Annotated in this window: 53 protein-coding genes and 3 tRNA genes (1 of these 56 running past the window's edge); 14 read left to right on the forward strand and 42 right to left on the reverse strand. The window is 60.8% G+C overall.

What is annotated here, in order from left to right:
- On the forward strand, positions 1-597 hold a 597-nt coding region (locus tag NX84_RS11365; RefSeq protein WP_039676677.1), incomplete at its 5' end, for an HNH endonuclease signature motif containing protein.
- A gap of 89 nt (positions 598-686) precedes the next feature.
- The gene (locus tag NX84_RS11370; RefSeq protein ID WP_039676679.1) at positions 687-1,232 is read left to right on the forward strand and encodes a DNA-3-methyladenine glycosylase; all 546 of its coding nucleotides are present in this window, start codon (positions 687-689) and stop codon (positions 1,230-1,232) included.
- Between the two features lie 26 nt (positions 1,233-1,258).
- On the opposite strand, the gene NX84_RS11375 is transcribed toward NX84_RS11370, so the two are convergent.
- Both NX84_RS11375 and NX84_RS11380 read right to left on the reverse strand, forming a co-directional pair.
- Positions 1,259-1,921, reverse strand: coding sequence for a hypothetical protein (locus NX84_RS11375; protein WP_126297617.1), 663 nt, complete (start codon positions 1,919-1,921; stop codon positions 1,259-1,261).
- Positions 1,922-1,983: 62 nt separating this feature from the next.
- Positions 1,984-3,213 carry a L,D-transpeptidase gene (locus NX84_RS11380; protein ID WP_039676683.1) on the reverse strand — a complete coding sequence of 410 codons (1,230 nt, stop codon included), beginning with the start codon at positions 3,211-3,213 and terminating at the stop codon, positions 1,984-1,986.
- Between the two features lie 282 nt (positions 3,214-3,495).
- On the opposite strand from NX84_RS11380, the gene NX84_RS11385 reads away from it, so the two are divergent.
- Positions 3,496-3,568: transfer RNA gene (locus tag NX84_RS11385), tRNA-Lys, on the forward strand.
- 59 nt (positions 3,569-3,627) lie between these two features.
- Here NX84_RS11385 and NX84_RS11390 read toward each other — a convergent pair.
- From NX84_RS11390 to NX84_RS11410, 5 genes are all read right to left on the reverse strand, one after another.
- A complete protein-coding gene (locus NX84_RS11390; RefSeq protein ID WP_039676685.1) occupies positions 3,628-4,128 on the reverse strand; it encodes a 2'-5' RNA ligase in 501 nt (166 codons plus the stop codon).
- Between the two features lie 11 nt (positions 4,129-4,139).
- Positions 4,140-4,901 carry an ABC transporter ATP-binding protein gene (locus NX84_RS11395; protein ID WP_039676687.1) on the reverse strand — a complete coding sequence of 254 codons (762 nt, stop codon included), beginning with the start codon at positions 4,899-4,901 and terminating at the stop codon, positions 4,140-4,142.
- Positions 4,892-6,064, reverse strand: a complete 1,173-nt coding sequence (locus NX84_RS11400) for a FecCD family ABC transporter permease (RefSeq protein WP_231913759.1) — start codon at positions 6,062-6,064, stop codon at positions 4,892-4,894. Before NX84_RS11400 ends, NX84_RS11395 begins: the two co-directional genes overlap by 10 nt.
- A 2-nt stretch (positions 6,065-6,066) precedes the next feature.
- A complete protein-coding gene (locus tag NX84_RS11405; RefSeq protein WP_231913758.1) occupies positions 6,067-7,212 on the reverse strand; it encodes an ABC transporter substrate-binding protein in 1,146 nt (381 codons plus the stop codon).
- 292 nt (positions 7,213-7,504) lie between these two features.
- Positions 7,505-7,783: a DUF3618 domain-containing protein gene (locus NX84_RS11410; protein WP_039676689.1), complete on the reverse strand. Its 279-nt coding sequence runs from the start codon at positions 7,781-7,783 to the stop codon at positions 7,505-7,507.
- A gap of 124 nt (positions 7,784-7,907) precedes the next feature.
- Here NX84_RS11410 and bcp point away from each other — a divergent pair, with 124 nt between their 5' ends.
- The gene (gene bcp / locus NX84_RS11415) at positions 7,908-8,378 is read left to right on the forward strand and encodes a thioredoxin-dependent thiol peroxidase (protein ID WP_039676691.1); all 471 of its coding nucleotides are present in this window, start codon (positions 7,908-7,910) and stop codon (positions 8,376-8,378) included.
- A gap of 3 nt (positions 8,379-8,381) precedes the next feature.
- On the forward strand, positions 8,382-9,020 hold the full coding sequence (locus NX84_RS11420; RefSeq protein ID WP_039676693.1) for a TetR/AcrR family transcriptional regulator: 639 nt from the start codon (positions 8,382-8,384) through the stop codon (positions 9,018-9,020).
- Here the strand turns inward: NX84_RS11420 and acpS are convergent.
- The 6 genes from acpS to NX84_RS13025 all read right to left on the reverse strand — a co-directional run bounded on the left by acpS (position 9,001) and on the right by NX84_RS13025 (position 21,456).
- Entirely contained in the window at positions 9,001-9,432 is a 432-nt protein-coding gene (gene acpS / locus NX84_RS11425) for a holo-ACP synthase AcpS (RefSeq protein ID WP_039676695.1), read from the reverse strand. The two genes, NX84_RS11420 and acpS, sit on opposite strands and share 20 nt — an antisense overlap.
- A 10-nt stretch (positions 9,433-9,442) precedes the next feature.
- Complete coding sequence (locus NX84_RS11430) at positions 9,443-10,195, reverse strand: ATP-binding cassette domain-containing protein (RefSeq protein WP_039676697.1); 753 nt, start codon at positions 10,193-10,195, stop codon at positions 9,443-9,445.
- 3 nt (positions 10,196-10,198) lie between these two features.
- The gene (locus NX84_RS11435; RefSeq protein ID WP_039676698.1) at positions 10,199-11,263 is read right to left on the reverse strand and encodes an ABC transporter permease; all 1,065 of its coding nucleotides are present in this window, start codon (positions 11,261-11,263) and stop codon (positions 10,199-10,201) included.
- Positions 11,260-12,249, reverse strand: coding sequence for a substrate-binding domain-containing protein (locus tag NX84_RS11440; RefSeq protein WP_370664345.1), 990 nt, complete (start codon positions 12,247-12,249; stop codon positions 11,260-11,262). Before NX84_RS11440 ends, NX84_RS11435 begins: the two co-directional genes overlap by 4 nt.
- Positions 12,250-12,352: 103 nt before the next feature.
- Positions 12,353-21,280 (reverse strand): type I polyketide synthase, encoded by an 8,928-nt coding sequence (locus tag NX84_RS11445; protein ID WP_231913756.1) that lies wholly within the window; start codon positions 21,278-21,280, stop codon positions 12,353-12,355.
- A 5-nt stretch (positions 21,281-21,285) separates the two neighbouring features.
- Positions 21,286-21,456 (reverse strand): hypothetical protein, encoded by a 171-nt coding sequence (locus NX84_RS13025; RefSeq protein WP_169744716.1) that lies wholly within the window; start codon positions 21,454-21,456, stop codon positions 21,286-21,288.
- 37 nt (positions 21,457-21,493) lie between these two features.
- Here NX84_RS13025 and NX84_RS11450 point away from each other — a divergent pair, with 37 nt between their 5' ends.
- Positions 21,494-22,261, forward strand: coding sequence for an HNH endonuclease family protein (locus NX84_RS11450; protein WP_039676701.1), 768 nt, complete (start codon positions 21,494-21,496; stop codon positions 22,259-22,261).
- A gap of 63 nt (positions 22,262-22,324) precedes the next feature.
- Here the strand turns inward: NX84_RS11450 and NX84_RS11455 are convergent, their stop codons facing one another.
- The 5 genes from NX84_RS11455 to pflB form a co-directional block, all read right to left on the reverse strand.
- Positions 22,325-23,527 carry an SPFH domain-containing protein gene (locus NX84_RS11455; RefSeq protein WP_039676703.1) on the reverse strand — a complete coding sequence of 401 codons (1,203 nt, stop codon included), beginning with the start codon at positions 23,525-23,527 and terminating at the stop codon, positions 22,325-22,327.
- Positions 23,528-23,684: 157 nt separating this feature from the next.
- Positions 23,685-24,935, reverse strand: coding sequence for an alpha/beta fold hydrolase (locus tag NX84_RS11460; protein WP_039676705.1), 1,251 nt, complete (start codon positions 24,933-24,935; stop codon positions 23,685-23,687).
- A gap of 4 nt (positions 24,936-24,939) precedes the next feature.
- On the reverse strand, positions 24,940-25,809 hold the full coding sequence (gene pflA, locus NX84_RS11465) for a pyruvate formate-lyase-activating protein (protein ID WP_039676707.1): 870 nt from the start codon (positions 25,807-25,809) through the stop codon (positions 24,940-24,942).
- Complete coding sequence (gene grcA2, locus NX84_RS11470) at positions 25,810-26,061, reverse strand: autonomous glycyl radical cofactor GrcA2 (RefSeq protein ID WP_039676708.1); 252 nt, start codon at positions 26,059-26,061, stop codon at positions 25,810-25,812.
- A 37-nt stretch (positions 26,062-26,098) separates the two neighbouring features.
- Positions 26,099-28,192: a formate C-acetyltransferase gene (gene pflB, locus NX84_RS11475; protein WP_039676710.1), complete on the reverse strand. Its 2,094-nt coding sequence runs from the start codon at positions 28,190-28,192 to the stop codon at positions 26,099-26,101.
- A 390-nt stretch (positions 28,193-28,582) separates the two neighbouring features.
- Here pflB and NX84_RS11480 point away from each other — a divergent pair, with 390 nt between their 5' ends.
- The gene (locus NX84_RS11480) at positions 28,583-30,505 is read left to right on the forward strand and encodes a solute carrier family 23 protein (RefSeq protein WP_039676712.1); all 1,923 of its coding nucleotides are present in this window, start codon (positions 28,583-28,585) and stop codon (positions 30,503-30,505) included.
- Between the two features lie 47 nt (positions 30,506-30,552).
- Here NX84_RS11480 and NX84_RS11485 read toward each other — a convergent pair whose 3' ends face one another.
- From NX84_RS11485 to NX84_RS11495, 3 genes are read right to left on the reverse strand one after another with little or no spacing between them, the layout of a single operon-like run.
- Entirely contained in the window at positions 30,553-31,158 is a 606-nt protein-coding gene (locus tag NX84_RS11485; RefSeq protein ID WP_039676714.1) for a hypothetical protein, read from the reverse strand.
- Positions 31,159-31,162: 4 nt separating this feature from the next.
- The gene (locus NX84_RS11490; RefSeq protein WP_039676715.1) at positions 31,163-31,519 is read right to left on the reverse strand and encodes a DUF3817 domain-containing protein; all 357 of its coding nucleotides are present in this window, start codon (positions 31,517-31,519) and stop codon (positions 31,163-31,165) included.
- Positions 31,516-31,914, reverse strand: coding sequence for a hypothetical protein (locus tag NX84_RS11495; RefSeq protein ID WP_039676717.1), 399 nt, complete (start codon positions 31,912-31,914; stop codon positions 31,516-31,518). Before NX84_RS11495 ends, NX84_RS11490 begins: the two co-directional genes overlap by 4 nt.
- Before the next feature lie 144 nt (positions 31,915-32,058).
- Here NX84_RS11495 and NX84_RS11500 point away from each other — a divergent pair.
- Positions 32,059-32,140 (forward strand) — tRNA-Leu (locus NX84_RS11500).
- Between the two features lie 334 nt (positions 32,141-32,474).
- Here NX84_RS11500 and rdgB read toward each other — a convergent pair.
- The 8 genes from rdgB to clpS all read right to left on the reverse strand — a co-directional run bounded on the left by rdgB (position 32,475) and on the right by clpS (position 38,039).
- A complete protein-coding gene (gene rdgB / locus NX84_RS11505; RefSeq protein WP_039676719.1) occupies positions 32,475-33,086 on the reverse strand; it encodes an RdgB/HAM1 family non-canonical purine NTP pyrophosphatase in 612 nt (203 codons plus the stop codon).
- Complete coding sequence (gene rph / locus NX84_RS11510) at positions 33,080-33,808, reverse strand: ribonuclease PH (protein ID WP_039676720.1); 729 nt, start codon at positions 33,806-33,808, stop codon at positions 33,080-33,082. Before rph ends, rdgB begins: the two co-directional genes overlap by 7 nt.
- A gap of 23 nt (positions 33,809-33,831) precedes the next feature.
- Positions 33,832-34,599, reverse strand: coding sequence for an MBL fold metallo-hydrolase (locus NX84_RS11515; protein ID WP_039676722.1), 768 nt, complete (start codon positions 34,597-34,599; stop codon positions 33,832-33,834).
- A 68-nt stretch (positions 34,600-34,667) separates the two neighbouring features.
- Positions 34,668-35,444 (reverse strand): glutamate racemase, encoded by a 777-nt coding sequence (gene murI / locus NX84_RS11520; protein ID WP_039676724.1) that lies wholly within the window; start codon positions 35,442-35,444, stop codon positions 34,668-34,670.
- Positions 35,444-36,166, reverse strand: a complete 723-nt coding sequence (locus tag NX84_RS11525; protein ID WP_039676726.1) for a rhomboid family intramembrane serine protease — start codon at positions 36,164-36,166, stop codon at positions 35,444-35,446. The genes murI and NX84_RS11525 overlap by 1 nt, the downstream gene beginning before the upstream one ends.
- 12 nt (positions 36,167-36,178) lie before the next feature.
- Positions 36,179-37,150 (reverse strand): P1 family peptidase, encoded by a 972-nt coding sequence (locus tag NX84_RS11530; RefSeq protein ID WP_039676728.1) that lies wholly within the window; start codon positions 37,148-37,150, stop codon positions 36,179-36,181.
- A 4-nt stretch (positions 37,151-37,154) separates the two neighbouring features.
- Positions 37,155-37,691, reverse strand: a complete 537-nt coding sequence (locus NX84_RS11535) for a DUF2017 domain-containing protein (protein WP_039676730.1) — start codon at positions 37,689-37,691, stop codon at positions 37,155-37,157.
- A 12-nt stretch (positions 37,692-37,703) separates the two neighbouring features.
- Positions 37,704-38,039, reverse strand: a complete 336-nt coding sequence (gene clpS / locus NX84_RS11540) for an ATP-dependent Clp protease adapter ClpS (RefSeq protein ID WP_039676731.1) — start codon at positions 38,037-38,039, stop codon at positions 37,704-37,706.
- A gap of 92 nt (positions 38,040-38,131) precedes the next feature.
- Here clpS and NX84_RS11545 point away from each other — a divergent pair, with 92 nt between their 5' ends.
- Genes NX84_RS11545 through NX84_RS11555 form a run of 3 tightly spaced genes read left to right on the forward strand, consistent with a single transcriptional unit; the run spans position 38,132 to position 42,129 of the window.
- On the forward strand, positions 38,132-38,716 hold the full coding sequence (locus tag NX84_RS11545) for a spore germination YkwD domain-containing protein (protein WP_039676733.1): 585 nt from the start codon (positions 38,132-38,134) through the stop codon (positions 38,714-38,716).
- 41 nt (positions 38,717-38,757) lie between these two features.
- Positions 38,758-40,110 carry a nicotinate phosphoribosyltransferase gene (locus NX84_RS11550; RefSeq protein WP_255209182.1) on the forward strand — a complete coding sequence of 451 codons (1,353 nt, stop codon included), beginning with the start codon at positions 38,758-38,760 and terminating at the stop codon, positions 40,108-40,110.
- A gap of 48 nt (positions 40,111-40,158) precedes the next feature.
- A complete protein-coding gene (locus NX84_RS11555; RefSeq protein WP_039676735.1) occupies positions 40,159-42,129 on the forward strand; it encodes an ATP-dependent DNA helicase in 1,971 nt (656 codons plus the stop codon).
- Here the strand turns inward: NX84_RS11555 and NX84_RS11560 are convergent.
- From NX84_RS11560 to nrdF, 4 genes are all read right to left on the reverse strand, one after another.
- Positions 42,126-42,851 (reverse strand): aminoacyl-tRNA hydrolase, encoded by a 726-nt coding sequence (locus NX84_RS11560; RefSeq protein ID WP_039676737.1) that lies wholly within the window; start codon positions 42,849-42,851, stop codon positions 42,126-42,128. The genes NX84_RS11555 and NX84_RS11560 overlap by 4 nt on opposite strands.
- On the reverse strand, positions 42,844-44,094 hold the full coding sequence (gene serB, locus NX84_RS11565) for a phosphoserine phosphatase SerB (protein ID WP_111689412.1): 1,251 nt from the start codon (positions 44,092-44,094) through the stop codon (positions 42,844-42,846). The genes NX84_RS11560 and serB overlap by 8 nt, the downstream gene beginning before the upstream one ends.
- A gap of 132 nt (positions 44,095-44,226) precedes the next feature.
- Complete coding sequence (gene ctaD / locus NX84_RS11570) at positions 44,227-45,918, reverse strand: aa3-type cytochrome oxidase subunit I (RefSeq protein ID WP_039676739.1); 1,692 nt, start codon at positions 45,916-45,918, stop codon at positions 44,227-44,229.
- Positions 45,919-46,351: 433 nt separating this feature from the next.
- The gene (nrdF, locus tag NX84_RS11575) at positions 46,352-47,341 is read right to left on the reverse strand and encodes a class 1b ribonucleoside-diphosphate reductase subunit beta (RefSeq protein WP_039676782.1); all 990 of its coding nucleotides are present in this window, start codon (positions 47,339-47,341) and stop codon (positions 46,352-46,354) included.
- A gap of 230 nt (positions 47,342-47,571) precedes the next feature.
- Between nrdF and NX84_RS11580 the strand changes: the two genes are divergently transcribed.
- The gene (locus tag NX84_RS11580; protein WP_082013971.1) at positions 47,572-48,225 is read left to right on the forward strand and encodes a FadR/GntR family transcriptional regulator; all 654 of its coding nucleotides are present in this window, start codon (positions 47,572-47,574) and stop codon (positions 48,223-48,225) included.
- A 9-nt stretch (positions 48,226-48,234) separates the two neighbouring features.
- Here the strand turns inward: NX84_RS11580 and nrdE are convergent, their stop codons facing one another.
- The 6 genes from nrdE to NX84_RS11610 form a co-directional block, all read right to left on the reverse strand.
- Positions 48,235-50,397 (reverse strand): class 1b ribonucleoside-diphosphate reductase subunit alpha, encoded by a 2,163-nt coding sequence (gene nrdE, locus NX84_RS11585; protein WP_039676784.1) that lies wholly within the window; start codon positions 50,395-50,397, stop codon positions 48,235-48,237.
- Positions 50,398-50,471: 74 nt separating this feature from the next.
- Complete coding sequence (nrdI, locus tag NX84_RS11590; RefSeq protein ID WP_039676741.1) at positions 50,472-50,897, reverse strand: class Ib ribonucleoside-diphosphate reductase assembly flavoprotein NrdI; 426 nt, start codon at positions 50,895-50,897, stop codon at positions 50,472-50,474.
- A 9-nt stretch (positions 50,898-50,906) separates the two neighbouring features.
- Complete coding sequence (gene nrdH, locus NX84_RS11595) at positions 50,907-51,146, reverse strand: glutaredoxin-like protein NrdH (protein ID WP_039676743.1); 240 nt, start codon at positions 51,144-51,146, stop codon at positions 50,907-50,909.
- 360 nt (positions 51,147-51,506) lie between these two features.
- Entirely contained in the window at positions 51,507-52,391 is an 885-nt protein-coding gene (locus NX84_RS11600; RefSeq protein ID WP_039676744.1) for an esterase/lipase family protein, read from the reverse strand.
- 154 nt (positions 52,392-52,545) lie between these two features.
- Positions 52,546-52,668 (reverse strand): type B 50S ribosomal protein L36, encoded by a 123-nt coding sequence (gene ykgO, locus NX84_RS11605; protein WP_003847162.1) that lies wholly within the window; start codon positions 52,666-52,668, stop codon positions 52,546-52,548.
- Between the two features lie 123 nt (positions 52,669-52,791).
- The gene (locus tag NX84_RS11610; protein WP_039676749.1) at positions 52,792-54,111 is read right to left on the reverse strand and encodes a sugar porter family MFS transporter; all 1,320 of its coding nucleotides are present in this window, start codon (positions 54,109-54,111) and stop codon (positions 52,792-52,794) included.
- A 27-nt stretch (positions 54,112-54,138) separates the two neighbouring features.
- Here NX84_RS11610 and nadE point away from each other — a divergent pair, with 27 nt between their 5' ends.
- Positions 54,139-54,957 (forward strand): ammonia-dependent NAD(+) synthetase, encoded by an 819-nt coding sequence (gene nadE, locus NX84_RS11615; RefSeq protein WP_039676750.1) that lies wholly within the window; start codon positions 54,139-54,141, stop codon positions 54,955-54,957.
- 48 nt (positions 54,958-55,005) lie between these two features.
- Positions 55,006-56,145, forward strand: coding sequence for an HNH endonuclease signature motif containing protein (locus NX84_RS11620; protein ID WP_039676751.1), 1,140 nt, complete (start codon positions 55,006-55,008; stop codon positions 56,143-56,145).
- Positions 56,146-56,220: 75 nt separating this feature from the next.
- Here the strand turns inward: NX84_RS11620 and NX84_RS11625 are convergent, their stop codons facing one another.
- The 3 genes from NX84_RS11625 to NX84_RS11635 form a co-directional block, all read right to left on the reverse strand.
- The gene (locus NX84_RS11625) at positions 56,221-56,943 is read right to left on the reverse strand and encodes a fructosamine kinase family protein (RefSeq protein WP_169744717.1); all 723 of its coding nucleotides are present in this window, start codon (positions 56,941-56,943) and stop codon (positions 56,221-56,223) included.
- A gap of 50 nt (positions 56,944-56,993) precedes the next feature.
- Positions 56,994-57,066, reverse strand: a tRNA-Ala gene (locus NX84_RS11630).
- 101 nt (positions 57,067-57,167) lie between these two features.
- Positions 57,168-57,671: the 3' portion of a DsbA family protein gene (locus NX84_RS11635; RefSeq protein WP_039676753.1), read on the reverse strand. It continues 252 nt past the right edge of the window; 504 of the gene's 756 nt are visible here — the last part of the coding sequence; its start codon lies beyond the right edge, outside the window — the gene reads right to left on this strand; it ends in the stop codon at positions 57,168-57,170.

Genomic DNA, 57,671 nt, shown 5'->3' on the forward strand with positions numbered 1-57,671 from the left:
GCCGTACATGCTCAAGTCGTAGTCACCCTGGATGAATTTGACCAAATTATTAACGGGGATGGGGAGGAAATAGAACTTAACCTCACCAACGGCGCACGCATGACCGGCGCAGACTTCTTAGCCTACAAGTTTGCTGAGATTGGCTACGCCACCATCATCCACCCTTTAGAGGGGCCTGTTAACTCTTATAGGATTCAGCGGCATGCCAGCTGGAAACAACGCATCAGCCTGGCTGCTGAATTCCAAACCTGCTCTAGGCCCGGCTGCAACAAACCCGCTGATTACTGCGAAATCCACCACCTCATCCCCTGGCAAGCCGGAGGTTTTACCAACCTCAAAAACCTCACCTTCCTGTGCGCCTACCACAACGGTATTAACGACGATGACCCCAAACACCCCACAGGCAGGGGCTACATGTTCCGGCTGAATACCGGGGTGAGCTACATCCCACCCTGGGGTGCACCGATTACCGCCATGCCCGAATACCAAGAAGCCACAGCCAGACTCGCCGCCGAACAAACAGGACAAACCACAGGCCAAGCACCCGACCCACCGCCAGGAACAAGCCAACCACCCGACCCACCGGGTGCAGGCTAATCGCCCGCACGCACGCCGAGACGATGAAACCCGCCGACCACACCACGGCCAGCGGGTGCCTCGGCGATCCCACACGTTAGACTGCAGCAATGATTGATTTCACCGCCTCCGCCGATGTTGTCGCTCCCCAACTGCTGGGCGCGGTGTTAACTCACAATGGGGTCTCCATTCGCATCACCGAGGTCGAGGCCTACCTCGGATCCAAAGATGAGGCCTCTCATACCTTTAATGGCCGCACCCCACGCAATGCTGCGATGTTCGGCCCGCCTGGCCGCCTCTATGTGTATGTGTCCTACGGCATTCATCGCAACGGCAATATTGTCTGCGCACCGGAAGGCCGCGGCGAGGGCTGCCTGCTGCGCAGCGGGGAGGTCATTAAGGGGACAGACCGCGCTTACGAGCGACGCGGAAACACCGATTTTCACAATTTGGCCCGTGGTCCCGGAAACCTAGGGAAAGCCCTCGGTTTCACCCTCGACGACAACGGGACCATCATCAACTTGAACGAACGCACCGAGGAACCCGAGTGGGTATGTGGACCGCGCATCGGGATTTCCAAAAATACAGAGGCAGCCCTGCGCTTCTGGATCCCCTTCGACAAAACTGTATCCCGGCGTCGCGGCATGCCCGCGTAAGGTATCCAGACACCAGCGCTTGGCCGCTAGCTATCAGCCAACCCCGGTCCTACAGGAACTTGGTCAATAATCGCCGCCAACTCCGACGATGCCTGCTTCATGTCTTCAACGTCTTCTGCATCGCCTTTGGAGTGCCGGAACATATAATTCAGTACGCCCACGTTTCCCACGCTGGTAGCACAGAAGAATTGCCGAAGATCCGCCGCTGGGTTCTTCGCACAGGCAAAATAGCGGCCCCCAGCTTCAAAGTCTAGTTCCTCAAAGGGAAGTACTTCTTGGCCATGTTCTTCCTGCTGGCGCTGGTAATCTTTTGCAGCGAATGTACGCAGCTCTTGCGCTGCACGTTGAGGATTCTCAGGGCACACATCGTAGATGTCCCCTTCCTCGTAATAGAAGCTATCGACTGAGAACTGATAAAGATCGGCTTGATAAAAGCGGCTCCAACCGCGATCCGCAATGGCGTCGTACGCGGGGTCATGCTGAAGCCCGGCAAATTCCTCCGGCATCGCCTCCAGAAACGTTTGCAGGCTCACCTCAGTACTGCAAGCTGCAGAATCACCCGTTTCGCCCGTTGGCGGCACTGTACTGTCGCGTTCCCCTTCAGCTTGCTGCGCATCCTCTGTCGTACACGCCGCAAACAAAAAAGACACCATCACCAAAGGAAGGACAACGAATTTCAGCCTAGACATGTGATCACCCATACGACGTCGAAAGGATTATGGTGCAACCCTAACCTTTGCATCGAGTTGAGCTATTGATTCGCGGTAGCGTTCCCCGCAGACCAGGTGGCCCAATCCATGTTCCAGTCCCCCAAACCATCAAGCGGGCTGAGCACCCCGCCGCCAGTGTTGGAGACCCTGACCACGTCACCGCGTTTGACGGTGTTCTGGAACCACTGGGCGTCCTCGGTCGTGACATTGATACAGCCATGAGACTGGTTGTAGCTACCCAACGCCCCCACCGCCCACGGAGCAGCATGAATGTAGATACCGGAGTAGGACATCTGCGTTGCCCATTTGACGTCGGTCTTGTATCCGCCGGCATCGAGTGCCAGGCCGAAGGTGGTGGAATCCATGGTCAGCTCCGGATACTGGTCACCGATGACATACACGCCGTTCGGGGTATCCCACTTTCCATCCGTGCCCATGGAAATCGGGATCCGGCGTAGAACCTCACCGTTTTTGAATACCGACATCATCTTGGAGTTGTTGTCCACCAACGTGACGACGCGGTCACCGATGGTGAAGTTCGTTGAGGCGTCCTCGCCGCCATAAACGCCACCGCCGAGGTTGCGGCCGTAGAGGTCGACGTCGACAGTCACGCTCGTTCCCGGCTCCCAATACTTCGCCGGGCGCCAGCGTACTTCCTGGTTATTCACCCAGTAGAAAGCACCCTCCACCGCCGGTTCAGTCTTGACCGTGATGGCCTCCTCCGCTGCCTTGCGGTCGGTGACATAATTGCCAAAGCGCACGCCAATAACCTGTCCTACGCCCACTTCAGACTCTGGGAGGGGGCTCAAGGCAACTTCAGAAACAGCCGCTGCCCGCGGCGTGGTGAAGGTAATGGTTTTGTGGTTGCCGTCTTTGTCTTTCGCATCAATGGTGTAGGTGCGGTTATAGCCCAGCACCTCGGCGTTCTTCCACGTTTTTGAATCGGAGGAAAGCTCATCCTCCACCACCTTGCCGGACTCGTTGGTCATCGTGACCTCTTTGAGCCCCGCAGTGGAGGTAACTTCAATCGGTTCAGAAGGGTCAACATCTTCTGCCCCATCCTTGAGCGAGAACTTGAGCTGCTTCGCTTTTGCGGCTGCCGACGCCGATGCTTCCGCCGCCGCGCTCTCCTGTGCCTCTTCGGCCGACATCTTTGCTGCTTCTTCTCCTGACTCTGGAGAACCAATAGTGCAGGCGGCCATCAGGGACGCGGCCGCGACGAGGCCAGTGAAAAAACCTGTGGGACGTGCCTTAGGGAATAGAGAACGCACACAAACCCCTAGATAGATGAGACGCTGATAAAGACAATGCACCCAGCCTAGTCCGCACAACCGCCGTCAAACTAGATGACCCCGCCGCCTTTAACCGTTTCGTTATCGATCCCCAGAACACGGAAGGCAGCGCCGCCAGCTATGCGTTGAGCAATGGCGTTCTAACACACTCAAAACCGCTGACAACCTGGCGATTTTACCTTTTTCAAGCCAGGGTGTTAAAGTTACATCTCGTTGCACGGCAGGCGCTGAGGAAATCAGGAGCCCGCTAAGACAACGAATGCGCCATTAGCTCAATTGGCAGAGCAACTGACTCTTAATCAGTGGGTTCGGGGTTCGATTCCCTGATGGCGCACAGTACATCCCCTTCATCAACTCAGTTGGTGGAGGGGATTTCGCGTCTTTGGGGTTACCCTAAAACACCTCAAGCTGCTCCAGCTTAGGCCGCCACCACGCGGCGGTCGTGGCGAGGAATTCCTTGTGCTCTGGCCCGGATATCTCATCGAGGGCCCGCAGGTACTCGGGCACCATGGCGCGCGGCAGGCGCAGCCCCATGGTCAGGTGGGGCGTCCAGCGCGGACCGCGTCCATCCGGGTTTGCGGCACTCACTTGGCGCGCGGCAGTCTCCAATTCATCGGTGGTTTCCAACATCCATGCCACTGTCTGTTTGCTCTTGGTGCCGAAAACAACGGTCCCTGCGCGGCGAAATACTGCAGGAATAAGCGGTGGCAACACGTCGCGGGCCAGATCCACCACAGTCTGGTCCATCGTTGGCGCAAAGGTCACCGTGATGTGCGGGCGCTGGCGCTGGAGGGGAAATCCCCGCTCCGCTAGCGCGGAAAAGACTTCCCGCACAGACTCTTCGTCCTCCGGAGTGAGGTACAACAGGAGGTTCTCAGGCGAATTGCGACTCACGCCGCCTAAGTCTAACTAACCGCCTGCAGAGCCACCACGGGGTGTCCGCGGTGCTCCACGATATCTGCCTCCACGCGATACACCTCTCGCAGAAGCTCAGGGCTCAACACATCCGCCGGGGCACCGTGAGCATGGATCTGCCCGTCCTTCAGCACAACGAGCTGGTCACACATCCGGGCTGCCAGGTTGATGTCGTGGATCGCCACGAGCGCAAGACTGCCTTCCTCCCGGGTTTTCGCCCGCACGCGGCTCAAGACAAAGAGTTGGCGGTGGAGATCGAGGGCGGAGGTGGGTTCGTCGAGAAGCATGAGGCCCGGGTGCCCCACGAGCATCTGTGCCACGGCGACGAGCTGGCGCTGACCACCAGAAAGCTCGTTGAGGTAGCGCTGCGCAATCGCGTCGAGCCCCAGGGAGTGCAGCACTTCGGCAGTGCGGGTGACTGGGTCCTCGCAGATTTCCCGGCGGGCCGCGATGAGAACGGCCTCAAATGCTCGCAACGCCGCGCTGTGCGGCAGGTCCTGCGGGACATAGCCGATGAGCTGGCGGCGCCGCTTCCCGTGCGGAGCTTTTCCATCGACGCGGAAATCTACCGTGCCGCCACGGGCGCGGTGCACGCCGGCCAACGTCGTGACGGTCGTGGTCTTGCCGGACGCATTCGGCCCCAGCAACCCCACCACCTGCCCGCCGTTCAGCGAGGGAAGGCTTAATCCATCTACCACTGTGTGCGAGCCGTACCCAGCTGACAGGTCAGAAATAGTGAGTTCTACGTCCACAATGCCCTCCTCCGGGTCATGATGATGGCGATGAAGAACGGCACTCCCAACAGCGAGGTGACAATGCCGATGGGAATGGCCACGCCGGGTTTAATGACGAGGCTGAGTGCGTGGGCGGCGCACATGACCGCCGCGCCCGCAGCCATGGACGCCGGCATGAAGTAGCGCTGGTCTTCGCCTACCAACATGCGGGCGATGTGCGGGCCGACAAGGCCGATAAACCCGATGATGCCGGCGAAGGCCACGGTGGTGGCCGCGACAAGCGAGACCACAATAAGCACAATGATGCGCAGGCGGGAGGTGTTGATGCCGAGGGCGGTGGCGCGGGCGTCGCCAAGCCGCAGCGCCGTAAGCCGCCACGAGAGTGCACCCAAGATGGGCAACGCCACCGCCAGCACACCTGCCAGAACGGCGTTGGCCTGCCACGTGGCGCGGGTCAGCGAACCCATGGACCAGAAGACGATTTGCTGGAGGGCCTCGCTGGAGGAGCGGTACTGAATGAGCGCCAACATGGCTTGGAAGAAGAAGACGAGGCCGATGCCAAGCAGCACCATCGTCTCCGACTTGGCGCCACGAAGAACTGCGGCGACAACGATGATGGCAGTGGCGATGGCTGCAGACAGCCACGCGATAAGCGCGAGGTTGAACTGTGGCTGGGCCAGCAGCTGCCAGCGCAGAACGATGGCGCTGGCCCCGCCGAAGGCTGCGGCAGCGGAGATGCCGAGGGTAAAAGGCTCGGCTAGAGGGTTGTCCAGGATGGTCTGCATGTGCGCGCCGGCCACAGACAGGCTGGCCCCGATGAGCAGGGCCATGACCGCCATGGGTAGGCGCAGGTGCCAGAGGACGGTTCGCGTTTGCTTGTCGGTACCTGCCGGGTCCACCAGCCCCCGCAGTACCTCACCCGGAGTGAGGTCGATAGCACCAACGATGACGCTGAGCAGAAAGGCAGCGAGAGCGACGGTGGCGAGGGCAAGAACGATGGCGATGCGGCGGCGAGTAACGCGAGCGTGCTCCCGCACGAGTGCCGCGGCGGCCGCCGCTGGGTCCGGCGCAAGGTGTGAAGCAGTGCTCTGGGTAGGGCTCGAATCTGGGTTCGGCGCGGAGTCAGTGCGCGTGACGTGCTGGGCGCTGACTGGGCGCGCAGTAGATGTAGTCATGCTCATGATTAGTTAGTGCTGAAGAAGGTTCCGTCGCCGGAGACGGGCGAGTATTTCTCTTGGGCGTCGGCCCATTCTCGCTGCACGTGGATGTCGGCGTAGTCCTCCGGGTGGAGCCAGGCAGCGATCTGGAGAAGTGCCAGGTAGTTGAAAGGCGAATTGTAGAACTGGTGCCACAAGCCGTGGAGTTTGTGTTCCTTCACGGCGGTGAGATCAGGGAAGCCGGGTTGGACGTCGGCAAGCATGGCGGCGCTGTCGTGCGCGTCCTTCTCGCTGATGCCGTACCCTACAGCAGCGAAGCCGGTGTGGCCCGTGGAACTATCAACCTTGGCGGACCAGTCGCCGCCGGTAGCGATGATCATGTCCGGATCGGCGTCGATGACCTTTTCGGGGGTGAGGGCGCCGGACTCACCATCAATGAGGCCATCAGCCACGTTCTTTCCGCCGGCAACGTTGACTAGCTGGGAGATGTTGGAGTCATTCCAGGAGCCGCAGCAGTCCGACACACCTGCCGCGCGCCACACGAAGGTGGATGGCTTGTCTTTAGCCTTCGCTGCGCGTTCTTTCACTAGGTCAACGTTCTTCTGCCAGTCCGCGATGAATTCCTCGGCGCGATCCTCGTGGCCAAAGATATCGGCGAAGATTTCCATGGTGGGGACGGTGTTCTCCAGCGGCTTGGCGCGGAAGTCGGTGACGGCGTAGGTGAGTCCAGCCTGGTCCAGTTTGTCGGTAAGTCCTGCGGTTTGGGAGGCCTCGTATTGGTCTTTGGAGAGAACAATAAGGTCTGGGTCGAGCTTGATGAGTTCCTCCACGGTGACATCACCCTTGGTAAAGCCCCCGATTTCGGGCAGCTCATTCACCTTGGGGACGGTCTTTTCCAGCTCGCGGTAGTAGTCGGGCACGTTCTGCTTGAGATCCGAGCCGATGGCTACGACCTTGTCGAGTGGGTCCTCGGCGTTAAGGACGCCGGTGGCGAATACGGCGCGCCCCTCGCCCAGGATGACGCGCTCTGGCTCCTGGTCTAGCTCCACGTGGCGGCCGGCTAGGTCCGTGAAACTCACGGCAGCGGTGCCGTCAGCAGATGCGGACTGCGTAGCGTCCTCGGCTGTTGTTCCGGCGGCGCAGCCTGCCACGGTACTGGCTAGTGCTGCCACTAGGGCGAAGGTTCCTACCGCTCGCGATCGTGCTGTCAGCTGCTGTGTGGGGCGTAGTACCACTGTTGTTCCTCGAACTTTCATCATCGTGTGCGGAACCCACGTAAGGGAGGCGCACTCCAATCAGGACGAGTTCATATTACACAATCAGGTTAGGCTACCCAAAATCAATATAGGGTAGGCTACACTTTCCCTGGGGTTGTGGAGTATAAAAAGACCCTGCCGTGGAGGTGTCCACGACAGGGGTTCTCGCGCGTGCGCCGTCGGCGCAGCATCCGTGAAGGGAGGGCGCTTAGCGGCGCTCAGCCAGCAGGCGCTGCAGCTCCTTAATGTCGGACTTGCGGCGCTTGGAGCGGAAGACGGAGAAAGCGATGAGTCCTACGACGGCAGCTCCGACGCCAGCGAGTGCCATCTGCACGTTGCGGTCCTGCAGCTTCTGGGTGGCAGCCCCCTTGGCGTCGTCCACGAAGTTCTGCGGCTTGCTGCGGTAAGCCAGCTCATCCAAGGTGCTAGCCAGCTGACGGCGGGTGCGCTCGATGTCGCGCTGGATATCATCAATGTTGCGTGCCACGGGAAATCTCCTGAGATTTTGACTGTGTTTTTGTTCTAACGTCGACATTCTACATTGACCCCAGCGTTGCCCGCATGTCTACTCGCGGGGAGGGTAGGGCCGCGATCACGGTAGGGTGGGTGCCATGACTGAAGCACAACGACTGTCTGTAGGAGACACCGCACCAGCCTTTTCCTTGAGCGACGATGCCGGCAACACTGTGAGACTGAGCGACTTTGCCGGCCAGCGCGTCGTGGTCTACTTCTACCCGCGTGCCAATACCCCTGGCTGCACCAAGGAGGCCTGCGATTTCCGCGATAGCCTCGAGCAGCTCAACGGAATGAATATCGCCGTCGTGGGCATTTCCCCCGACAAGCCGGAGGCCCTGGCAAAGTTCCGTGAGGACCACGAGCTAAACTTCCCCCTTCTGTCTGACCCCACCAAGGAAGTCATGACCGCTTATGGCGCTTTCGGGGAGAAGAAGAACTACGGCAAGGTTGTCCAAGGCGTTATCCGTTCTACCTTCCTCGTGGAGGAAGACGGCACCATTGGTCAGGCCATGTACAACGTGAAGGCCACTGGCCACGTTGCCCGCGTGCTTAAGGGGCTCAACTAGACCGTGGAATCCAGCTCAAAGTCACCGGAGATACTGGTCCCGAGGCGTCGGCCAGCGCAAGCGAGCAGCCGCGCCAAATATGACCGGATTTTGTCCTGCGCGCGTGAGACGCTCGTGGACCATGGCTTTGAGTCTTTTACCTTCGACGAGGTCTCGCGCCGCGCGGAGGTACCCATTGGCACGTTGTACCAATACTTTGCCAACAAGTATGTGCTGATTTGCGAGCTTGACCGCCAAGATACCGCGGAGATGTTGGCGGAAGTCGAGCGTTTCTCGCATCGCGTTCCAGCACTTCAGTGGCCGGACTTTCTCGAGGAATTCATCGACCGCATGGCGCGGGTGTGGCGCAATGACCCCTCGCGCCGCGCGGTGTGGCATGCCGTGCAATCCACGCCGGCGACTCGTGCCACGGCCGCCGACACGGAGCTTAGCCTGCTCAAGCCCATCGCGGAGATCATCAAACCTCTCGCCCCCGACATGGACGATGCCGCCCGGATAGAAATCGCGGCCTTCCTCGTCCACACGGTGGTGTCCTTGCTCAACTACAGCATCATGCGCGCTGAGGACAGCGTCGACGGCGTGGTGGAAGAAATTAAGCGCATGCTCATCGCTTATCTCTTCGCTATCGCGACTGGCGGCTAAGAATGACCGTGGCGGTGGCATAGTCGCCGTCATGGCTGATGGAGAGCGCTGTGGTGTACTCCCCCAAGGAGTCGTGGGCTTGGCGGGCCGCCTCCCCGCGCAGTGCTAGGGCCACGCGGCCCCAGGCGTCGGGGTGAACCTCAATCTCTGCCCAGTCTACGGATTCCTCTGCCATGACCGGCGGGCGCCCGTAGAGCGCCTGGGACCATGCCTTGATGAAGGCTTCCTTGGCGGCCCAGCGCCCAGCCAGGTGCTGCGCGCGGGCCTGCCCATCCAACCCTCGGGACTGCGCCACGCGCAGCTCGAAGGCACTAAAGACCCGCTCAAAACTCGTGCCCGGGGTATCCAGCTGCTGAGCAAAGGAGGGAATGTGCACTAGGTCGGTGCCCACGCTCACGCCGCTTACTGTCATGCGGGTCAGCTTAGCGCGCCAGCTCCTGCTTGAGCTCCTCCAGCTCATCGCCGCCGGCCATCCACTGGGTCAGCTCGGGAAGGGTAACGTCCGCCTTGGCGGCATCTAAGGACATCTCTCCAACGGTCAGGACCACGAAATGGTCGCCCACCAAATAAGCGTGCTGCGGATTGTGGGTAATGAACACCACGCCCATGCCGCGCTCGCGGGCAGCGTTAATGAATCGCAGTACCATGCCGGACTGCTTCACGCCGAGCGCGGCCGTGGGCTCGTCCAGGATGATGTAGCGCGCGCCGAAATAGATGGCACGCGCGATGGCGACCACCTGACGCTGGCCGCCGGAGAGTGCGGAGAGTTCCACGGAGACGTCGCCAAGCACAATGCCCATCTCAGCCAGCTGGTCATGCGTAATACGCTTCATCTCTTCCTCCCGCAGACGCCCCAGCGCCCCCGTGAGCTCCTGCCCCAGGAAGAAGTTGCGCCACACCGACAGCGAGGGCACCAAGGCCAAATCCTGGTACACGGTGGCGATACCGGCATCGAGGGAATCGCGCGGGCTATCGAAACGAACCTCGTCCCCATCGACAGTGATGGTGCCACCGGTGGGCTGGTTGAGGCCCGCAAGAATCTTGATCAGCGTGGATTTGCCCGCGCCGTTGTCTCCTAAAACGCAGGTCACCGCACCTTCCTGCACGGTAAGGTTGATGCCGCGCAGGGCGTGGAAGTTGCCGAAGGTTTGGGAAATATCGTGCAGCTCAATCATGGTTTATCGCCTCTTGGTGAAGTTGGCTACCGACGTATTCGTCAGCACAGCAAAAAGCAGCATGGCGCCGAGGAAGAACTTGAACCAGTCCGGGTTCCAGCCCGCATACACGATGCCCTGATTGGTCATGCCGAAGATGAGCGCGCCGATGGCGGTGCCCACCGCGGTACCGCGCCCGCCGGTCATGGAACAGCCACCAATAACGGCGGCAATGATGTAGAGGAACTCGTTACCAATGCCCTGGCCTGCCTGGATGGAATCAAAAGCGAAGAGCGTATGCATACCGACGAACCACGCGGCAAAACCGACGAACATAAACAGCGCCACCTTGACGCGGCGCACGGGAACGCCTACGGCACGGGCGGCAGCATCGTCGCCACCGACGGCGAAGATCCAGTTTCCCCAGCGTGTTTTGTACAGCACCCACGAGGCAATCGCCACGAAAAGGATCCACCACAGGACCGTGGCACGGATACTCAGCGAGCCCACGTGGAGGGTGCCAGCGAACACCACGCGTGCGGAGGGAAATCCTTCCATATCCGCGATGGTGGGCGTGGCCACCTGACCAGTGACTAGCTTGGTGATGGCGAGGTTAAGGCCCTGCAGCATGAGGAAGGCCGCCAAGGTAATGAGGAAGGAATCAATCTTGGTGCGCGTGACCAACAGGCCGTTGAGTGCACCGATGGCCAGCGCGGTGAGCAAGGACAACCCCACACCTACCCAGGAGTTGAGGTGGAAATTGTAATTGAGCATCGTGGCCACGAGCGCCGCAGAAGTCACGGCCACACCGGAAGACAGGTCGAACTCGTTACCAATCATGAGCAGGCCCACCGCGAGGGCCACAATGCCCAGCGTAGAGCTGGCATACAACACCGTGGAGAACGCCTCCAGGGAACGGAAAGCGGGGGCGACAATCATGAACAGGGCAAAGATGACCACCGCGCCGAGCAGGCTGGCTAGCTCTGGGCGGCGTACAAGACGGGAGAATCCGCTGCGCTGGGTCAGGCGGGTATCGCCTGTGCTTGCCGACGCCTCCTCGTCTCCCCTCACCGGCACCGCCTGGCTCATCGCAGGCCCTCCTTTGCCGACTCAGAAATGATGTCCACATTGGTGGAATCCACGAAGGACGGGCCGGTGTAGACTGGGCGTCCGCCGCCCAGAGTGGATCCGTTGCGGTGCGCTAGCCACAGGGCGTCGACAGCGAGGTAGCCCTGCATGTAGGGCTGCTGGTCCACGGCCCATTGGACTGTGCCGTCCGCGATGGCGTCGACAAGCTCGGCGTTGGTGTCGAAGGTGGCCACCTTCGCATCAGAACCAGCATCCGCCACCGCGGCGGTCGAGCGCATGGCCACCGACGCCTGCAGGGCCATGACCCAGTCGATGGATTTATCCTGTGCCAGCTTGGCGTTGATGGTGGACTGCGCAGCGGTGAGGTCCTTGCCGTTGACGTAGAGGATCTCCACCTTTCCGCCGGCCATTCCTTCCTTCAGGCCCGCGCAGCGCGCCTCCTGGGAGGAGTTGCCCTGCTCGTGGATGACGCACAGCGCATGTTTGGCGCCATCGTCCTTGAGACGCTCGCCAGCCTTGGTGCCCGCGACCTTTTCCTCTTGGCCGAAGAAAGCACTCATGCCGTACTTCTGGTAGTCATCCATGCCGGCATTCAGCCCCACGGTGGGGATCCCAGCGTCGGCTGCCTTCTTAGCCACAGGGCCAATAGCGCCCGCATTCGGCATGGTCACGGCGATGCCGTCCACTCCCGAGTCGATGGCGGATTGCACCAGGTTGGCCTGGTTGGGAGCCTCCGGGTCTGAGGAATAGCGCAGCTCAATGTTGTCCTTGCGCGCGGCATCCTCCGCGCCCTTGCGCACGAGGTCCCAGTACGTGTCACCCGGCGCGCCGTGGGAGACCATGGCGACAACGAGACGTTCGGTATCGACGCCTCCGGCTAGTTCGCCGTCGGCGCTGGGGCGGGGTGCGCCGCCGGTGGCGGAGCACCCCCCAATCGTGGCGGCGAGGGCAACAGTAATAACACCAAGTAAAGGTTTTGTGCTGATTTTCACCCTTGCATGGTGCCCCAGCCCACACCTCGGGTTCAACCCATCTGACCTGCTTCTTTATCGTTTCAGACGGCGCACGCTGGGGGTATCCGGCGGCTTTTTACCCCCGCTCAGCGTCGGGCTCGAGTACGCCATGACGCATTCGCGCGTCTTCACTGAGCAACACGGCAGCCTCGCGTTCCTTAACCTCCGCGGCGTGTCCATCGCCCAGGTTGCGATCGACCGGCCTCTGGTACAGCGCCGAGCCGCCCCGCATGGCTTCCTCGAGGCGGCGCAAACCAGAGCGTTCTCGCGCTTCGGCTCTGTCGCGCCATGCCCGTGCATAGTCCTCGCCGTGTTCAGCTACGAGTGCCGTCACGAAGGCCTCTGGGTGCACCACCGCAATGAGCGCGGAGACATGGCCAAAGCCCAAGGACGTCACCAGCCCCGCTTTGGGTGGGGTCCGGCGCAGGTCCAGCGGCTGGCGCAGCCACACGAGGTGCTCGTGCCGGCGCAAATCAGGGTCCACGCAGTCCAGCGAACGGTTCGGCGGAACGATACCTCCGCGCAGCACCTGGCAGAGTCCGATGAGCTGGAAGGCCGCAGCTCCGCCCTTGGCGTGGCCAGTCAGGGTCTTTTGTGAAATAACGTAGAGCGGGTTCCCGTCGCTGCGCCCGAGGGCACGCGCGATGCGCTCGTGGAGGTCGGACTCGTTAGGGTCATTAGCACTCGTGGAGGTGTCGTGCTTGGACACCACCGCGATGTCGTCTGGCGCCACACCGAGTTCCTGCAAAGACTGCGCGAGGCGCGAGTCTGTTCCCCCGCGCGCGGCAGACAGCGCCCCGAGGCCCGGCGCGGGGATGGAGGTGTGCGCGCCGTCGGCGAAGGACTCGGTAAAGCCCACCACGCCGAGGACCGGCAGGCCCAGCTCCGCGGCTAAACTTCCGCGCGCAAGCAGCAGCGTGCCGCCACCTTCAGACTCGACAAAACCGCCGCGGCGGCGGTCGTTGGCCCGGGAGAAGAAGCGGTGCTCGATGCCCTTGGCCTCCATTTCTGAGCTATCGGCAGTAGCCGCCATGTCGCCGAAGCCAGTGATCCCCTCGACGGAGAGTGCATCAATCCCACCGGCGACGACGAAATCTGCCTTATGAAGGCGCAGCTTGTCCACGGCTTCCTCGACGGACACCGCCGCCGTTGCGCATGCCGACACTGGATGCACCATCTGGCCGTAGCCGCCGACGTAAGACTGCATCACGTGCGCGGCAATGACGTTGGGCAGGGCTTCCTGCAAGATGTCGTGCTGGCGAGGATGGGCCAGGAGCTTATCAACGTACAACGAACGCAACGCCTCCTGCCCCGCCATACCGGTTCCCTGGGTAGAGCTCACTCGCGCCGGGTGGACGTGGGCAAGCAGCTCGGCAGGGCTAAAGCCGGCGGCAAGGAACGCCTCGACGGTGCACACAAGGTTCCATAGCGCCAGGCGGTCCACGCTATCCAGCATGTCCGCCGGGATGCCGTAGACAGCGGGATCGAAGCCTTCCGGAATCTGTCCACCCACGAATCGCGTCATGGCTACGCGCCGCGGCACGCGTACAGCGGACCCGGCAGGGCGGGTCACCTGCCATTCGGCCTCACCGCCAGGGCTCGTGAGCACTCGCCGCATCGTTGCGCCCTTGCAGCTATCCACGAAGGACTGTGCGGTGGCTTCATCTTCTACGGCGAAGGTGAGCGGTTTCTCCAGATAGATGGTAGTAAGCTCAGGGGCAAGGTTGTCCACCATGGGCAGGTGCGGGCCGAAGTCATCGTGGAAGCGGCGCACACCGATGCCGGCAAGGACCTCATCGTGGAAGCGGTCGTAGATATCTTCCTCTGCGATTTCTTCGCCCTCCGGCGTGGTCCACGCTGCCGAAGTGTCATCCCATGTCACGAGGCCGCGGCTCCACGCCAGCTCCAGAACGCCTGCGGCAGAGAGATCTCCGCCGACTTCCGCCTCGAAGCGCGTGCGCGAAGTGCCCAGCGGGCCCAACTCCCCTGCTCCGACGATGACGACCATCTCTTCCAAGGACTGGGTAACCCCATCGAAGCGGGGTGTTGTCGAGTCCAGTGGCGCAAGCACATTCGGCAGAGCCTTGACGGTGCGCGGCGCTGGGCTAGGGGACTTGGTGGGGGTCGGGGGGACGTCGCCAAGCGCGGCGTCGCGAGCAAGCGCAGCGAAGTCCAGGTCGGCCCCAGCCAAACCGCCTGTGAAGTCCATAGCCACCGGCGCTTCGGCAGTCTGGATAAGTATGTCCTCGTTCGCGGCGTTATCCACAAGGCGCATCGCCATGTCCTTCGCCGAGAAAGTGCTCACGCCGCGGGCCTCAACCTGCTCGACGAGTGGATCGTTGCCTGCCATGAGCCCCGTGCCGCGCACCCAACCAATGAGCGCGTGGACCAGCGAGGTTCGCGCGCCCCAGGTGTTCTGCTCGGAGTACCAGCGCTGCACCAGGGCATCGAACGCTGCCTTGGCCTCGCCATAAGCGCCGTCGCCACCAAAGCGCCCGCGGTTGGGTGAACCTGGAAGCACCACGTGCAGGCGATGCCCCAGGTGGGTATCCGCACCCAGCGCAGACAGGCCCGCGATGAGCTTTTCTACCGACCACAACAGCAGGCGCATCTGCGCTTCTGATTCAGGACCCGCCTCCGCCACAGTGCCGCTTACGCGTGGGGCGGCGAAGGGGAAGAGCAGGTCCGGCACGAAGGCCGGCTTGCGCAGCTCGGTCTTTCCGCCCACGGTGTCCGTCTGTTCTGTGCCGATCCACTCCACCAGCGCGTCGATGTCGGCGAAGGAGTTAAGGTTGGCCGGGACTACCCACAGCGCTGCTGTGCCAACGGCGCGGGTGCGGTACAGCTCCTTGAAAAACTCCAGGCGTTCCTGGGTAAGCTGCGAGGTCGTTGCAATGACGGTGGCGCCTTCGACGAGCAACTCCGAGATGATCTCCGCACCAATCGAGCCCGGCGAGCCACCTGTTACCACGGCCACCTGCCCGGAGTGGAGCAGGAATTCACCGGGTACCTCAGCATCCACCGCTTGGTGGTGATAGCCCAGGTAGTCAGCCATACGCGCGACCTCCGCGCCAGCCCCCAGGACATCAAGGCGCGGATCTTCTACGCCCGCCGCCGCAGCGCGGACAAGGCCCTCGCGGGCATAAGCCCAGCAATCATCAAACAGGACGGCCTTCTTCGCGTCGAAGGCCGGCGCTACGCGCTGCGCCCAGTCCGGGCCAAGCTCCGCAGCCACAAGGTTGGCGAGGTGCTCGTCGTGCACCGTCTCCTCACCATGCTCAGAGTCGTCACCGTGCGCGGCGTCCTCACGGCCGAGGGCTTCCAGCAGCGTGCGGGCGGAATCCTCGAGTGCGGATTCGAGCCGCTCCGTATACGCAGCCAGCGCCGCTGGATCCACGGTGGAGGCAGCGCTCGCGTGCGACACCCGGGCCACCGTGACGCCGGCGCGGGTTGTGGCGGCTATAAGGGAGGCGTCGATAAGCTCATCCAGCCCCTTTACGGTGGTAGCAGCGGTGACGGGAAGTGTAGCCAGCTCCCCGCCGCGCAGGGACGCGCCCTCCCGGCTGCCCACCACGAGCTCCGCCAGTGTGTGGTCGACCCAGCCCGGTCCCAGCCCCCACTCATTGTTCACACGCTCGGCAATATATCCCGGCTTCTTTCCCGCCGGTCCGGTCACGCGGCGCACGGCCTGCGCCACCTGCTCGGTGAGCACTGGACCGAAAGCGTGATAGCCCGGCGCGCGCTGCGCCACGGTCTGCGCCAGCTCGCTCACCGGCATATCCGCCGCACCATCGATGGCGGCGATGCCGAACTCTACGCCTAGGTCCAACAGCAGCTGGTTGCGGCGGGAGGATACGCCCTCCACCAAACCTTCAATCGTATCGGTGGCCGCAATCTGATCGGGACGCACCTTCGTCCACAGGGCAATGAGCATCTCAACCGCCTGCTGTGTGTTCAACGGCTGGTCAGGAACCTCTTCGATCACGGCAGCCGGAGTAGCAGTATCGGCACTCGCCGGCTCATCGGCCGCGAGCTGTGGTGTGGGCTGTGGCGGCTGAGAAGGCTCGTCTTTCGGCACGGTCTCCCGCACTGGTGCCGGCTCTGCGTCCTCGGCGAAGACCCGGGCATGGTCGCGCTCGGTGTTGAGGACCTCGACCTTCACGCCGTCGTACTCCGGCAAGCTAAGAGTCTGCCCCATCATGTTGGCCACGGTGGGAGCGTGCCCCACCCCAACCTCGACGAAGCGCTCAACACCCAAGCCATGAAGCCCGGCCGCAGTCTTCGCATGACGCGGGGTCAGCAGCAGGTCCTGCGTTTCAATCCAACGCACCGGGGAGGCAAACTGCCAGGCCAGCAGCTCCACCAGCAGTGTGCGGCCAAGCCTCTGCGGGTGCGCCGCGGCTGCTGCAAAGTCCTCCAGGATGGCCGTAATACGTGGCGAATCAACGACCAATGCGATGGCCTCCACAAAGTCACGGTCCACGGCGAAAGGCCGGGCAACGAGGTTGGGCACATAGCGCCCCACCAGCACATCCAGGTCGATATCCTGCGGGATGAGCTCATCCAGGTGGACGCGGAAGTCATCCACCCCGTCCACTAAGCGTGAGGAGTGGAAAGGCACATCAATGCCCGGGATAGGAACGAAGGCATGTTGGCCAGGCGCCCAGTGCTCGGCGTTTTCCTCGATGGCAATAAGGCCATCCACCGTGCCGGCAATGGCGTACTGGCGCCCGGCCACGTTGTAATTGACCACCTCGAGAAACTCCCCGGTGACCTCAATAGTTTCGGCGATGTAGTCCGTAACATCATCGGCGCGCATCCCCATCTTGTGGGGCCTTAGCGCGCCCAGCCCGTAGCGCGAATAGCCCTCGGCGTCACGCTCCACAAGCCGGTCCATGGTGAGGCCGCGCACGTAGACGATCTCCAACACGGCCTCGAGGGAAAGTACCTCGGCGTAGGCAGCCAGCGCGTTGTACTCGCCTACGGAATGCCCGCCAAAGGCCGCCGTTTTATCCAGAACCCCGGCTTCTTTCAACGCAGCAATCTGCGCGCAGCCCAGCGTGGCCATTGCTACCTGCGTGAACTGGGTAAGGTACAGGACACCATCGGGATGGGAATACGTCGTGCCACGCACGACCACGATGTCCGGGTTATTCCGCACGATCTCCAGAATGGAAAATCCCAGGTGCTGCCTCGTGTGCGCATCGGCGCGCTCCCACACCGCGCGGGCCGCGGGCGAAATCCCGTACTCCTGCATCCCCATCCCCGGAGCCTGGATTCCTTGTCCGGGGAAGGCATAAAACGTGCGTGGTGTGCTCATCGTGGCGCGTGCCTCCAGCACCACCACGCCGTCACTGGACGCGGTCACGGAGCGGACCTCGCCGTGGCCGCTGCGCTTATCGACGCCCACCCGGTCCACCACCAGCTCCACCTCACTGCCCGGGTGTACCGGCGCGAGCATGGTCGCGGACCACTGCAGGACTCGGGCCCCGTCGAAGGCGGCAGCAGTCTGCGCCAGCACTGACGTCCACATGCCATGCACAATAGGGCCATCGTCTAGCCCCGCCAGTGCTGCGGCATTCGCAGACACGTGAATGGGGTTATGGTCCCCTGTCACCACAGCGAAAGGACGCATGGAGTCAGGCGCCATAACGGTGAGGCGGTGACGGAAAGACCGCGGGGTCTCCCGAACGAACTCCGAGAGGCCGTAAGCGGCGTCGTCTGCGTCTGGCGCAACACGAGTGCCGGTGCGTCCCGGGATGAGGAAACGTTCGCGCAGCCGGGCGAGGTTGCCGTCGTGCTCAATGTTCACCGCGACCTCGACCACGCGGCCTGAGACCGTATCCCACACGCCACGCAAACTCGCGATGGCCTGCATCTGTAGGGGATCCGCGCTCGGCGCGGCCGTGGCGGCGAGAAGCCCCGCGGCCTCGTCGGCCAGTTCCAGCGAATGCTCAAGGTGGACAAGGTTGAGCAGGCCCTCAACCACGGGTTCCCCCACCGCAGCATGCTCGCCGGCCGCACCCTGAACGCCGTCCGTGCGGGCATCTGCGATGACGGCAAAAATAGCTGGCCAAGCAGTACCTACCAAGACGTCGGGCACGACTGGAGAATCGGCGCTACCGCCACTGGTCACAGAGAGATAGTTCGCGATGTCTGCCGCATCGAGCGTGGCCGTGACCGTGGCGCTGCCCTGGTCTACCTCCGGCAGTGTTCGCCCAGCAGCCACGCGGGCTAGCTCCCGCATAGCGGAAGCCGCATCCTCGGCGCTGACGACGGGCGAAGCTCCCGGCACACGCGGTGCAGCGACGCGCACGCGCAGCACAGCGTCAGCGTCCACACCGCCGTGAGCACCACCACCAGCACTGAGGCCTAAAGGAACGGTAAACCAGAAATCCGCGAAGTCGGTGCTTACCGGTTCAAGGGTCGCGCCGGGCACATCGAGGCGTAGTGGATTCGCCTGCTCGCGGCCAGCCCAATTGAGGCAGGGAGCCCGGCGGATGAGTTCCTCAGCGCTGGGCACAGGAGCATCCAGGTGTGGACTGGGAGCTGCTGAAAGCAGGTCGATGGTGGCCTGTTCGAAGCGCTTGAGCAACTGCGCAACCGGTTCGTTGGCGTATTCAATGCCCTCGACGCCTGCTGTACCTGGGATGATGCAGACACTGTCGGCATCGAAGTGCTCGTCATGGGCCTGCCACAAGGAATCCTGGCGGAAGCGGCGGCGCACGGAAGCATCGATAATCGGCACAAACCCCGGTGGCTTACCGGGGCCGTCGACAAGGAACACGAACCACGCAGCATCCGTCGGGTGGAGGGCAGCGTCGCCATAAAGCTCAACAAGCTCGTCAATAGCGGCCGCAGGGTCGGTGGCATCGACCGTGACCTGCAGGGCTATCTCACCGTGGTCGACCTCATGCAGGCGGGCTTCAGTACGCGCCACCATGTGCTCGAAGCGAGTGCACCACGATTCATCCGCCCAGCCGTCGTGGAAGGACAACTCCACATAACGTCGCAGCCACTCGGCGTAGCTCATGGCGTCGAGGTCCCCAAAGTAGGGCTTACACGTCTTTGCTAGGGCAGCACTGATCTCTTCGCGGTGAGCATCCACTAGCTCCTCATCACCCGCGACTGCATCGAGCAATCGCCCGGCATGGGCGAAGGAATTATCCAGCTCATGGATGCTAGCGCCGAGGTCGGAACGGCCCGAAGTGACATCGTCTTCCGTGGCAGCAACGAGTGCCTGCTTCACCGACGCCGACGCCGTGGACTCGGCGGTGGCCATGGCGGCGGTGCCGATCATGATGGCGTCGACAGGCGCTGCGGGCAGGCCACGACGCCGCGACCACTCGCCGGTGAGGTACTCCGCGCCCTGCGCTGGGGTGGCGATGCCGCCGCCGACGGCAAGCAGAACGTTGGGGTGCCGGCGGATATCGTCATAGGTGGCGGCGAGCAGTTCGTCGAGGTCCTCGGCGGAGTGGTGGCCGCCTGCTTGTCCGCCTTCTACCTGCATAATGAGCGGAGTGGGAACGGTACGGGCGATGGCCAGCACCTGTTTGATCTGTTCCACTGTGCCGGGTTTGAAAGCTACCCACGGGATGTTCTCCGCGTGGAGGCGCCGTACTAGGTCACTTGCTTCCTCGTGCGGCGGGATGCCGGCAGAAATGACCACGCCGTTGAGCGGCGACCCCGCGGCCCGTGCCCGGGGAATGGCACGCTGGCCTTCAATCTGGCGCCGCCACTGTGAAGCAGATAAGTACAGAGCATTGAACTGGGCGTTAACACCCGGCGCGAGAAGGCGTGCGAGTCTCTCCAGGTTCTCGTTCAGAATGTCCTCGGTGTGCTGGCCGCCGCCGGCAAGCTCCGCCCAGTGCCCAGCATTGGCAGCCGCGGCAACGATTGCCGGATCCACCGTGGTTGGTGTCATGCCGGGCAGCATAACCGGGGAGTAACCTGTCGTTTCAGTAAAACGTGTGGAGAGGCGTCCGCCAACCAGACGTGGCGCGAAATCGGACCAGGCTGCCGGCACGGCAGAGGCACGGCCGGGCTCGAAGAGCTGCGCTTGTCCCTCAACGGTACCCACGGCTAGGGTTCCCACGCCACGTCCGGCCACCGCCTCTCGGGTTAGCGGCTCAACGCCGCGGGTGGGTCCTATCTCCAGAATCCAGCGCGCGCCGGCGGCAACCGCCTCGTCTACACGGGCAGGCCAGTCAACGGTATCTGTCAGCACCGCGCGGGCAAGCTCGCCGGCAAAGACAGAATCGAGTTCGAGGTCGGCGGCCCAGCGCTCCACCTGCTCCACGGCAGGGGCTAGGGCCGGATGGTGGAAGGCGGCATCAACATCAAGGTCCGTGAAGGTCACCTGTTCATCTGCCATGCTGCGACGCACGCGGGCAAGCTCCTCCGGGGTGCCTACGATGACGCTGCGTTCGCGGCCGTTGATGAGACCGATATGGGCACCCAGCTCGTGGAGTTGTTCCTGTGTAGCTCCCTCAACTACCACCATGGGCGCTCCCTGCGCAGTGCGTACGAGCCCGTGGATGCGGGCAGTCGTCGTCAACGCAGCACCAATGAGCCGGGCTATGGCGAGTGCCTCGCCTGGAGTCGCGCGACCAGACGTCACGGTGGCGGCGAGCACGCCTTGGGAATGACCAAGGCTGAGCACCGCATCAGATGGATCCAGGCCCTGCGCACGCACAGACTCCAGGACTGCGAGCTGAGCGCACAGGATACCCGGAGTGGACACAGCGGGGGTGGATAGCGCAAACCCAGATTCTGCCTCCGCCCACGTTAGTGGTGCGAAGCCGTGCGGGGAGGTGGGAAGGAGGGCGTCGCTGAGCGGAGCGAGTATCTCTTCCGCGTCGGCGAGATAGGTCGCAAGCTGCGGCCGCACCCCCGCAGCGAGTGCCTCCCGGAGAGTAGGCAACCAGGCAAAACCTTGGCCGGAAAAGGACAGCGCATAAGGTGCCGCGCTAACTCCCGGCGCAGCGATGTTAGGAATATCCACGCGCGCTATTCCCCCAACACACGCGCTACGCGTTGCGCCGCTTCCTCAAGGGAGGGCTGCGTTTGGGGCTTGGGCAGGCCGCAAAAGACCTGGCAGGCGTGGTCCGGAACGACCTCGGCCGAGCGGGACAGGCCGCGCTCTGCGAGGTACTCGTCAAAGAACATATCGATACTCATACCGACATCAGATTCTACCCACTAGGATCAATGCGTCATGGCCTCTCGCACCCCCTTCTTTCTCGCTGCTCTACTCAACGTCCTCGTTGTTGCATTGGTGGTGTGCGGCCTCCTGCTTCCCTCCCCTGCCGAGCACCCAGACACTGCGCAGGGCAACGCGCCCTCATCAACGCGCGAAGAGCCCACGAGCACTCCTAAGGAGGACAGTCCCGAGGTTGACGCAGACAGACGCGAGGTGGCTGAAGCCTTGGCCGCGCTGGAATCCTTGGAAGTCAAAGGCCGCGCGCCGATGACGGATTACGATCGCGCGCAGTTTGGGCAGGCGTGGTCCGACGATGTCACCGTCGAGTTTGGCCATAATGGCTGCGATACTCGCAACGATATCCTGCGCCGTGACCTGGACAATCTTGTCATCAAAGAGGGCACCTTTGACTGTGTAGCGATGTCCGGCATGTTGCATGACCCGTACTCCGGGCAGGTCATCGACTTTCAGCGTGGGGCGGGGACATCCGAGGCGGTGCAGATTGACCACGTTGTCGCGCTGGCCGACGCCTGGCAGAAAGGTGCCCAGCAATGGTCGCCCGAGCAGCGCCGCAATTTTGCTAATGATCCACGCAATCTTCTCGCCGTCGACGGGCCGCTTAACCAGCAAAAAGGCGCCGGCGATGCCGCCACGTGGCTGCCGCCTCATAAGGCCTTCCGCTGTGAGTATGCACAGCGCATCGTTGACGTGAAGGCGGCGTATGGCGTGTGGGTAACCGAAGCAGAGAAAGAAGCACTCAGCCGCCTGCTGCAGGAGTGCTAAAGACAGGAGAAGGGCCTTCCCCGGTATGTCGGGAAGGCCCTTCACCGTTGCTACGGGCAGTGTTTAGTGGCCGTTGTTGTTCTGGTTGAGCTGATTGCGCAGCTGGTTGAAGTAATCACGCGCGGACTGCGGCTGGGCATTGCCCTGCGGAGGCGTAGGGAAGCCCGGCATGTTACCGAAGCCCTGCTGTTGCGCATTCTGGACATGTTCTTGGGCCTGCTGTTGAGCGCGCTTAGCCTGTTCCATGACTTCAGCGTCACGGCTGGCACGCTCGTCACGCTCACGGCGCTCCTTCTCCTCGCGGCGGCGACGTGCAGCAGCTGCATCTTCGCGGCTGTGCTTTGCTTCGCCGGCCGGCACCTTTGGCTTCGGAGCGGAATTAATGGCGTCGGTCGACAGGAGCGTGTCGCGCATACCGCTGAAGAGGTCCTGCATGCCGCCCGGGTTAGACGGCATGTAGAGCACGTTGGTGTGGGCGCGGTCCGCCACGTCCACCATGGCGTCGAGGTACTGGGAGACCAGCATGAGGGTCTCTGGGTTCTCCTCCACACCGGCAGCGCGCAGCAGCTCGTACTGCTGGGCAATACCTTCGACAATTTCCTTACGCTGGTCAGCCACACCGCGACCCTGCAGCTTCTTGGCCTCAGCCGCACCTTCCGCTTCCTTAACCACGCGGATCTTCTCAGCCTCTGCCTGGGCCACGGCAGCCTCGCGCTCTCGCTGTGCGGCGTTAATGGAGTTCATGGACTCACGCACGCGGGCATCCGGGCGAATATCGGTGACAAGGGTGTTGACGAAGTTCCAACCGTAGGCCGCCATGTTGTCGCGCAAAGACATCGCCACGTTGCGGGCAATGGTGTCCTTGGAAGAGAAGGAATCATCCAGGTTCATGTTCGCCACAGAGGAGCGAACGTTGTCCTGCACATAAGCCACAATCTGCTGCTCATGGTTGGACAAGGTGTAGAAGGCCTGACGCTCGCTGCCTTGGACCACCTCATACTGCACGGCCACAGGAATCTGGACGAAGACGTTGTCCTTGGTCTTGGTCTCCACCATGACATCCAGCTGGCGAATCTGCAGGCTGATCTTGGCGCGGACGCGGTCAACCAACGGCACCTTGAGGTGCAAGCCCGCGTGGGCAACGTTGACGAACTTACCCATACGCTCAATGATGGCAGCTTCCTTCGTACGCACGATGAAGAAGCCATCGAAGGCGAGGGCGGCGAGAAGCAGGACTATCACGCCAAAGACAATGAGGGGACCCATGGATTAGCCTTTCTAGGATCAGTTCACTTTTCACAACTATTTTGCCATAACGTGACACCTGCCACGAGGCTGCGTGGAGCACTCCCCAGCAATCGTTGCTCACTAGTAATACGCCTGCGCCCCGAGTGCCCCAGCCACTCCTCCCAAGCGTTCGTCCTTAGCGCTCGTCGGCCAATCGGAAGAGCTCGCCCAGAATCCCCGAACCGTCCTCAGCAATCCCGTTGTGCTGGAAGCGATTAGTTACCATCGGACGCAGGTCACGGTAGGTCTCCCCCGTTTCCATGGAATCCTCGAAGGGGACGAAGATGTCGTCGAGGTAGATGGCGGCAGCGGCTACCAGGGGGACGTCGGCAAGCACTGCGGCATCGTACGGGGAGCTGGTCCACTCATGTGCAGCCAGCTCCTCCGCGCCTTCTTTGAAGGGGCGCAACGCTGGGTCCTCGTCGAATTGCCAGGGGAAGATGTGTTCGCCGGTAAGGTACGTGCCGTCCTCGGCAAACTCGGGAAACTCCTCGCGGATGCGGTGCGCCGCCCAGCCTGTAACGGCTTGGTCGCCGACGCCACCGTAGATGGATTCATGAATCGCCGCGTACAGTGGGCCGGCCTGGAAGCTCACGTGCTGCCCGACGTTGTTGAGGAAGTCCGAACGCAAGCGCTTTTCACCATTCATGGTGCGGAACGGTTCCTCCAGCAGGTAAGCCAGTGAATCGAAGCCGGTGCCACGGCCCAATTCAATACCGATGGTGCGGAAGCGGCGCGCAGACAGGCGCTCACCCGTGGGCAGGAGTTCTTCCGAGTTGTCCAGGTGGTGGATAATCTCTTTGATCCGTTCTTGGGCCCACGGAAACTGCGCGGTGAAGCGCTCATGGCGGACTTTGAGCTTGGCAAAGGTCGTGCGGTAGAGGTCATCCGCCCCCTTGGTCAAGGTGGGCAAGCCACCCGTGAGGAAAGCACGACCGATGGACTGTGGGAACATCGAGGCATAGGCGGTGATGATGAAGCCGCCGAAGGATTGGCCAAAGAGATCCCAGGACTCCTCCCCCAGGTGCTCACGCAGGCGTTCGGCATCGCGCACAATGTTTTCCTGCCGCAGCTGCGCCAAGCGCTGCGCCGTGCGGTCCTCAGCCGGGCTAAGTTCATCGATGCGGTGGCTGCGCCCAGTGCCACGCTGATCCATGAGGATCCAGCGGTAACGCTCCAGACCCTTCCCGATGAGCCCGGTAGCGCCAACCGGCCGCGGAGACGGGAAACCCGGCCCGCCCTGGTTATAGAGCAGTGCCGGGTAGTTCTCACCGCCCGGTGGGATGATCTCGCGCGCGTAGAGTTCGAAAGAACCGGCGGCGGGATTGTCATAATCCCAGGGGACGGTAAGGATGTGTTCCTTGATGGTGTGGCCGAAGCGTTTCATGCTTCTAGTAGACCACGAAACCCTCCTTACGGAACGCATCTCGGACAGATTCAACGTCTTCCGGTTTAGGCGGCTTGGTGTCCTCCAAAGTGTAGGGCATGTTGAGCTCGCGCCACTTATCTGCGCCCATGTTGTGGAAAGGCAGCACCTCGACTCGCTCGACGTTGCTCTTCCAACGGGAGGCAATCTTGACCACGTTGGCGACATTCTCCGGGGAATCCGTCAGGCCAGGAACGAGCACGAAGCGAATCCACACCGGCTTGCCCATCTCATTGAGACGGTCACCGAAGTCGATGGTGGGCTGCAGCTCACGGCGCGTGACTTCCTTGTAAGTCTCCTCGTCACCAGCCTTGACATCCAAGAGAACGAGGTCAATGTTGTCCAAGTCCTCATCGCGCAGGCGTGCGCCCAAGTATCCGGACGTGTCAATCGTCGTATGGATACCCGCGTCGTGGACCTCCTTGAGCAAGCGGCGGGCAAAAGCAATCTGGAACAGCGCCTCGCCGCCAGACATGGTCAGTCCGCCCCCGGAGGCGGTAAAGACTGGCTTATAGCGCTTAATGCGCTTGACCACGTCTTCGATGCGCTCCAGAGTGCCGACCTTCATTTCCATCGTGTCAGGGTTGTGGCAGTACTGGCAGCGCAGCGGGCATCCCGACATGAACAAGGTCATGCGGGTTCCAGGGCCGTCAACGGAGGTCACCAATTCCCAGGAGTGGACGAGAGCAACGTCGCCAGAACGGCGTGCCTGCATCAACTCTGGACGGCTGAAGTCGTCGAGGTCGTTTTCTGTGCCCAAACCGGCGGCGGCGCCGCGCACCTTGTCACCCTCTTCAGGGGACAGGTGGACGACGCCGGTAATGCCATCTGCCATTTAGGAGCCCTGGTGGAAGGTACGGGAGATGACGTCGAGCTGCTGCTCGCGGGTCAGCTTGACGAAGTTCACTGCGTAGCCAGACACGCGGACGGTGAGGTTCGGGTACTTCTCCGGGTGCTCAACAGCGTCCTCCAGGGTGGACTTGTCCAGGACGTTGATGTTGGCGTGGTACAGGCCCGAGTCCATGTTGTTGGCGGTGCGGTTTGCCTTCATGGTTGCGAGACGCTCGTCGAAAGTTGGGGTAGCCATGATGTTTTCTCCTTTTCGGAAGTGGTGTGAAAGTGGTTTATTTGGAATCCATGATGAAGCCGGCGTCGAGGACACCCACCAGGTTGGTGATGCGTTCCTCAGGCGTGCGGCCCAAACCGGACGGGGTGATGGTGTTCGTCAGCGAGATGCCGTCGAGCGCATCCTTGTAGTCCAGCTTGCCCACCGACAGCATGGAAGCAACCATGCCGTGGTTGTCTGCGCCGTTCTCCGGGTTTGCGCCCGGGGCGAACGGAGTACCTGCCTGGTGGCCAGACGGGAAGGAACCGGTGGCCTTGCCGTAGACCACGTTGGAGGTAATGGTCAGCACAGACTGGGTCGGGATGGCGTTGCGGTACATCGGGATGGCCTTAATCTTCGCCATCACGGTGTGGACGATGGTGGCGGCGATGTCATCGGCGCGGTCATCATCATTGCCGTAGAACGGGAAGTCACCTTCCGTCTTGTAGTCCACGATGAGACCAGTCTCATCGCGCACCGGGTAGACCTTGGCGTACTTGATGGCGGAGAGGGAGTCAGCCACGATGGACAGACCCGCGATACCGCAGCCCATGGAGCGCACGATATCGGAATCGTGCAGCGCCATCTCGATTGCTTCGTAAGCGTACTTGTCGTGGCAGTAGTGGATGATGTTGAGGGCCTCAACGTAGGTGCCCACAACCCAGTCCAGCATCTCCTCGTACTTCTGCCAGACCTCGTCGAAGTCCAGCGGGCCATCGCCCTGGATAGCCTCGTAGCCGTCCACGACTTGCTTACCGCTTACCTCGTCGCGGCCACCGTTGATGGCGTAGAGCAGGGCCTTAGCGGCGTTCACGCGGGCGCCGAAGAACTGCATTTGCTTGCCGACGGCCATCGGGGACACGCAGCAGGCAATTGCGGCGTCGTCGCCCCACTGCTCACGAATCTGCTTATCGGACTCGTACTGGATGGACGAGGTCTCAATCGAGATGTGGGCACAGAATTCCTTGTAGCCCTCCGGCAGCTGCGGATCCCAGAAAATGGTGATGTTCGGCTCCGGTGACGGGCCAAGGTTGACCAGGGTCTGCAGCAAACGGAAGGAGGTCTTGGTGACCATGTGGCGGCCGTCAGAACCGAAACCAGCATCGGTCCAGGTTGCCCAGTACGGGTCACCAGAGAAGATCTGGTCGTAATCCTCGGTACGCAGGAAGCGCACGATGCGCAGCTTGAGCACCAGCTGGTCGATGATCTCCTGAGCGTCTTCCTCAGTGATGATGCCAGCGGCAAGGTCGCGCTCGAAGTAGCAATCGAAGAAGGCGGAAAGGCGGCCGATAGACATGGCAGCGCCGTCCTGCGACTTAATGGAAGCCAGGTAGCCAAAGTAGGTCCACTGCACAGCTTCGTGAGCGGTCTTGGCCGGCTTGGAGATGTCGAAGCCGTAGGACTCAGCCATGACCTTGAGCTTCTTCAGAGCCTTGATCTGCTCAGCGTGCTCCTCACGGTAGCGAGCCCAGTGCTCGGAGAATCCGACATCGCCGACAGCATGCTTGGACGCTTCCTTCTCAGCGATGAGGTAGTCCACACCGTAGAGAGCCACACGGCGGTAGTCACCGATGATGCGGCCACGGCCATAAGCATCCGGCAGACCGGTAATGATGTGGGAGGAACGGGCAGCGCGGATGCGCGGGGTGTAGATATCGAAGACGGCATCGTTGTGCGTCTTGCGGTAGCGGGTGAAGATCTTCTCCACCTCAGGGTCAGTTTCTTTGCCGGCCTCCTTGATAGCCTGCTTGACCATGCGCCAGCCACCATTCGGCATCATGGCGCGCTTCAGCGGGGTATCCGTCTGCAGGCCGACAATGACGTCATCCTCTTCGCAAATGTAGCCAGCGGGGAAAGCGTCAATATCAGTTGGGGTGTGGGTGTCGACATCGAAGATGCGCTTCTTGCGCTCGATGGACAGGTAGTTTTCTTCCAGGTGCTCCCAGACGCGCTTGGTCTTTTCGGTCGGGCCTTCCAGGAAGGAAGCATCTCCGTCATAGGGGGTGTAGTTGCGCTGGATGAAATCGCGGACGTCGATGTTCTCGGTCCACGGGCCTTCTTCAAAGCCTTTCCATCCCTCAAACTGGACGGATTGCTCAGTTGCGGTGGTCACTATAATGACTCCCTTCGTACTTCATACGACGTGTGGAAAATCTGCCACAGAAGGGTTTTGGTGACTCCAGTTCACGGGCAATTCGGTCATCACGGTTGTCACCGAACCCCTCTCTGCAGCCCATAGTAAGGGCAAAGCCGTTTTAACTCATATCGTGCGTTTTATGAGGTAAATCACTAAAAACACCGCACAGTGGCCACCCCGCAGGTCGCCGGATCCATAGGTAACGACCGTACTGTTGACTCGCGGGGGTGGACCACCCCCTAAAGTGGCATTCACCACATTTTTTCGCGTTCATTGGGCGAGCTGAAGCCGCTTCTTGGTGTGTGTCCACGCCGCGCTCTATTGTTATGCGCAGTATCCTCGTCTCGCCCTCAAGGAGCTCTTCGCGTGTCTGACACCGCCGCTACTGCTCGCCCCGCCACTCACCCGCCGCACCCCGTGGATGTTGTCCCGCCAGCGCCCAAGCTGGCAGCTCTCGGACTCCAGCACGTCCTCGCGTTCTACGCCGGCGCAGTCATCGTGCCGCTGCTCATCGCTGGTTCCCTCGGTCTCGATGAGGCCACCACGATTCACCTCATCAACGCCGACCTGTTGACCTGTGGTCTGGCCACGTTGATCCAAGCGGTGGGCGTCGGCAAGCACATTGGCGTCCGTCTCCCCATCATCCAGGGCGTCACCACCACGGCCGTCAGCCCCATCATTGCCATCGGCATGAGCGCGGGTGACCAGCCGCTACCCACAATTTATGGCGCGATTATTGCCGCCGGCATCTTTACGTTCTTCGCCGCTCCGGTCTTTGGACGCGTGCTCAAATACTTCCCCCCAATCGTGACCGGCACTGTACTTCTGGTCATGGGTACCTCTCTCCTCGCGGTTTCCGCCAATGACTTCGTGAACTACGCTGACGCCACCCCCGCCTCGCGCGACCTTCTCTATGGTTTCGGCACGCTCACCATCATTATCATCGTGCAGCGTTTCTTCCGCGGCTTCCTGGGCACACTCTCCGTGCTCCTCGGCCTCGTCATCGGCACCGGCGTGGCCTTGGCACTAGGTGATACGTCCTTTGACGGCGTGCGCGAAGCAGACGCCATCGGTATCACCACGCCTTTCTACTTCGGTATGCCGAAGTTCGACATCATGGCGATTCTTTCCCTCATCATCGTCATGATCATCACCATGGTGGAGACTACCGGCGATGTCTTTGCTACCGGTGAGATTGTCAAGAAGCGCATCAAGCGCGATGACGTCGTGCGTGCCATTCGCGCCGATGGTCTCTCCACCACCCTTGGCGGCGTGATGAACTCCTTCCCGTACACCTGCTTCGCGCAGAACGTCGGCCTAGTTCGCTTGACCGGTGTGAAGTCTCGCTGGGTAGCTGTGTCCGCCGCCGGCTTCATGATTGTTCTGGGCCTGCTACCCAAGGCCGCAGCCATCGTGGCCGCCATCCCCTCCCCCGTCCTCGGTGGTGCCTCGTTGGCTCTCTTTGCCAACGTCGCATGGGCCGGCCTGCAGACCATTGCCAAGGAAGACATTACCGACGGCCGCAACGCCGCCATTGTCACCACCGCACTGGGACTGGCCATGCTCGTCACCTTCAAGCCGGACGTGGCAACGGCCTTCCCAGAATGGGCACAGATCTTCGTTTCCTCCGGCATGTCCATTGGTGCGATTACCGCCATCCTCCTCAACTTGTTGTTCTTCCACATCGGTACGCAATCCGGTGACGATATCAGCCGCATCGACGGCGAAGGGGTGTCTCTCACCGAGCTCAACACCATGGAGCGCGACGAATTTGTCGGCGCACTGCGCCCGCTCTTCAACAACGAGACGTGGCCTCTGGAGGCTGCTTGGGAGTCCCGCCCCTTCGACGACGTCAGCCGCCTGCGTGAGGCTATCCAGGTCGCCGTGCTGACCGCGCCGCGTGAGCAGCGCCGTGCCCTCATCCACGACTATCCGGCCATGGATGAGCTGCTGCTTGCCGACGCAACCGAGGCCGCCACCATCTCCGCCGACCGCGGCTCACTTGCCCTCGATGACCTGGACGATGTCCAAACGCAGCAGCTTATCGATGTCTCCCAGGCCTACCGCGAACGCTTCGACATGCCCTTCGTGGCCTACTTGGACACCAACGATTCTGTCGACCGCGTCATCGACGGAGGCGTGCGCCGCCTCGCCAACTCCGACGAGCTGGAGCAGCGCGTTATCTTGAGCGAAATCATCGAGATTGCCAACGACCGCTTCGACATCCTGCTGGCCGATGCCAACCCGGTGCGCGCTTACTGGGACCGCAAGTTCACCGAGGTGGAATGAACATAGTTCATTCCACGTAGATTCGGGTCACTCCACGTTCGATCGAGTCACTGAAACTCCATGGTGACCTGGGCTTCCGGGTCCACGCCGCGGATGATGCCCTCATAAAAGGAACGGGCCTGATCCTGAAGTAGCTCGCGGTTATCGTTGATGTCCTTGCGCTTTTTATCAGCGCTGAGGACATCAGACACCGTGGAAGCAGCATCAAGTGGCTGCGTGGTCCAACTCAGCACGCCGTTGTCCTCCACCGCGGTCTTGAATTCCTCGTCGGTATGACCGATGAAAATAAACTCCGGGATGCTGACGGTATAGGCGTGCTCACCGGTCTCCGTGACGCGAACATCCTTGCCTTCAATTCCCAGCTTCGCCTTGTAGGAGTACTGCACGAACTGTGTGCGATCGGTCCACGGGACCCGCACCCCAAAGACTTCGCCGGCGGAAGACTTCTCCGCCAGTCCCTGAATTCCGAGACTGAGCAGCACTACCTGCTCCTGGCGCTCCACCGCGGTAACCACTTGCGAATTCGTGGATTCGACAGGGGCGCTATACACATCGCGCGGCTGACGCACGATATACATACCCAAACCGGCACAGACGAGGGAAAGAAGCACCACGACGGCAATAAGCGTGGTGCTGAGCTTGCGGTTAGACATGAGCTTAAAGCTGGAACTGCTCGGTAACCTCAACGCGGCGCTTGTGCTCCATCCAGAAGGACAGGAACGGCACCACACCGGCCAAAGCAGTAGTGATGAGCTTGCCCACCGGCCACAGTGCACGCGGGCCAAGAATCAGAATCGACACCAAGTACACCATGTAGGCCACTCCATGTGCCTGGGCGATGAGCGTGGCCCACGACGGCATTTCCATGCCCACGCCGTACTGCAGAATCATGCGCACGACCAGAATGAGCAAGAAGATACCCGTAACCGTGGCCGCGATGGAGAAGAACTTCAGTGGTCCGCGAATGCGCTCCTTGCGGTCTGGGTGCACGGCATTGTTCGCTGGGTTGGTCATGAGTTCTCCTCTTCGGTGCCGCGACGGCGGCGCTGTTTATTCATGGCATTAAAGGTCTCGACGTCCACCTGCGGGCGCGGCGGCAAGAAGTCTTCGTCGATTTTAGTCACCTGTTGTTCCTTGCCCGCGTCCTTGGTTTTAGCTTCATACTGAGCCGGCTCCTGCCCCATTTCGAGGGCCTCATTCTCCGCATCGATGCGCTCGTTCTCATAGCGCAACGCGGTGCGGTAGGCATAGACCACGAAGACAGCAAACAGCGGCCACTGGAAGGCATAGCCCAAATTCTGGAAGGTTCCTGAGCCGGATTTAAAGCGGGTCCACTGCCAATAGGCAAGGAACAAAAAGAGCACGACGAAAAACGCGATGAGGACGATGTGCCACCATCGGACCTTCATCTTCTTTCTCGGGGCTTGGTTGGTGCTCACGCGTATCAGCCTACCCACCATGGTTCGAAAAGTGGATTTCCATCGTAGGCCTGCCGCCCTGTAAGCTATTCAGCGTTGCTCCGAACACAGTGTGTTTCGCGGCTACGTCTTTCAGCGCCCGTGGCGGAATTGGCAGACGCGCTAGATTTAGGTTCTAGTGTCTTATGACGTGTGAGTTCAAGTCTCACCGGGCGCACACCATCAAGGTCTGCGTTGAAGCTTCATACTTCAACGCAGACCTTGTTTCGCCCTGAGCGTGGTTCTAGTCATAGGGTTTCCTTCATCGGGTTCCTCTGGGGGGCAAACAAACCATGTACCAGACCGCACAAGGTTCGTTTGGGGGTAGGGAAACCTTATGAGTGGAACCATGTGAGGAGAGACCAAAGTTACGGGACCATCTGCGCGCATTCTGCGAATTGAACCTGGGGAAACACAGAAGCCGACTCGCAGATGGTCCTTCTAGTTTGGTCTCCTGCCCAACAAGCCCAGCTGGTGGAAGCCGAGGCTGCCGGTAATGGCAGGGCGGCTGCTTAGGCTTGGCGGGCGAGGGCTGCTAAGGGCTCGCGCAGTTGGGCTAGGGCGCGGCCGCGGTGCGAGACCGCGTTTTTCTCCTCAGGCGTCATCTCGGCAGCAGAGCGCTGCTCGCCTTCGGGTTGGAAGAGAGGGTCGTAGCCGAATCCGTTCTCTCCCTGCGGTGCGGTGAGCAGCGAACCGGGCCAGCGGCCCTCCACCACGTGTTCCTCGCCGTCGGGAGTGACCAGTGCACAGACGGAGACGAAGGCTGCCGCGCGGCGCTCAGCAGGAACGTGCGCCATCTGGCCCAGCAAGAGGCGGTTATTCGCCTCATCATCGCCGTGACCGCCCGACCAGCGGGCAGAAAGCACTCCCGGCATGCCGTTGAGCTCTTCGACAGCGAGACCGGAGTCATCCGCAATCGTGGCAAGCCCGGTGTGCTGTACCCCGGCGCGGGCCTTGATTAGAGCATTGTCAGCAAAGGTGCGACCATCCTCGACGGGCTCCGGATAGGGCTCCACAGCCGACAATGGGAGAAGCTCGATACCCTCAATTCCGGCATCGGCCAGGATCTTCTCCAGCTCTTTTAGCTTCTTCGCGTTATTGGAAGCAACGAGAAGCTTTACCATCCCAGGGCCGCCTTCTGTGCCTCAATGAGCTGAGCACAACCAGCCTGGGCCACATCGAGCATGTCGTTAAGCTCCTGACGGCCGAACAGGCCGTGCTCGCCGGTGCCCTGGATCTCCACAAAGTCGCCGCCTTCCTGCATCACCACGTTGAGATCAACCTCTGCGCGGGAGTCCTCCTCATAAGGCAGGTCCAAGCACACGTGGCCGTCAATGATGCCAACGGAGACCGCCGCGATGGGGTCGAGCAGCGGCTCGCCCGGTACAACGCCTTCCTCCTTGAGGTAGGCAATAGCATCCGCCAAAGCCACATACGCACCGGTAATGGACGCCGTACGAGTACCGCCGTCTGCCTGCAGCACATCGCAGTCCAACTGGATGGTGTTCTCCCCCAGCTCAGACAGGTCCACCGCTGCGCGCAAAGAGCGGCCCACAAGGCGAGAGATCTCGTGGGTGCGACCCTTGACCTTGCCCTTCATGGACTCACGCGGCATGCGCTCATGCGTAGCGGAGGGAAGCATGGAGTACTCAGCAGTGAGCCAGCCTTCGCCGGAATCCTTCTTAAAGCGCGGGACTCCAAATTCCACGGAGGCGGTGCACATGACGCGGGTATTGCCGAACTCCACGAGTACCGATCCAGCCGGGTTGGTGGTGAAGTTGCGGGTAATGCGGACGCTACGGAGCTGGTCGAGCGCGCGACCATCAGCACGAGTGAAATCAGTCATGCCCCCTACCCTACCGCGCGGGTTTAGAGCTCGAATTCCATCCCCGAGGCGCCTAGTACAATCTCGCCATCAAACTCGCGCGCAGCAGCCGCGTAGGTCGCGGCAGCATCGCCCCACGGCTGCAGATGAATCAGTACGAGTTTCTTCACCCCAGCTTCGCGGGCCAGACGGCCGGCTTCAGCACCGGACATGTGCATGTTAGGCGCTTTACCCTCTGAGGTTTCGCCCCAGGCGGCCTCGCAGAGGAAGATATCGGCGCCCGAGGCAGCGTCAATCAGCGCCGACGTATACGCCGAGTCCGCGGAGTAACACAGCGTGGCACCGCTTTTCGCGTGTTCCATGCGTAGCGCATAGGTTTCCACCGGATGCACGGTGCGGAAAGGAGTGATGTAGACATCGTCGACCAATTGGCGTTCGCGGTCGACCCACGGGCTAAACGCGAACGTATCACTCATATCATCCACGCCATTGGGCTCATCCGAGGACAAACGGCCTAAATGGGTCTCAGTGGATGACGGCCCAAGGCAGAAGTTGCGGGAGGCCGCTGGCGCAGTGGGGTGGAAACGGCGCCACACCATCAGTGACGGGAAGTCCAAGCAGTGGTCCGCATGCAGGTGGGTCAACGCCACGTGGGCATCGCACGGATCTTGGTGTTCTTGCAAACGTGCGAGGGTCCCAGGGCCCAAGTCCATGACGATGGACGGGGCAGAGTCGAAAGACACGAGGTAGCCAGAGGCCGGGTTACCAATAGTGGGCACCGAGCCTGAACAGCCGAGGATGGTCAACTTCATGCGTTCAATAGTTCCACGAAACAATGAGGGTTGCTGGATTTGAATCGATTGTACCTGTTCATCCGCCATTAAATCTGGGGCCCGAGAAAGCGGGCCGCCAGTCGTGAGAAGGACTCGTGGTCACCGGTGCACTCAAAACTGCGAATGGGGGTCTGCCCTTCGGGCGCGAGCATGTCGGTGGTGGTGAGGATGCGCATGACATCCTTCGCGGTCTCTTCCGCCGAGGACACCAGTGCGACATTGTCACCGATAGCAAGCTGAATGACACCGGTGAGCAGCGGGTAATGCGTGCAGCCCAGCACGAGGGTATCCACGCCCGCTGACTGCAACGGAGCGAGATAACCCTCTGCCACTCCAAGGATCTGGCGGCCGGCGGTAATGCCGCGCTCCACAAAACTCACGAAATCCGGGCAGGCCACAGCGAAGGATTCGACGTTCGGGTTCACCGCGAAAAGATCCTGGTAAGCACCAGAGGTGATGGTACCTTCGGTGCCGATAACGCCAATCTTGCCGTTGCGCGTCGTGGCGATAGCGCGGCGCACTGCCGGACGGATAACCTCGACGACAGGGATGCTGTAGCGCTCGCGGGCATCGTGAAGAAAGGCCGCCGTAGCTGTATTGCAGGCGATGACAAGCATCTTGCAGCCGCGCTCCACTAGCTCGTCGGCGATCGCCGTAGACAACTCACGTACTTGTGCGATGGGGCGTGGGCCATACGGCGCGTGGGCGGTATCGCCGATATAGATGATGGACTCATCCGGCAGCTGCTCCATAATGGTGCGCGCAACTGTCAACCCGCCCACACCGGAATCAAAAATGCCGATGGGAGAAGAGGCGTCAGACATCAGCGCATCCCTGCCTGCGGTTGCGGCTTTACCTTCTTAATCGGGTCATCGGACGTAATCACCATGCCCGCCACAATGCCGCCAATAGCACCAAAGAGGTGACCCTGCCAGCTCACTCCTTCATAGATGGGCAGCACGCCCCAGATGAGACCGGAGTAGGCAAAGCCCAAGCCAACGCCCACAAGGAACTGACTAAGCGAGCGGTTAAAAATACCGCGCACGATGAGGTAAGCCAACCAGCCATAGACCATGCCGGAGGCACCGATATGGGAGGTACCCGGCCCGCCGAGGAGCCACGTGCCCACACCGGCAATGAGCACGACGATGATGGTGACTTCCCACCATGCCTTGCGGCCAGACAGACCGATAAGGAAGCAGAAAATAGCTCCTGGCAGGGAGTTTCCGATGAGGTGCTCAAAATTGGCGTGCAGCAGCGGCGCAGTAAAGATTCCCCAAATACCGTTGAAGTCCAGCGGGTGAATGCCATACTGCCCCAGGTCATTGCCGAAGAAAAGGAAGTTAATGATGTGGATAATCCACTCGATGGCCAAGAAGCCCACGGTGAGCGACAGGGCCGTCTTGAGGCGCCCGGTACGCGTGTAATTCTTCGAATCGCCCGAATTTACGGTGCGCTTCTGACCTACCCCGGCACTATCCGGAGCGGGCTGGAAGGGGTTGGGTTGATAGGAATTCTGCTGGCCAAACGGTCCACTGCTCGTCATAATGCCCCAACTTTAGCAAGAGAGCAGCGAGGAGTACGCCTCCAAGCCCAAGCCTGGGGCGGCATTAACCACGGCATCTACGATGGCAGCCTCCACGGCATCGGCCGCCGCGGAACTGAGGGAGGCGAGAACTTCGGCGTCGACTCCGGGCGCGGTTTCTGCCGTGCTTGCCGACGTCTCCCCTACCCTCCCCGTCGCAGCTGCAAAGATCGTGTCGCCATCCAGCGGCGAGTGGGCTGGGCGCACAGCGCGGGCAATGCCATCGTGGCCAGCCAAGGCGAGGCGCTTGGCCTGTGCCTTAGTGAGGGGAGCATCCGTAAGCACTGCGCCGATGGTGGTGTTGAGATGCGCCTCCGCGAGGCTCGTCGCGGCAGCAAAGCGCCCCACGTCGACGGCTGGTTTGTCAGGTGCGCCAAAGAGCCGGCCGGTCTCTCCATCGATCACTTGGCCCACGGGGTTGGCAACGACGACGGCTGCGAGGGTGTAGGGGGAGACGTCGACAAGCGCACTGCCCACCCCTCCCCGAATCTTTCCTGCACAGGCGCCCACGCCGGCACCAATGCTACCGGTGGTGTCATCGTGTCCCGCCAATGCGGAACACAGTGCCTGCGCGCCATCCTCTGCGGAGGGACGCTGGGTACCGGCAAGCAGGTCAAAGATGACGGCTCCGGGCACGATGGGAACGCGCGGGCCCGGTTTATCTTCGCCGAAGACCGGAAACCCGATGCCGGTTTCCTCAAGTCCTCGCATAACGCCATCGGCCGCGGCCAAACCAAAAGCCGAGCCGCCCGCGAGGACAATCGCGTGGACGCGCTCGACGCTGTTGTGTGGCTCAAGCAGATCAGTTTCGCGCGTACCGGGACCGCCACCGCGTACATCAACGCTGGCGACGGCTCCGCGCTCACCGCAATAGATAACGGTGACACCAGTATCCTCACGCGTGGCGTGACCAACAGAAAAGCCAAGCTCAGGAACAGTTCGCATGGCTTTAGTCCATGATGACGTTGAGCAGGGAGTCCTGGCAGAAGGCTAACCACTCCACAAGGGTGTCGCGGTCCGCCCCCTGGGAGCTGTGCTCGACATCGCCTGCAGCCACGAACAAACGCAGATCATTGAGCCCAGCGAGGAAAGCGTGGGCTTCCTCCTCACTGATGGTGACTTCAACTCCGCCAGTTGGACCAAGCGCCGTGTTGATGACTTGGAGGTTTTCCAGCTTGGCGCGGGCAATATCGTTTTCGTGCAAGGAGCGCAGGAGCGCATTATCGCCATCGAACTCTTCATCGCCGGGTTTTTGAAAATCCGGGAAGAGGCGAGCAAGCGATGGGTCCTCCGGCGCTTCCGTGTGGCCGGTAGGCATATCCACCATGTCCGCCAACTCATCCTTCGGCGCCGATTGGGCACGGGCAATGATGGCCTCTGAGACCGTCGCGGTGAGGTCCCCAATCACCTCGCGCTCCATGGGCTCAAAAACAGCGGTGTACTTAGCACCGCGCATGAAGGACTTTTTCTTCTTCCAGGCTTGCATGCTGTCCCCTCCTTAGCCTGCCTGCTGCATCGTGGCCCACAGACCCGCAACCTGCAGCTTCTTCACATCGGCCTCGACCTTGTCACGCTCACCGCTGGAGACGGCGGCTTTGCCCTCGGTGTGAACCTGCATCATGAGCTCGTTGGCTCGCTTCTTGTCATAGCCTAGGACCGTCTGGAAGACATAGGAGACGTAGCTCATGAGGTTGACGGGGTCATCCCAAACGATGCACATCCACGGCAGGTTTTCGCTCGTGGCGACGTCGACCTCAATGGACTCATCCAATTCCGGGGTGGCCATGGGCGAACTCATCACCACGCCCGCGGACGTTTCTCGGTGCGCATTCATGCCCTCTACACTAGCCAAAAACTGTGACACTGTGAGCGGCTATACTGACGAGTACTCAATATGTGATTATCGTTTCCAGGTGGCTGCCGTCGATGAATTCTTTTGCTCTCCCCACCGCCCTGGCGGATATTCTTGCTGGTCGTACTCCATCCCGCGAGGATATTGCTCGCCTTCTCCAGCTTGTGCTCACCGCGCTCGTGCTGGGCGGCACACTCGTCGCCGCCGTGATCAGCCTGACGTCCCCTTCACAGGGCGGAAGCTCAGATGACAGGCCAGCTCCAGAACCCGCGCCGGTGTCCTGCGACTATGAGCTCCCAGAGGTCCACGTGCAACGCCAGCTTGAGGACATCCAGCGCGATCTCATCGAGGCCCTCAATACCTGGCGCGCAGAAGACAACCAAGGCCCACTCGTGCCGTGGATTGACCGCCAGACCGCGGCCCGTGAAAAGGCCGAGTGCAATGCGGTAACGAAGACCGAAAAGCCAGCAGACGAGAATATCCAGATGGTGCAGCATCACCTGCCTCTGGACAAGGCCAGCGCCTATGAATTCGTGGAAGCCTTCCGCCAGTCCCCGTCCCACGTCGCAGCTCTCCGGGACCGCCGCATGTCCACCGCCGCCGTCGGCGTCGCCTATAACGATGGTCAGGTTTACGTCGTCATTCAGTTGGAAGAATAGATTGGCTGAATTTTTGCTGCATGCTGAGTAGCATCTTCGATGTGACTAATACCTCAGACAACGTCGTGAACGCAGGAAATGTCCCTTCTGACCGTTCCACGGCCCTGCTCACCGATAAATACGAGCTCACCATGCTGCAGGCAGCCCTGCGCGATGGTTCTGCTCACCGCCAGGTAACGTGCGAGGTTTTCGCCCGTCGCCTGCCCAACGAGCGCCGCTATGGTGTCGTCGCCGGCACCGAACGCGTGCTGCGAGCCGTTCGGGATTTCCGCTTTACCGCGCGCCAGCTGGCGGAGATGGACTTCCTCGATGAGGAGACCAAGAATTTCCTCGCTCACTACCGGTTCTCTGGCCAGATTGATGGCTACCGCGAAGGTGAGATTTACTTCCCATATTCTCCGCTGTTGACCGTGCGCGGTACCTTCGGCGAGTGCCTCATCTTGGAGACGGTCATTCTCTCCATCATGAATTCCGACTCTGCGGTGGCCTCGGCCGCCTCACGTATGGTCGTGGCTGCCGATGGCCGTCCGATTATTGAGATGGGCTCACGCCGAGCGCACGAATACGCCGCGGTGACGTCTGCGCGCGCCGCCTACTTGGCAGGATTTGAAGCCACCTCCAACCTCGAGGCAGGCTACCGCTACGACATTCCGGTCTCTGGCACGGCGGCGCACTCTTGGACTCTGGCGCACGTCAATGAGGACGGCACACCGAACGAGGAAGCTGCATTCCGCGGCCAGATCGAAACCCTCGGCGTAGGCACCACGCTGCTTGTCGACACCTATGACATCACCAAAGGCGTAGAGACCGCCGTGAAGGTTGCCGGACCGGAACTCGGCGGCGTGCGCATCGACTCGGGTGATTTGGCCGCGGTTACTCGCCGCGTGCGCAAGCAACTCGATGACCTGGGCAACCACAACACCAAGATCGTGGTCTCCTCCGACCTCGACGAATTCGCCATCGCCGGCCTGCGCGGAGACCCCGTCGATGTCTATGGAGTGGGTACCTCCGTGGTGACTGGCTCGGGCGCGCCGACTGCCGGCATGGTGTACAAGGTCGTGGAGGTCGACGGTCATCCGGTGGCCAAGCGCTCCTCCTCCAAGAAGTCCCAAGGCGGAGCCAAACGTGCGCTGCGTACGTACCGTTCTTCCGGGGTGGCCGTCGAGGAGCTCGTGCTACCTTTCGACGCCGAGGATCCGGACACCGGCACCCTCACCGCCCGCGCCATGACCGTGCCGCTTATGCGCGATGGGGAAATCGTCGACGGACTTTCCTCCCTCCACGAATCCCGCGATTACCTCGCCAACGCCATCACGACTCTGCCATGGGAAGGCCTGGCGCTCACTCGCGATGAACCGGCGGTGCCGACGCGTTTCATCGGCTTCACCTCCTAAAGACACACCGGCTCCGCCCGGCGTTAGCCGGGCACTACACTGGGGCAAATGGACGAGCACTCAGCAACGGTTGATCTTCTCGACGCCGCCGTCGCCGCCCTCGGCGGTGCCCGGCGCGAGGGCCAAGTGCGCATGGCCCAAGCGGTCACTTCCGCTTTGGAGAAGGAACGCCACCTCGCGGTGCAGGCAGGCACCGGTACCGGTAAATCTTTGGCCTACCTCGTGCCGGCGTTCCGGCATGCTCAGGAAACCGGCAACACCGTCATCGTGTCGACCGCTACCTTGGCCCTGCAGCGTCAGCTGGTGGAACGCGATCTTCCGCGTTTAGCCGAGGCCCTCGAGCCCCACTTGGAGAAGAAGCCGACCTTCGCCATCATGAAAGGCCGTTCCAACTATGTCTGCCTCAACAAAGTTGCCCGCGCCTCCGAATTGGAGGATGAAGAAGCCCTGCTCGATGCCGCCGATTCGCCCTCCCACCTGGGCCGCCACGTCCAGCGCGTCTACGAGTGGGCTGAGGATACTGACACTGGTGACCGAGAGGATCTTGAACCGGGCGTACCAGATCTGGCCTGGCGGCAGGTCTCGGTGACGTCTGCTGAGTGTGTTGGGGCGGCGCGCTGTCCGCACGGTGAGGACTGCTTCGCAGAGCTGGCGCGGCGCCGCGCTGCTGACGTTGATGTGGTGGTCACCAACCACGCGCTGCTGGCTATCGACGCCGTTGCAGACGTGAATATCCTGCCGGAACACGACGTCGTCATTATCGATGAGGCCCACGAGCTCGACGGGCGCATCACCTCGGTGTCAACTTCAGAAATTACCGGCCGCGCCCTCAAGATGGCTGCAACCCGCGCCAAGGCCCTGGGCGCCAATGGCAAAGACCAGCGCTTGAGCGAACAAGCAGCTGAGCTTACCCAGCTCTTAGGGGAACTCCTGCCCGGCCGCTGGACCGACCTTCCAGAGGAAGCCAAGAACCAGCTCATGGCGCTGGCAGATACCCTTTCCTCCTGCCGGGAGACCATCGCCCGCACCCCGGAGGGAGAACAGGCCAACGACCCTGAGAAATTTGCCGAGCGCCAAAACCTGGCCAACCACCTCAATACCCTCGTCGAAGCTATCGCCCGCATCCTCGATGTCTTCGCCACCGGGGATCCGGCCGCACACGCGGATGTGGTGTGGCTGGAGCGCGACGAACGCACGCTTACCGATACCCTCGCCGTCGCACCACTATCCATCGCTGGCATGTTGCACGAGAAACTCTTCGGCGAGCAGACCGTGGTGCTCACCTCCGCGACCTTGGCCCTGGGTGGTCGCTTCGACGCCATGGCTGCGCAGTGGGGCCTGCCAAAAGGAACGTGGGATTCCCTCGACGTAGGCTATCCCTTCGACCCCGCGCGCAGCGGCATCCTGTACACCGCAAGCCACTTGCCACAGCCGGGCCGTGATGGACTAAGTCCGGACACCATCGAAGAAATCCGCGAGCTCATCATGGCCGCCGGCGGGCGCACCCTGGGGTTATTCTCTTCGCGCCGCGCCGCCCAGCAGGCAGCTGAGGAGCTCAAGCCGCAGATTCCCTTCGATATTTTCCTCCAAGGTGAGGACTCTATCGGTGCGCTGGTGGATAAATTCACTAAGAACGAGAATTCCTGTCTCTTTGGCACCCTGAGCTTGTGGCAGGGAGTCGACGTGCCCGGTCCCTCCTGCTCGCTCGTGCTCATTGACCGCATCCCCTTCCCCCGCCCGGATAACCCGCTCATGCAAGCCCGCACTGAGGCCGCGAAGGCAGCCGGCCGAAACGGATTTATGGAAGTCTCCGCCACGCATGCAGCGCTGCTCATGGCGCAGGGAGCGGGAAGGCTTCTGCGCTCCGTCGATGACCGCGGTGTTGTCGCTGTGCTTGATAACCGCCTCGTGACCAAACGCTACGGCTCATACCTGTGTGATTCCATGCCGCAGATGTGGCGCACCACCGACCCGGACGTCGTCCGCGGCGCACTTAAAAGGCTCATCGAAGCACGCTAAGGACGGCGCAACGCACACACCGTAGCCGAGTCCGGTGCTACCTCGGTAAAACCTGCATCCCGGACCACCACGGCGTCCTGCCGGGCGCAGGCCTCAGCGAAGAATGCGGAGTCTACTTCTCGCACGCACAGCGCAAAGTCCTGTGCTGCCCACTTTTCCGCCTCGTCCAAGCTCATCGCCGCGGCAAGCAACATGGAGCCATGCCCCACTTGGGCAGCGGCCTTACCTGCGCTCATCTCGAGGGAGGCATCGATGAGGATCAGGGGGACGTCGCCAAGCGCCGGCCGCGGTGCATCCTTCGGCAGATCCGTGTGACCGATCTGCAGCTTGGCCACGAGTGGATCGACCTCGGAGACCGCAGAGGGCACGAAGGCTCGGGCGCGATCTGCCACCGTCACACCAGGCAAGCCCTGCACATCGCGCCATGCCTTGTTGCGAGCTCGCCGTGCAACCTTACGGATGCGGTGCCCATACCACTGCCCCAATGCTTCAGCGAACGCACCATCCTGGCCGGCGCGCTCATCCAAGCAGAGCTTGACGACGGCCCTCGCCGCCGCCTCCAGCACCTCCGTGCGGCTCGGCGGCTCCTGCTTAGGCAGGTTCAGCGCAATCTGCATGGCCTGGACGGTCTCGGGCTTATCAGGGTCCTCAGGATCATCGCGCCAACTGCGCTCGCTGCAGGCTTCAACCAAGCGGCGGTGAGCCTCGCCGAGATTAGTCAACGACGACCTCTTCCATGGGAATACCTAGGATTTGCAGGATTTCATCCATATACGGGTGGTTAACGGAGGTGTCCGCAACCTCACGCAGTGCAGGTTTGGCGTTAAAGGCAATGCCGAGGCCCGCGGCGGAAAGCATGTCAATGTCATTGGCACCATCGCCCACCGCAACCGTTTGTCGCATGCTCAAACCAGAATCAGCGGCGAACTCACGAAGGAAGTTTTCCTTGGCCTTACGGTCGACGACATCCCCGATGACCCGACCAGTAAGCTTGCCATCTTCAATTTCCAAGGTATTGGCGCGAACGTAGTCAAGGTCGAGCTCAGCGGCCAAATCCTCAAGGACCTGGATAAAGCCACCGGACACAACCGCAACGCGGTAGCCCATGCGCTTGAGCGTACGAATGGTGGTGCGTACACCCGGAGTGAGCTCAATATCAGCGGCGGTCTGCGCGATGACGGATTCCGGAAGACCAGCCAAGGCGGCTACGCGCTCACGGAGGGATTCTTCGAAATCCAATTCTCCACGCATGGCGCGCTCGGTCACCGCGGCCACCTCTGCCTCCTTACCGGCATGGGCAGCCAGCATTTCGATGACCTCGCCCTGAATCAGCGTGGAATCGCAATCAAAGCAGATCAGACGCTTGGAGCGACGCTGCAGGCCGGAGCGCTCGATGGCAATGTCGACGCCCTGCTCGGTGGCCAGACGGGCCAGGGTGGCGCGAACGGGGTCCGCGGAACCCTCGACGGTGATGTAGAGTTCAAGGCCGTTAAGTGGGTACGTCGACAGCCCGCGAATGCGGTCAATGTTGGCGTTGAAGTTGGCCAATTCTTGCGCAATCGCAGAGACGTGGCTGGCATTGAGTTGGCGGCCGAGCACCACGACGACGTGCGTGGACCGCGGGCGCGAAGTAGCTTCATCCGCACGCAGCTCCACGGTGAGCGACTGAGCATAAATGCTGAGGGTGTTGCGTAGTCCCTTCTCCATCGCCTCCACGCGCGAGCTATCAACGCGCACGTAGGCCGACAGGGAGATGCGGCCGGAGAAGATGGCCTGTTCGACGTCGACGAGCTCGACGTTATAGGAGCCAAGAACACGGAAGAAAGCCGCGGAGACGCCTGGCTTGTCGGGACCGGACGTTGTCACAACGGCGAAGGCAGTCTGGTTAGGGTGATCGATCTGGTTATCCACGCTGTCATTATCGCATGTCCGGTTTGTCCACGGACAACCTCCCAACCATCGCATCCAGAACACACGACAAACGCCGCCTCCCCATCGCGGTGATGGGGAGGCGGCGTTCTCAGGAGTTCGCGTATTTCTCCGCGCCCGTCCGGGCTAGCGAGTGGCTAGCTGCACTGGGGCACGAGACCCGCTGGATTAGTGGCCGTAGTGTGCTTCCTCACGGATGCGCTTGACCATGTGCGGGTAGTGCAGCTCGAAGGCCGGACGCTCAGAGCGGATACGCGGCAGGGAGACGAAGTTGTGGCGCGGCGGCGGGCAGGAGGTAGCCCACTCCAGGGAGTTGCCGTAGCCCCACGGGTCGTCCACGGTAACAATTTCACCGTAGCGCCAGGACTTGAAGACGTTCCAGATGAGCGGGATAACCGAAGCACCCAGGACGAAGGAGAAGATGGTGGAAATCTGGTTGAAGACCGTGAAGCCATCCGACTCCAGGTAGTCAGCGTAACGACGCGGCATACCCATGTTGCCAACCCAGTGCTGAACCAGGAAGGTGCCGTGGAAGCCGATGAAGGTCAGCCAGAAGTGGATCTTACCCAGACGCTCATCCAGCATGCGGCCGGTCATCTTCGGGAACCAGAAGTAGAGGCCAGCGAAGGCGGAGAACACCACGGTACCGAACAGGGTGTAGTGGAAGTGAGCGATAAGGAAGTAGGACTCAGCCAGGTGGAAGTCCAGGGCCGGGGAAGCCAGCATAATACCGGTCATACCGCCGAAGAGGAAGGTTGCCAGGAAGCCCATAGCGAAGATCATCGGGGTATCCCAGGTGATGTGACCCTTCCACATGGTGCCGACCCAGTTGAAGAACTTCACGCCGGTCGGAACCGCAATCAGGAAGGTCATGAAGGAGAAGAACGGCAGCAGGACGGCGCCGGTGACGAACATGTGGTGAGCCCACACAGCCATGGACAGCGCGCCAATTGCCAGAACGGCGAAGACCAAGCCGATGTAGCCGAAGACCGGCTTACGGGAGAAGACCGGGACTACCTCAGAAATAACACCGAAGAACGGGATAGCGAGGACGTAGACCTCTGGGTGGCCGAAGAACCAGAACAGGTGCTGCCACAGGATGGCGCCGCCGTTAGCGGAGTCATAGATGTGGCCGCCTAGCTTGCGGTCGTACAGAACACCGAGGGCTGCTGCGGTCAGCAGCGGGAAGATCATCAGAACGATGATGGATGCGGTCAGCACACACCAGGTGAAGACCGGCAGACGGAACATGGTCATGCCCGGTGCACGAAGGGTCAGCACCGTGGTGATCATGTTGACTGCGGAAGCAATGGTGCCGACACCGGTAGCGCCCACACCAACGATCCACATGTCCGCACCGATACCCGGGGTGTGAACGGAGTCAGCCAGGGGCATGTACATGGTCCAACCGAAGTCAGCTGCGCCACCTGGGGTGACGAAGCCGAGCAGCATGACGATGCCGCCGGTCAGGGTGATCCAGAAACCGAAAGCGTTCAGACGCGGGAAGGCCACGTCCGGCGCACCAATCTGAAGGGGCAGCACGTAGTTACCGAACGCCCACACAACCGGTGTTGCGAAGAGCAGCAGCATCACGGTGCCGTGCATGGTGAACAGCTGGTTGAACTGCTCGTTGGACAGGAACTGCAGGCCCGGGGTGAAGAGCTCAGCGCGGAGCAGCAGTGCCATGAAACCACCGAGGAAGAAGAAGCTGAAGGCCATGATCATGTACATGATGCCCAGCTGCTTGTGGTCGGTGGTGGTCAAAAGCGTCCAAGCCTTGGAACCAGTCTTAGCGTTACCAGTCGGCTCTGGACGTGTGGGCGCGACGTAATCGTCGAGCCGTGGCGCCACAGCGGTCATAAAATCCTCCTGAAGAACAAGTGCTTCACCACATGGTGCGCAGCGCGAGAACTCGCGCAACGATCCACGTGATCAAACACCTAGGTTTACCTGCCTTATATTAGGGCACCGCGCTGGCAAATTTCCAGCGCTCCCTCAACTTCTGCCAACGTTGCTAACCCCGTTTGGAGCAGGAAAGGTTCACGAACTGCCTGCACGATGGCAGCCGCTGCGACGACGCCCACTCCAGAACGCACAAGCCCGGTGATCCAGAACACAGCAGAGGGGGCACAGGCGGCTGAAAACGCGAAAAACGCACCCCCTGAAAGAATCAACCTTTCGATTGATCCTTTCGGCAGGTGCGTGTCATGCCCGCAGCCGAGATGCGCGCTGTTGCGGAAGTGATCAGCGCCTTATCGCGGCAGTCATTGTCGTCTCAGACTGTAGGTTTTCTTTAGAAATCCCAGTCGTCGTCTGTCGTTTCCTCCGCCTTACCAATGACATAGGAAGAGCCGGAGCCAGAGAAGAAGTCGTGGTTCTCATCGGCATTCGGGGACAGTGAGGAGAGGATGGCCGGGGAGACACGAGTTTCGTCTGCTGGGAAGAGACCCTCAAAACCAAGGTTGTTGAGTGCCTTGTTGGCGTTGTATCGCAGGAAGCGCTTAACGTCCTCAGTCCACCCCAGCTCGTCGTAGAGATCCTCGGTGTAGTCAATCTCATTCTCGTAGAGGTCATAGAGAAGATCGAAGGCGTAACCCTTCATTTCCTCCTGATGCTCCGGGGAGAGCTGCTTGTAGCCCTGCTGGAACTTGTAGCCGATGTAGTAGCCGTGCACGGCCTCATCGCGGATGATGAGGCGAATGATATCGGCCGTGTTCGTCAGCTTGGCGCGCGACGAGAAGTGCATCGGCAGGAAGAAGCCGGAGTAGAAGAGGAAGGACTCCAACAGCGTGGAAGCGACCTTCTTCTTCAACGGGTCATCGCCCTGGTAGTAAGACATGACGATCTTCGCTTTGCGCTGAAGGTTCTCGTTTTCCTCAGACCAGCGGAACGCATCGTTGATCATCGGAGTCGACGCCAAGGTCATGAAGATGTTGGAGTAGGACTTCGCGTGCACCGACTCCATAAAAGCGATGTTGGTGAGGACGGCCTCTTCGTGCGGCGTGACGGCGTCGGGAAGCAGCGATACTGCGCCCACGGTGCCTTGGATGGTATCCAAAAGCGTCAGGCCGGTGAAGACACGCATGGTGGTCTCCTGCTCCTTCTCCGTCAGCGTCTTCCAGCTGGGGATGTCATTAGACACCGGAACCTTTTCCGGGAGCCAGAAGTTACCCGTGAGACGGTCCCACACCTCGGAATCTTTCTCATCCGGGACGGTATTCCAGTTGACCGCCTTCACCGGAGCCTCGTGGCTGGCAATGTAGTCGTCATACTCGTGAGACACGCGCATTACCTCGTCTTTCTAGTCTGAGTGTGCCTGTGGCCATCGTACCCGCTTGGCCTGCATTCCGATAAGTGTCGCTACTCCCCATGCATCCAGTAGCGACGACGGGCTAATTTATACTGACGTTTTATGTGTTCCGAGTCCGCGTTTCTCACGCAGAGGGAGGTATTGGCATCGTGGCGACTACGCAAGAGTCACACACTCCGCTGCTAAGCACCGTGCTGGACACCATGGGATCAGACATCGTCAGTGGCACCCTCCCCGCTGGTGAACGATTCACCCTGAACGATATTTGTCAGCGCTTCGATATTTCACGCACGGTTGCCCGCGAAGCGATGCGCGCCCTTGAGCAACTGGGCATGGTGGCGTCCTCGCGGCGCGTCGGCATTACGGTGCTGCCGATTAGCGAGTGGGCCGTCTACGATTCCTCCATCATCTCGTGGCGCCTGAACTCGGAGAAGTCACGAGACGGACAGCGCAGTTCCCTCAACGAGCTGCGCCTGGCCATCGAACCTATTGCAGCGTCCCTAGCAGCTCAGCATGGTTCCCCGGCAGACAAAGAGGAGATCCTCGAGCTGGCACAGCGCTTGCATTCTTTTGAGGACACTCCCGCGCGGCGAGTCGGCGAACAACTCGCAACGGACCTACGCTTCCACACCATGGTGCTACATGCATCAGGCAATGAGATGTTTGCGGCACTGAGTCCGTTCCTTCTATCCATGGTGCGCGGGCGCTCGGTGTTTGGCTCGCGCAAGCGCAACCCCACCGCGGGAACGGCGCGCCTCCACCTGGATTTAGCGCACGCAATCCATAGTGGTAACGCGAGCGAGGCAGAAAAAATCGCACGCGCCATCCTCACGGAGGCACGTGCGAAAGAGACCTAACTCAAAGGTTTAAAGCATGCAGGAAACGCAGCCCTCAACCTCAGTTCCCTCCAGCGCCATCTGGCGCAGGCGGATGTAGTAGAGGGTCTTAATGCCCTTACGCCAGGCATAAATCTGGGCGCGGTTGATGTCACGAGTGGTAGCGGTGTCCTTGAAGAACAAGGTCAACGACAAGCCCTGATCCACGTACTTGGTGGCCACAGCGTAGGTGTCGATGATCTTCTCGTAGCCAATCTCATAGGAATCCTTGAAGTACTCAAGGTTGTCGTTATCCATGTGCGGCGCCGGGTAGTAGACGCGGCCGATCTTGCCTTCCTTACGGATTTCGATCTTGGAGGCAATCGGGTGGATAGATGAGGTCGAGTTGTTGATGTAGGAAATCGAACCAGTCGGCGGCACCGCCTGCAGGTTACGGTTGTAGATGCCGTGCTTGGCGACGTCCTCCTTCAACTGCGCCCACTCCTCCGCCGTCGGCGTGTGAATGGAAGAAGCCGCGAATAGCTCCTTGACGCGCTCGGTGCGGGGAGCGAAATCAGCTGGGTCATAGCGGTCGAAGAATTCACCGCTTGCGTACTCGGATTCGGGGAACTCCGTGAAGTACTCGCCGCGCTCACGAGCCAGCTTGTTGGATGCACGAAGTGCGGCGTACATGATGGCTGCGAAGTAGGCGTTGGTAAAGTCCAAGCCTTCTTCCGAGCCATACTCGATGTGCTCGCGACCGAGGTAGCCGTGCAGGTTCATCTGGCCCAAGCCGATGGCATGGGAATCATCGTTGCCCTTGCGCACCGACGGCACGGAGTTAATGGACGTCTTATCCGCCACTGCAGTCAGGCCACGGATGGCGGTTTCTACGGTCAGCGCAAAGTCCGGGGAATCCATGGTGGCCGCAATGTTGAGCGAGCCCAGGTTGCAGGAAATGTCGCTGCCCAAGGTCTTGTAGGTCAGGTCTTCATTGAGCTCGGAAGGAGCATTCACCTGCAGAATCTCAGAGCACAGGTTCGACATGTTGATACGGCCGGTCTTGACCGGGTTCGCGCGGTTTACGGTGTCCTCAAACATGATGTACGGGTAGCCGGACTCGAACTGCAGTTCCGCGATGGTCTGGAAGAAGTGGCGGGCGTTGATCTTCTTCTTGCGGATGCGCGGATCCTCCACCATTTCTTCGTAGTGCTCAGTGACGGAGATATCTGCAAAAGGCTTGCCGTAGACGCGCTCGACGTCATACGGGCTAAACAGGTACATGTCATCGTTCTTGCGAGCCAGCTCGAAGGTGATGTCCGGAACGACGATACCTAGCGACAGGGTCTTGATACGGATCTTTTCATCCGCGTTTTCACGCTTCGTATCAAGGAAGTTCATGATGTCCGGGTGGTGCGCGTTGAGGTATACCGCACCAGCGCCCTGGCGTGCGCCAAGCTGGTTGGCATAGGAGAAGGAATCCTCCAGAAGCTTCATTACCGGAATGACGCCGGACGACTGGTTCTCGATGTGCTTGATCGGCGCGCCCGATTCGCGGATGTTGGTCAGCAGCAGTGCCACGCCGCCACCGCGCTTGGACAGCTGCAGTGCGGAGTTGATGGAGCGACCGATGGACTCCATGTTGTCTTCGATGCGCAGCAGGAAGCAGGATACGAGCTCGCCACGCTGGGCCTTGCCAGCGTTAAGGAAGGTCGGGGTCGCCGGCTGGAAACGGCCGGTCATGATTTCGTCCACGAGGTGCTCAGCCACCTCGGTATCGCCATCAGCCAGGAAAAGTGCGGTCATGGACACGCGATCCTCAAAGCGCTCGAGGTAGCGGCGGCCGTCAAAGGTCTTCAGCGTGTAAGAGGTGTAGTACTTGTAGGCGCCCAGGAAGGACTTGAAGCGGAACTTGTAGGAGTATGCACGCTTGAAGAGGGACTTAATGAAGTCGAAATCGTACTGCTCGAGCAGCTCCGGCTCGTAGTACTTGTTTTCCACCAGGTAGTGCATCTTTTCTTCCAGGTCATGGAAGTAGACGGTGTTCTGGTTGACGTGCTGGAGGAAGAATTGGTTCGCGGCCTCACGGTCCTTGTCGAACTGAATCTTGCCGTTCTCGTCATACAGATTGAGCAGTGCGTTCAGCGCGTGATAGTCCAGCTGCTCTTCAGGCTTCACAGGTTCGGCGACGGTCTTACCCAGTTGCGTGGTCACGACGTTCACGGGCCTTTCTTTACTATGGCGAAATTGGAGAGACGAAAATCTACAGGGAATACATAGGAGAAGCCCTAGGCTGCAAGGCCTAAGGCTGCGGCGTTGGCCAGCAGGCCTTCGCGGCAAATTGTGACATCTTCCTCGGTACCAAGAAGTTCGAAACGGTACACATAAGGCACCTTACACTTGGCGGCGATGACGTCGCCGGCCTTGCCAAAGTCGGTACCGAAATTGCTGTTTCCTCCGGCCACGACCGCACGGATAAGGCTGCGGTTGTGTTCGTTATTGAGGAAACGGATGACCTGCTTGGGTACGGGCCTCGTGTTCTGCTTGCTTATCGACGCCCCTCCCCCATACGTCGGACACACCAAGACGTAGGGTTCGTTGACGATGAGTGGCTCATCAGTCAGGCGCAGCGGGATGCGGGCGCTGGGAAGGCCGAGCTTCTCAACGAAGCGGTGGGTATTTTCCGTGGCGGAAGAGAAATACACGACCAACATGACGAAATTTTATGCAGTTGCCGCCAAGGAGCTCAGGCTCTTGATGCGGTCAGGACGGAAGCCAGACCAGTGCTCGCCGTTGGCCTCGACGACCGGTGCCTGGACGTAGCCCAGAGCCATGACGTAGTCGCGAGCCTCGTCGTCCATGGAGATATCCACCATGTCGTACTCAAGACCGGCGCGGTCGAGAGCCTTCTTGGTGGCGTTGCACTGAACGCAGGCGGGCTTGGTGTAGAGAGTGATGCTCATGTGACGGTTTCCTTTGACGCTGCACACGTAGTGACTAATGAATTCTGCTGAGTGACTTTTAGCTCTGGCTACGCGGTGTAGGGCCGCCGCCTGAGCAACATCAACGACACTATACTTTGTGCCGAAACCCCGCAACTGACACTACATGTAGTAGTTACAACGATGATATTCCCAGGATGTAAGTCCCCCAGCCCCCACATGTTGACCTTGCACACCCCACTTCATCACCAACGCCGTAACTACACGGGTGGTATTTCCCGCAAGTTAACCAAACGTTCACCCGTTTTGTGGCAAACACCACAAACGGGCGCGGCCCGCGCCGCGCCCGGTAAGTCTGATTCACGAAGCAGGCAGGAGACCTCAGCCCCTCGTACACGTTGACGGGTCCGGCCCCTGCCCCTCTTCGCGGGTCAAGCCGAAAAGCACTTGGCTCATCACCGTGGTGTCTCGAGGCAAATCTGGATGTAGCGGCCCTGCCCCACACAGCTCACCGAGGTCGATATTAACCACGTCAGCGCCGCCCACAGCTTCCAGCACAGAGGTCGAGTTGGGCGTCACGGTGACATCAGCAGGCGAGTAAATCGAGGTATACAACGGGCCCGGCGCTGTGTCCGGCAAGGCATTGAGATTCTCCATGAACTCAGACCCCACCACCTGCTGAATACCAGCGCTGCTTGCAAAGAAGCGCGCCAAGTTCGGCATGGCCGCAATCATCTTCGCCAAGGTCTCGCCCATGCCGTCGAGGGTGGTCCCATGAAAATTCCCACCAAGAGCCACCGCGCGGGCAACATGATCGGGAGAACCATACATCTGCGTGTAGGTCTTAATATGCAGACCTCCCTGCGAGTGCCCCACGAGGTTCACCTTTTCGCTTCCGGTCACTTCCCGTACATAGTCAATCTGTTCTGCGACCTCACGCGCCGACTCGTCCAGATCCGCGATCCCCTTGGTTCGCGGACTGGCGTTCTGCAGCGTGACATCATCTGCGCCGTAGTCGAAGGCCCACACGCACATACCGCGTTCTTGCAGCACTGGGATAAGCTCGTTCCACGTCGACGCATTGTCCGAGGTTCCATGCAGGAGAACCACCGGCTCGCTAACCTCACCGCTTGACACACATGAAGGGTCATTGATCCCTAGTGACGGGTCAGCCGTACTGACCAAATCATTGTCTACAGCTTGGGCCACCGGTGCCGAGAACCCAACGACGGCAGCACACATCGCCGCCGCGATACGCCTTTTCATACGCTATTTCTTCTTTCTATTGTCCGCTAGGGAATGTTCTAAACCCACCCGATTATTATATTCAACGGATCTAATTTAGCGAGGTAGACGGGCATAAAAAAATTCCGCCTCCTCCAAATTAAGCGGAGGAGACGGAATGAGAATACGTCGATTCTTAGCCCTGGCGAGCCTTGAAGCGCGGATCCTTCTTGTTGATCACGAAGACCTTACCGTGGCGGCGAATAACCTGGGCGCCCGGCTTCTTCTTCAGCGACCGAAGCGACTTGCGAACCTTCATCGGGCGCTCCTTTCGTTATGCGCAAACTTCATGCGAATGGTTAGTTCAAAGCATTGCTGGGCGAGGGCCCAGCAATGACACGAGGAAAAATGTTACCGCACAAGCGCGTCATTACCAAAACACTCAACTATGAGAGTATCTCGACTGCAATTCCTGGGAGACCTCGCCCAGCGTCTTGCCCATCGTTTCCGGCACGAGTGCCCGCGTATACCCCAGCGCAACCACGCCCAGCACTGCAAAGACGCCAAACGCCAGTGAGCCGCCGAGCCACTCCACCACGGGCAGGAAGAACTGCGCTACTACCCAGTTACTAACCCACAGCGCTAGGCCCGCAATGCCCATTCCCAAACCGCGTACCTGCGCCGGCACGATCTCAGAAATGAGAAGCCACGTTGCCGGTGACACCGCCGCTTGTTGGCACGCGATGAACGCCGCCATGCAGGCCAACGACACCATAGCCAGTGGCGTCGAATCCTGCGCGAAGTGGTACACCACTGCGAGCACCACGAGAGATACTACGTTGCCACCCAGACCCACCATGAGCAGGCGACGCCGCCCCACGCGGTCCACAACGCGCATACCGACCACACAGGCAATAACCGACACCACGCCGATCACCATGGACGTGTACACCGAGTTCGTCGCAGACAAGCCCACCTGATTCATCATGGTCGGCGCGAAGTACACAATCGCATTAACGCCTGTGATCTGCTGCGTCAGTCCCATGAGCATCGCTAGCCCGACCGCCCAGCGCATCCAACTATTCGCGGACAGTGCGGCCCATTCGCCTGTGCTTGGCGACGCCCCCTTCTCCTCCCCCGCCCCTACCCGTGCGCGCACAGCGGCGGCGTCGTCGTGACGGCCCTGTGCAGCGAGCCATACCGGCGTATCAGGCAAGAAGAACATTCCAATGGCCAACGCGGCACCCGGCACCGCCGCGAGTCCCAGCATCCACTGCCAGCTGCCTGTTGAGGCAAGCGCGGAGTTCACCCCATAAGCCACCAACTGCCCGACAACAATCATGAGCGTGTTGAGTGACACCATCCGCCCACGCACCGCAGCCGGAGTAATTTCTGAGATGTACATCGGCGACACGATGGACACCGCGCCCACTGCTAGCCCCAACACAGCGCGGGCCGTGGCTAGTTGCGCCGTCGATCCCGCCAGCGCACACCACACCGATCCTGCAAGGAAGATAAGGCCACCGACGATAAGTGTGCGACGTCGGCCCATCCCATCCGCCACACGCCCCGCAGCCAGTGCACCCACGGCAGCCCCGACCAGCAGCATCGAGGTCACCAGTCCCTCCTGCTGCGCGGACATGTCGAACTCTGGGCCCACGAAGAGCAGTGCACCTGACATGACGCCGGTGTCATAGCCAAAGAGGAGACCACCCAGCGCTGCCACGCCAGCGACGACTATCACGTAGGAATCTTTGTTCACGAGTGCATATTGTCGCAGGCGGCTACCATGGTCGTCATGTCACACGAATCCACAAACCTCCAGCAGGACATCATAAAAGCCCTGGACACTAAGCCCTTGATCGATCCAGCGGAGGAGGTTGAGCGCCGCGTCACATTCCTCGCGGATTACCTGCGCACCACCGGAGCGAAAGGCTTCGTCTTGGGTATTTCCGGCGGCCAAGATTCCACGCTGGCCGGCCGCTTGGCACAGCTGGCCGTCGAACGCGTCGACGACGCACATTTCTGGGCGCTTCGCCTTCCCCACGGCGTGCAGGCAGACGAGGAAGATGCCCAGGTAGCGCTCGACTTCATCCAGCCCGATTACCGCCTGACCATCAACATCGCTGAAGCCACAGCGGCCCTCGATAGCGCGGTTGCTACTGCCCTCGAGGCTTCCACACTCGGCGATTTCAACCGCGGCAATCTCAAGGCCCGCCTCCGCATGGCTGCCCAGTACGCGGTGGCCGGGGAGGTCGGCGCCCTGGTAATTGGTAGTGACCATGCTGCAGAAAACGTCACTGCATTCTTCACCAAGTGGGGAGACGGCGCCGCCGATCTCATCCCGTTAGCCGGCCTCAACAAGCGCCAGGGCGCCCAGCTTCTTGAGTACCTCGGTGCGCCTGAATCCACGTGGACAAAGGTCCCTACCGCGGACCTTGAGGATGATCGCCCGCTGCTTTCTGACGAACAAGCCCTCGGCGTTACCTATCCCCACATCGACGATTACCTCGAAGGCAAGGCCGTGCCTGCCGACGCCCAGGAACGCATCGAAACCCTCTGGCGCCAAGGCGCCCACAAACGCATCATGCCTCCCGGCCCTCAATAGTCGCCTTGCGGTTGCGGGGTTGGTGGGCCTGTTTTAAGCTTCGTGGCCATGGGGGTACTAGAAACCTACTTCCACTACCGCAACTCGGGGATCGCGCTAGTGGAAAAAGCATCCAGCTCACCCGACGAGCTCCGCGCACTCGGCGCCGACACCAGTGACGCTACTGAACTTGCCCACCTTCACCGCGTCTACTTCGGGCACACCCGCTTCACCGGCAAACAACGCAAAGCACGCGCCGCCGCGATGGCACACAAACATAGCCTTAGCATTCTCACCCTGATTGAGTCCTACACCGCCAAAGTCAACAAAGACCTCGACGCCTGGAACCTACGCATAAAACTTGCCGGCACACCCGCCCACAAAATCCGCCACGTCGCCACCAAGCGCCTAAAAGAGCTTCGTGTCAAGCGCACCGCTAAACCCGGAGTACGCTTCACCTACCGCTCTAAGGGACCCAACTCCATTACCATCACCGACACCCCCACCGTCATCGCCGACATCAGAGGCACCCTAGAATCCGTTAATAAAACAAACCTGCTTGATGCTGCCCGCACCGTCATTGTCACCGGTGGTATTGGCACCACACCTGCCGTACATGCTCAAGTCGTAGTCACCCTCAACGAGCTCGACCAAATTATTAACGGTGATGGGGAGGAAATCGAACTTAACCTCACCAACGGCGCACGCATGACAGGCGCAGACTTTTTGGCCTACAAGTTTGCCGAGATTGGCTACGCCACCCTCATCCACCCTTTAGAGGGACCGGTTAACTCTTATAGGATTCAGCGGCATGCCAGCTGGAAACAACGCATCAGCCTGGCTGCTGAATTCCAAACCTGCTCTAGGCCCGGCTGCAACAGGCCAGCTGATTACTGCGAAGTCCACCACCTCATCCCCTGGCAGGCCGGAGGTTTTACTAACCTTAAAAACCTCACCTTCCTGTGCGCCTACCACAACGGTATTAACGATGATGACCCTAAACGGCCCACCGGGCGTGGTTACATGTTCCGGTTGAATACGGGGGTGAGCTACATCCCGCCCTGGGGTGTGCCAATTACCGCCATGCCCGAATACCAAGAAGCCACAGCCAGACTCGCTTCTGAGAAAGCAACAGGACAAGCCACAGGCCAGCCACCCGACCCGACGCCAGGAACAAGCCAACCACCCGACCCACCGGGTGCGAACTGAAGCTTCGCACCCACGCCGAGACGGCGAAACCCGCGAACCACACCACGGTCAGCGGGCACATCGGCGATCCCGCACCTAACTGAGGAGCTCAATCGTGGCTTGTGCCGCCCTGCCCAAGGGCCCGTAGTAGGCAGGACCATGCGTCGTAGCGTGAACCGCCAAGGGGTGCAGCTGGTGCATTGGTACCCACTTTTCGTACTCTGTCGGCGCCCCATAGCCGCGCAGAATCTCCTCATAATATGGCGTGCCGAAAAGCTCCAACATGGCTAGGTCTGTCCACGGGTGCCCGCCATGCGCAGCTGGGTCAATCATGACTGCCGAGTCCGCAGTAAAGAGCACGTTGCCCGCCCACAAATCGCCATGGATCCGCGCAGGCTCCACATCCCAGGACGCTGCTTGAAGGGCGTCGGTGGCGCGCTGGGTGACGTCGCGAAGCTCCTGCGGCAGCGTCACCAAAAAGGGAAGTACGCGCTGCTGCGCGTAGAACTCTCCCCAATTCGAGCATGGTTCACAGGGCTGCTCCACGCGCCCGATGAAGTTCGCACCTTCCCATCCCTCGGGCGGAGCACCGAAGGCCGAAGCACCTGACTCATGTACCTCGCGAAGCGCCGCACCGAAGGTACGCGCTGCCTGGACGCTCGGACGCGCCTGCGCTACGCGACGCGTACTAATCGTCGAATCCGTCAACCCCGCGACCTCAACCACGACGTCTTTACGTGCGGCTGCTAACCAGCGCAGGCCCGCGGCCTCCGCGCCGGCTTGGTCGGGTCGTGCTACTGACTTGGTGTAAACATCCATGCACCCCAGCATAGGAAAAGGCCGCCTCCCTACACGGAGACGGCCATCGGTGGAGCTAACGGGATTCGAACCCGTGACCCCCACACTGCCAGTGTGGTGCGCTACCAACTGCGCCATAGCCCCTCATAACGAGGTACAACCTTTGCGGTTGCAACTCGTAACAATATATCGCGCCCCAATTCGCGAACCAAATCGCGAGTTGGGGCGCGTTATTTACTCAATCGCTACTTATCCAGGACGAGGTCAACCCACTCCATGATGGACGTGTTCTCGTCTTCTGGAATGTCCTTGCCATCCTTGATGATGCGCGGCGAGGACACGCTTCCGGTTTCGGATTCCAGCTTCTCGTAGTTGGCGGTAACGAGTTCGTTGCCTTCGCCAACCTTGGCTTCCTGAATGGCCGTGACAGTGTCCTTGTCAGCGCCCAGCGACTTCGCGGCATCAGCGAAATCAGCCATATCCCACTTGTCGTAAACCTTGGACTGGTTCTCCATCAGGTACTTGCGCAAGTTCCAGTACAGCTTGGCATCACCAGACTTGGCCACCTGCTCCATTGCAGCAGCAGCCTTGGAAGAGTGTCCTTTGTTGCTCTTGATGCTCTCCAAGCCGTTTTGGCTTCCGTCCAAGAAGTTCAAGGAGCGCACGTGGACGATGAGCTTGCCCTCGTCGATGGCGTCCTTCATCTGCCCATCAGTTTCCTTTGCCAGGTCACCACAGTGAGGGCAGGA

It is taken from the genome of Corynebacterium minutissimum (genome assembly GCF_000805675.1).
Taxonomy (GTDB): domain Bacteria; phylum Actinomycetota; class Actinomycetes; order Mycobacteriales; family Mycobacteriaceae; genus Corynebacterium; species Corynebacterium minutissimum.

Excerpts from the sequence above, each read along its gene's own strand:
- NX84_RS11375 (WP_126297617.1), bottom strand. The coding sequence starts at position 1,921 with ATGTCTAGGCTGAAATTCGTTGTCCTTCCTTTGGTGATGGTGTCTTTT.
- bcp (WP_039676691.1), top strand. The coding sequence starts at position 7,908 with ATGACTGAAGCACAACGACTGTCTGTAGGAGACACCGCACCAGCCTTT.
- rph (WP_039676720.1), bottom strand. The coding sequence starts at position 33,808 with ATGACTGATTTCACTCGTGCTGATGGTCGCGCGCTCGACCAGCTCCGT.
- NX84_RS11600 (WP_039676744.1), bottom strand. The coding sequence starts at position 52,391 with ATGAAAAGGCGTATCGCGGCGGCGATGTGTGCTGCCGTCGTTGGGTTC.
- NX84_RS11460 (WP_039676705.1), bottom strand. The coding sequence starts at position 24,935 with ATGAAACGCTTCGGCCACACCATCAAGGAACACATCCTTACCGTCCCC.
- murI (WP_039676724.1), bottom strand. The coding sequence starts at position 35,444 with ATGTCTGACGCCTCTTCTCCCATCGGCATTTTTGATTCCGGTGTGGGC.
- NX84_RS11545 (WP_039676733.1), top strand. The coding sequence starts at position 38,132 with ATGAATTCTTTTGCTCTCCCCACCGCCCTGGCGGATATTCTTGCTGGT.
- NX84_RS13025 (WP_169744716.1), bottom strand. The coding sequence starts at position 21,456 with ATGAGTATCGATATGTTCTTTGACGAGTACCTCGCAGAGCGCGGCCTG.
- rdgB (WP_039676719.1), bottom strand. The coding sequence starts at position 33,086 with ATGGTAAAGCTTCTCGTTGCTTCCAATAACGCGAAGAAGCTAAAAGAG.
- clpS (WP_039676731.1), bottom strand. The coding sequence starts at position 38,039 with ATGAATGCGCACCGAGAAACGTCCGCGGGCGTGGTGATGAGTTCGCCC.
- NX84_RS11555 (WP_039676735.1), top strand. The coding sequence starts at position 40,159 with ATGGACGAGCACTCAGCAACGGTTGATCTTCTCGACGCCGCCGTCGCC.
- NX84_RS11370 (WP_039676679.1), top strand. The coding sequence starts at position 687 with ATGATTGATTTCACCGCCTCCGCCGATGTTGTCGCTCCCCAACTGCTG.
- nadE (WP_039676750.1), top strand. The coding sequence starts at position 54,139 with ATGGTCGTCATGTCACACGAATCCACAAACCTCCAGCAGGACATCATA.
- ctaD (WP_039676739.1), bottom strand. The coding sequence starts at position 45,918 with ATGACCGCTGTGGCGCCACGGCTCGACGATTACGTCGCGCCCACACGT.
- NX84_RS11515 (WP_039676722.1), bottom strand. The coding sequence starts at position 34,599 with ATGAAGTTGACCATCCTCGGCTGTTCAGGCTCGGTGCCCACTATTGGT.
- NX84_RS11435 (WP_039676698.1), bottom strand. The coding sequence starts at position 11,263 with ATGAGCCAGGCGGTGCCGGTGAGGGGAGACGAGGAGGCGTCGGCAAGC.
- serB (WP_111689412.1), bottom strand. The coding sequence starts at position 44,094 with ATGCGATGGTTGGGAGGTTGTCCGTGGACAAACCGGACATGCGATAAT.
- nrdI (WP_039676741.1), bottom strand. The coding sequence starts at position 50,897 with ATGTTGGTCGTGTATTTCTCTTCCGCCACGGAAAATACCCACCGCTTC.
- NX84_RS11490 (WP_039676715.1), bottom strand. The coding sequence starts at position 31,519 with ATGACCAACCCAGCGAACAATGCCGTGCACCCAGACCGCAAGGAGCGC.
- NX84_RS11525 (WP_039676726.1), bottom strand. The coding sequence starts at position 36,166 with ATGACGAGCAGTGGACCGTTTGGCCAGCAGAATTCCTATCAACCCAAC.
- NX84_RS11535 (WP_039676730.1), bottom strand. The coding sequence starts at position 37,691 with ATGCAAGCCTGGAAGAAGAAAAAGTCCTTCATGCGCGGTGCTAAGTAC.
- NX84_RS11430 (WP_039676697.1), bottom strand. The coding sequence starts at position 10,195 with ATGATTGAGCTGCACGATATTTCCCAAACCTTCGGCAACTTCCACGCC.
- NX84_RS11580 (WP_082013971.1), top strand. The coding sequence starts at position 47,572 with ATGGGATCAGACATCGTCAGTGGCACCCTCCCCGCTGGTGAACGATTC.
- NX84_RS11530 (WP_039676728.1), bottom strand. The coding sequence starts at position 37,150 with ATGCGAACTGTTCCTGAGCTTGGCTTTTCTGTTGGTCACGCCACGCGT.
- NX84_RS11455 (WP_039676703.1), bottom strand. The coding sequence starts at position 23,527 with ATGGGTCCCCTCATTGTCTTTGGCGTGATAGTCCTGCTTCTCGCCGCC.
- NX84_RS11620 (WP_039676751.1), top strand. The coding sequence starts at position 55,006 with ATGGGGGTACTAGAAACCTACTTCCACTACCGCAACTCGGGGATCGCG.
- NX84_RS11450 (WP_039676701.1), top strand. The coding sequence starts at position 21,494 with ATGGCCTCTCGCACCCCCTTCTTTCTCGCTGCTCTACTCAACGTCCTC.
- nrdH (WP_039676743.1), bottom strand. The coding sequence starts at position 51,146 with ATGAGCATCACTCTCTACACCAAGCCCGCCTGCGTTCAGTGCAACGCC.
- NX84_RS11400 (WP_231913759.1), bottom strand. The coding sequence starts at position 6,064 with ATGAGCATGACTACATCTACTGCGCGCCCAGTCAGCGCCCAGCACGTC.
- ykgO (WP_003847162.1), bottom strand. The coding sequence starts at position 52,668 with ATGAAGGTTCGCAAGTCGCTTCGGTCGCTGAAGAAGAAGCCGGGCGCC.
- NX84_RS11625 (WP_169744717.1), bottom strand. The coding sequence starts at position 56,943 with ATGGATGTTTACACCAAGTCAGTAGCACGACCCGACCAAGCCGGCGCG.
- NX84_RS11495 (WP_039676717.1), bottom strand. The coding sequence starts at position 31,914 with ATGAAGGTCCGATGGTGGCACATCGTCCTCATCGCGTTTTTCGTCGTG.
- NX84_RS11485 (WP_039676714.1), bottom strand. The coding sequence starts at position 31,158 with ATGTCTAACCGCAAGCTCAGCACCACGCTTATTGCCGTCGTGGTGCTT.
- acpS (WP_039676695.1), bottom strand. The coding sequence starts at position 9,432 with ATGACAGTAAGCGGCGTGAGCGTGGGCACCGACCTAGTGCACATTCCC.
- grcA2 (WP_039676708.1), bottom strand. The coding sequence starts at position 26,061 with ATGGCTACCCCAACTTTCGACGAGCGTCTCGCAACCATGAAGGCAAAC.
- pflA (WP_039676707.1), bottom strand. The coding sequence starts at position 25,809 with ATGGCAGATGGCATTACCGGCGTCGTCCACCTGTCCCCTGAAGAGGGT.